Origin of the sequence: Streptomyces sp. NPDC004111 (assembly GCF_042874215.1) — a bacterium.
In the GTDB taxonomy this organism is placed as follows: domain Bacteria; phylum Actinomycetota; class Actinomycetes; order Streptomycetales; family Streptomycetaceae; genus Streptomyces.
This window is the reverse complement of record NZ_JBIAMU010000024.1, coordinates 113,634-171,304: the sequence shown is the minus strand read 5'-3', so window position 1 is coordinate 171,304 and position 57,671 is coordinate 113,634. Positions and strand designations below refer to the sequence as shown.

Annotated in this window: 47 protein-coding genes (2 of these 47 cut by a window edge); 28 read left to right on the top strand and 19 right to left on the bottom strand. The window is 73.3% G+C overall.

Translation table 11 applies throughout. The features are described from left to right. Both ACFYVL_RS37090 and ACFYVL_RS37085 read right to left on the bottom strand, forming a co-directional pair. Window positions 1-351, bottom strand: the beginning of a protein-coding gene (locus ACFYVL_RS37090) for a DMT family transporter (protein WP_389253007.1). It extends 612 nt beyond the left edge of the window; 351 of the gene's 963 nt are visible here — the first part of the coding sequence; its start codon is at window positions 349-351; its stop codon lies off the left edge, out of view. 183 nt (window positions 352-534) lie between these two features. After that, window positions 535-1,287, bottom strand: coding sequence for a carbonic anhydrase (locus tag ACFYVL_RS37085; RefSeq protein WP_389253005.1), 753 nt, complete (start codon window positions 1,285-1,287; stop codon window positions 535-537). Window positions 1,288-1,368: 81 nt separating this feature from the next. On the opposite strand from ACFYVL_RS37085, the gene ACFYVL_RS37080 reads away from it, so the two are divergent. The 5 genes from ACFYVL_RS37080 (at window position 1,369) to ACFYVL_RS37060 (ending at window position 6,782) form a co-directional block, all read left to right on the top strand. Beyond that, entirely contained in the window at window positions 1,369-2,118 is a 750-nt protein-coding gene (locus ACFYVL_RS37080) for a (2Fe-2S)-binding protein (RefSeq protein ID WP_389253003.1), read from the top strand. A gap of 10 nt (window positions 2,119-2,128) precedes the next feature. Further along, entirely contained in the window at window positions 2,129-3,313 is a 1,185-nt protein-coding gene (gene glgA, locus ACFYVL_RS37075; protein WP_389253001.1) for a glycogen synthase, read from the top strand. Window positions 3,314-3,342: 29 nt separating this feature from the next. Beyond that, window positions 3,343-4,560 (top strand): glucose-1-phosphate adenylyltransferase, encoded by a 1,218-nt coding sequence (glgC, locus tag ACFYVL_RS37070; protein ID WP_389252999.1) that lies wholly within the window; start codon window positions 3,343-3,345, stop codon window positions 4,558-4,560. 259 nt (window positions 4,561-4,819) lie between these two features. Then, window positions 4,820-6,337, top strand: a complete 1,518-nt coding sequence (locus ACFYVL_RS37065; RefSeq protein ID WP_389252997.1) for an SDR family NAD(P)-dependent oxidoreductase — start codon at window positions 4,820-4,822, stop codon at window positions 6,335-6,337. Window positions 6,338-6,587: 250 nt separating this feature from the next. Then, a complete protein-coding gene (locus tag ACFYVL_RS37060) occupies window positions 6,588-6,782 on the top strand; it encodes a hypothetical protein (RefSeq protein WP_389252995.1) in 195 nt (64 codons plus the stop codon). 43 nt (window positions 6,783-6,825) lie between these two features. Here the strand turns inward: ACFYVL_RS37060 and ACFYVL_RS37055 are convergent, their stop codons facing one another. From ACFYVL_RS37055 to ACFYVL_RS37045, 3 genes are read right to left on the bottom strand one after another with little or no spacing between them, the layout of a single operon-like run. Beyond that, window positions 6,826-7,911 (bottom strand): winged helix-turn-helix transcriptional regulator, encoded by a 1,086-nt coding sequence (locus ACFYVL_RS37055; protein ID WP_389252993.1) that lies wholly within the window; start codon window positions 7,909-7,911, stop codon window positions 6,826-6,828. Window positions 7,912-7,951: 40 nt separating this feature from the next. After that, window positions 7,952-9,433 (bottom strand): carotenoid oxygenase family protein, encoded by a 1,482-nt coding sequence (locus tag ACFYVL_RS37050; protein ID WP_389252991.1) that lies wholly within the window; start codon window positions 9,431-9,433, stop codon window positions 7,952-7,954. Then, entirely contained in the window at window positions 9,423-10,652 is a 1,230-nt protein-coding gene (locus ACFYVL_RS37045; RefSeq protein WP_389252989.1) for an acetyl-CoA acetyltransferase, read from the bottom strand. The genes ACFYVL_RS37050 and ACFYVL_RS37045 overlap by 11 nt, the downstream gene beginning before the upstream one ends. Before the next feature lie 58 nt (window positions 10,653-10,710). Here ACFYVL_RS37045 and ACFYVL_RS37040 point away from each other — a divergent pair, with 58 nt between their 5' ends. Next, a complete protein-coding gene (locus tag ACFYVL_RS37040) occupies window positions 10,711-11,904 on the top strand; it encodes an acetyl-CoA C-acyltransferase (protein WP_389252987.1) in 1,194 nt (397 codons plus the stop codon). A 130-nt stretch (window positions 11,905-12,034) separates the two neighbouring features. Then, window positions 12,035-14,068, top strand: coding sequence for a prolyl oligopeptidase family serine peptidase (locus ACFYVL_RS37035; RefSeq protein WP_389252985.1), 2,034 nt, complete (start codon window positions 12,035-12,037; stop codon window positions 14,066-14,068). A 47-nt stretch (window positions 14,069-14,115) separates the two neighbouring features. On the opposite strand, the gene ACFYVL_RS37030 is transcribed toward ACFYVL_RS37035, so the two are convergent. Both ACFYVL_RS37030 and ACFYVL_RS37025 read right to left on the bottom strand, forming a co-directional pair. Further along, window positions 14,116-15,837 carry a class I adenylate-forming enzyme family protein gene (locus ACFYVL_RS37030; protein ID WP_389252983.1) on the bottom strand — a complete coding sequence of 574 codons (1,722 nt, stop codon included), beginning with the start codon at window positions 15,835-15,837 and terminating at the stop codon, window positions 14,116-14,118. 80 nt (window positions 15,838-15,917) lie between these two features. Then, window positions 15,918-16,943 carry an LLM class F420-dependent oxidoreductase gene (locus ACFYVL_RS37025; protein WP_389252981.1) on the bottom strand — a complete coding sequence of 342 codons (1,026 nt, stop codon included), beginning with the start codon at window positions 16,941-16,943 and terminating at the stop codon, window positions 15,918-15,920. A gap of 366 nt (window positions 16,944-17,309) precedes the next feature. On the opposite strand from ACFYVL_RS37025, the gene ACFYVL_RS37020 reads away from it, so the two are divergent. The 7 genes from ACFYVL_RS37020 to ACFYVL_RS36990 all read left to right on the top strand — a co-directional run bounded on the left by ACFYVL_RS37020 (window position 17,310) and on the right by ACFYVL_RS36990 (window position 26,146). Beyond that, window positions 17,310-19,391, top strand: a complete 2,082-nt coding sequence (locus tag ACFYVL_RS37020; protein WP_389252979.1) for a SpoIIE family protein phosphatase — start codon at window positions 17,310-17,312, stop codon at window positions 19,389-19,391. A gap of 210 nt (window positions 19,392-19,601) precedes the next feature. Beyond that, on the top strand, window positions 19,602-20,957 hold the full coding sequence (locus ACFYVL_RS37015; protein WP_389252977.1) for a wax ester/triacylglycerol synthase family O-acyltransferase: 1,356 nt from the start codon (window positions 19,602-19,604) through the stop codon (window positions 20,955-20,957). Window positions 20,958-21,320: 363 nt separating this feature from the next. Beyond that, window positions 21,321-22,139: a LytR/AlgR family response regulator transcription factor gene (locus ACFYVL_RS37010; RefSeq protein ID WP_389252975.1), complete on the top strand. Its 819-nt coding sequence runs from the start codon at window positions 21,321-21,323 to the stop codon at window positions 22,137-22,139. Window positions 22,140-22,349: 210 nt separating this feature from the next. Next, the gene (locus ACFYVL_RS37005; protein WP_389252973.1) at window positions 22,350-22,619 is read left to right on the top strand and encodes a hypothetical protein; all 270 of its coding nucleotides are present in this window, start codon (window positions 22,350-22,352) and stop codon (window positions 22,617-22,619) included. A 96-nt stretch (window positions 22,620-22,715) separates the two neighbouring features. Continuing rightward, on the top strand, window positions 22,716-23,117 hold the full coding sequence (locus ACFYVL_RS37000) for a hypothetical protein (RefSeq protein ID WP_389252972.1): 402 nt from the start codon (window positions 22,716-22,718) through the stop codon (window positions 23,115-23,117). Between the two features lie 10 nt (window positions 23,118-23,127). After that, the gene (locus ACFYVL_RS36995) at window positions 23,128-24,879 is read left to right on the top strand and encodes a cation acetate symporter (RefSeq protein ID WP_389252970.1); all 1,752 of its coding nucleotides are present in this window, start codon (window positions 23,128-23,130) and stop codon (window positions 24,877-24,879) included. 64 nt (window positions 24,880-24,943) lie between these two features. Further along, window positions 24,944-26,146, top strand: a complete 1,203-nt coding sequence (locus tag ACFYVL_RS36990) for a sensor histidine kinase (protein WP_389253034.1) — start codon at window positions 24,944-24,946, stop codon at window positions 26,144-26,146. Window positions 26,147-26,230: 84 nt separating this feature from the next. On the opposite strand, the gene ACFYVL_RS36985 is transcribed toward ACFYVL_RS36990, so the two are convergent. Both ACFYVL_RS36985 and ACFYVL_RS36980 read right to left on the bottom strand, forming a co-directional pair. Continuing rightward, the gene (locus ACFYVL_RS36985) at window positions 26,231-26,698 is read right to left on the bottom strand and encodes a hypothetical protein (protein ID WP_389252968.1); all 468 of its coding nucleotides are present in this window, start codon (window positions 26,696-26,698) and stop codon (window positions 26,231-26,233) included. Between the two features lie 261 nt (window positions 26,699-26,959). After that, the gene (locus ACFYVL_RS36980; protein WP_389252966.1) at window positions 26,960-27,505 is read right to left on the bottom strand and encodes a sigma-70 family RNA polymerase sigma factor; all 546 of its coding nucleotides are present in this window, start codon (window positions 27,503-27,505) and stop codon (window positions 26,960-26,962) included. A gap of 474 nt (window positions 27,506-27,979) precedes the next feature. Between ACFYVL_RS36980 and ACFYVL_RS36975 the strand changes: the two genes are divergently transcribed. Next, window positions 27,980-29,239 carry a CapA family protein gene (locus tag ACFYVL_RS36975; RefSeq protein ID WP_389252964.1) on the top strand — a complete coding sequence of 420 codons (1,260 nt, stop codon included), beginning with the start codon at window positions 27,980-27,982 and terminating at the stop codon, window positions 29,237-29,239. A 51-nt stretch (window positions 29,240-29,290) separates the two neighbouring features. On the opposite strand, the gene ACFYVL_RS36970 is transcribed toward ACFYVL_RS36975, so the two are convergent. Beyond that, window positions 29,291-29,761 carry a universal stress protein gene (locus ACFYVL_RS36970; RefSeq protein ID WP_389252962.1) on the bottom strand — a complete coding sequence of 157 codons (471 nt, stop codon included), beginning with the start codon at window positions 29,759-29,761 and terminating at the stop codon, window positions 29,291-29,293. A 143-nt stretch (window positions 29,762-29,904) separates the two neighbouring features. Here ACFYVL_RS36970 and lysX point away from each other — a divergent pair, with 143 nt between their 5' ends. Both lysX and ACFYVL_RS36960 read left to right on the top strand, forming a co-directional pair. Next, a complete protein-coding gene (lysX, locus tag ACFYVL_RS36965) occupies window positions 29,905-33,204 on the top strand; it encodes a bifunctional lysylphosphatidylglycerol synthetase/lysine--tRNA ligase LysX (RefSeq protein ID WP_389252960.1) in 3,300 nt (1,099 codons plus the stop codon). Window positions 33,205-33,294: 90 nt separating this feature from the next. Continuing rightward, on the top strand, window positions 33,295-34,149 hold the full coding sequence (locus ACFYVL_RS36960; RefSeq protein ID WP_389252958.1) for a polysaccharide deacetylase family protein: 855 nt from the start codon (window positions 33,295-33,297) through the stop codon (window positions 34,147-34,149). Between the two features lie 25 nt (window positions 34,150-34,174). Here ACFYVL_RS36960 and ACFYVL_RS36955 read toward each other — a convergent pair whose 3' ends face one another. Then, window positions 34,175-34,834: a class F sortase gene (locus ACFYVL_RS36955; RefSeq protein WP_389252957.1), complete on the bottom strand. Its 660-nt coding sequence runs from the start codon at window positions 34,832-34,834 to the stop codon at window positions 34,175-34,177. Window positions 34,835-35,306: 472 nt separating this feature from the next. Between ACFYVL_RS36955 and ACFYVL_RS36950 the strand changes: the two genes are divergently transcribed. After that, the gene (locus ACFYVL_RS36950) at window positions 35,307-35,783 is read left to right on the top strand and encodes a hypothetical protein (protein WP_389252956.1); all 477 of its coding nucleotides are present in this window, start codon (window positions 35,307-35,309) and stop codon (window positions 35,781-35,783) included. Window positions 35,784-35,873: 90 nt separating this feature from the next. On the opposite strand, the gene ACFYVL_RS36945 is transcribed toward ACFYVL_RS36950, so the two are convergent. After that, window positions 35,874-36,488 carry a hypothetical protein gene (locus ACFYVL_RS36945; protein WP_389252954.1) on the bottom strand — a complete coding sequence of 205 codons (615 nt, stop codon included), beginning with the start codon at window positions 36,486-36,488 and terminating at the stop codon, window positions 35,874-35,876. A 432-nt stretch (window positions 36,489-36,920) separates the two neighbouring features. Here ACFYVL_RS36945 and ACFYVL_RS36940 point away from each other — a divergent pair, with 432 nt between their 5' ends. Beyond that, a complete protein-coding gene (locus ACFYVL_RS36940) occupies window positions 36,921-38,528 on the top strand; it encodes an FAD-dependent monooxygenase (protein ID WP_389252952.1) in 1,608 nt (535 codons plus the stop codon). A gap of 152 nt (window positions 38,529-38,680) precedes the next feature. On the opposite strand, the gene ACFYVL_RS36935 is transcribed toward ACFYVL_RS36940, so the two are convergent. Beyond that, the gene (locus tag ACFYVL_RS36935) at window positions 38,681-39,442 is read right to left on the bottom strand and encodes a hypothetical protein (protein ID WP_389252950.1); all 762 of its coding nucleotides are present in this window, start codon (window positions 39,440-39,442) and stop codon (window positions 38,681-38,683) included. A gap of 25 nt (window positions 39,443-39,467) precedes the next feature. After that, window positions 39,468-40,073 (bottom strand): hypothetical protein, encoded by a 606-nt coding sequence (locus ACFYVL_RS36930; RefSeq protein ID WP_389252948.1) that lies wholly within the window; start codon window positions 40,071-40,073, stop codon window positions 39,468-39,470. 251 nt (window positions 40,074-40,324) lie between these two features. On the opposite strand from ACFYVL_RS36930, the gene ACFYVL_RS36925 reads away from it, so the two are divergent. The 3 genes from ACFYVL_RS36925 to ACFYVL_RS36915 all read left to right on the top strand — a co-directional run bounded on the left by ACFYVL_RS36925 (window position 40,325) and on the right by ACFYVL_RS36915 (window position 44,637). Then, window positions 40,325-41,302 (top strand): SCO0930 family lipoprotein, encoded by a 978-nt coding sequence (locus tag ACFYVL_RS36925; RefSeq protein WP_389252946.1) that lies wholly within the window; start codon window positions 40,325-40,327, stop codon window positions 41,300-41,302. Window positions 41,303-41,587: 285 nt separating this feature from the next. Then, a complete protein-coding gene (locus tag ACFYVL_RS36920; RefSeq protein WP_389252944.1) occupies window positions 41,588-42,400 on the top strand; it encodes an SAM-dependent methyltransferase in 813 nt (270 codons plus the stop codon). Window positions 42,401-42,429: 29 nt separating this feature from the next. Then, entirely contained in the window at window positions 42,430-44,637 is a 2,208-nt protein-coding gene (locus tag ACFYVL_RS36915) for a putative bifunctional diguanylate cyclase/phosphodiesterase (RefSeq protein ID WP_389253032.1), read from the top strand. Window positions 44,638-44,862: 225 nt separating this feature from the next. Here ACFYVL_RS36915 and ACFYVL_RS36910 read toward each other — a convergent pair whose 3' ends face one another. Next, a complete protein-coding gene (locus ACFYVL_RS36910) occupies window positions 44,863-45,744 on the bottom strand; it encodes a LysR family transcriptional regulator (protein WP_389252942.1) in 882 nt (293 codons plus the stop codon). A gap of 95 nt (window positions 45,745-45,839) precedes the next feature. Here ACFYVL_RS36910 and ACFYVL_RS36905 point away from each other — a divergent pair, with 95 nt between their 5' ends. The 4 genes from ACFYVL_RS36905 to ACFYVL_RS36890 all read left to right on the top strand — a co-directional run bounded on the left by ACFYVL_RS36905 (window position 45,840) and on the right by ACFYVL_RS36890 (window position 50,870). After that, window positions 45,840-46,568, top strand: coding sequence for a succinate dehydrogenase cytochrome b subunit (locus ACFYVL_RS36905; protein WP_389252941.1), 729 nt, complete (start codon window positions 45,840-45,842; stop codon window positions 46,566-46,568). A 1-nt stretch (window position 46,569) separates the two neighbouring features. Next, on the top strand, window positions 46,570-48,516 hold the full coding sequence (locus tag ACFYVL_RS36900) for a fumarate reductase/succinate dehydrogenase flavoprotein subunit (RefSeq protein ID WP_389252939.1): 1,947 nt from the start codon (window positions 46,570-46,572) through the stop codon (window positions 48,514-48,516). Then, the gene (locus ACFYVL_RS36895) at window positions 48,513-49,265 is read left to right on the top strand and encodes a succinate dehydrogenase/fumarate reductase iron-sulfur subunit (protein WP_389252937.1); all 753 of its coding nucleotides are present in this window, start codon (window positions 48,513-48,515) and stop codon (window positions 49,263-49,265) included. The genes ACFYVL_RS36900 and ACFYVL_RS36895 overlap by 4 nt, the downstream gene beginning before the upstream one ends. Window positions 49,266-49,352: 87 nt before the next feature. Continuing rightward, entirely contained in the window at window positions 49,353-50,870 is a 1,518-nt protein-coding gene (locus ACFYVL_RS36890; RefSeq protein WP_389252936.1) for an acyl-CoA synthetase, read from the top strand. On the opposite strand, the gene ACFYVL_RS36885 is transcribed toward ACFYVL_RS36890, so the two are convergent. Together ACFYVL_RS36885 and ACFYVL_RS36880 are read right to left on the bottom strand one after the other, a co-directional pair. Next, the gene (locus ACFYVL_RS36885) at window positions 50,867-53,305 is read right to left on the bottom strand and encodes an ATP-binding cassette domain-containing protein (RefSeq protein WP_389252935.1); all 2,439 of its coding nucleotides are present in this window, start codon (window positions 53,303-53,305) and stop codon (window positions 50,867-50,869) included. The genes ACFYVL_RS36890 and ACFYVL_RS36885 overlap by 4 nt on opposite strands. Window positions 53,306-53,380: 75 nt before the next feature. Continuing rightward, window positions 53,381-54,412 carry an LLM class flavin-dependent oxidoreductase gene (locus tag ACFYVL_RS36880; RefSeq protein WP_389252934.1) on the bottom strand — a complete coding sequence of 344 codons (1,032 nt, stop codon included), beginning with the start codon at window positions 54,410-54,412 and terminating at the stop codon, window positions 53,381-53,383. 124 nt (window positions 54,413-54,536) lie between these two features. On the opposite strand from ACFYVL_RS36880, the gene ACFYVL_RS36875 reads away from it, so the two are divergent. Next, a complete protein-coding gene (locus ACFYVL_RS36875) occupies window positions 54,537-55,025 on the top strand; it encodes a hypothetical protein (RefSeq protein WP_389252933.1) in 489 nt (162 codons plus the stop codon). A 129-nt stretch (window positions 55,026-55,154) separates the two neighbouring features. After that, entirely contained in the window at window positions 55,155-56,393 is a 1,239-nt protein-coding gene (locus tag ACFYVL_RS36870; protein WP_389252931.1) for an extracellular solute-binding protein, read from the top strand. Window positions 56,394-56,550: 157 nt separating this feature from the next. Here the strand turns inward: ACFYVL_RS36870 and egtD are convergent, their stop codons facing one another. Both egtD and egtC read right to left on the bottom strand, forming a co-directional pair. Then, window positions 56,551-57,513, bottom strand: a complete 963-nt coding sequence (egtD, locus tag ACFYVL_RS36865; protein WP_389252928.1) for an L-histidine N(alpha)-methyltransferase — start codon at window positions 57,511-57,513, stop codon at window positions 56,551-56,553. Then, window positions 57,510-57,671: the 3' portion of an ergothioneine biosynthesis protein EgtC gene (gene egtC, locus ACFYVL_RS36860; protein ID WP_389252927.1), read on the bottom strand. Its footprint extends 594 nt past the window's final position; 162 of the gene's 756 nt are visible here — the last part of the coding sequence; its start codon lies beyond the right edge, outside the window — the gene reads right to left on this strand; its stop codon occupies window positions 57,510-57,512. The genes egtD and egtC overlap by 4 nt, the downstream gene beginning before the upstream one ends.

The window sequence follows — 57,671 nt, the reverse complement described above, 5'->3', positions numbered from 1 at the left end:
ACCCGTCAGCGACAGCAGCGCGGCCAGTCCGGCCGTCGCCATCAGCGCGCCGCGCCAGGCCATGGCGCCCGCCCGGCGCCGTACGAACACCGCGGCGATCGGCAGCGCGAAGACGATGGTCAGCGCGCCCATCGGCTGGACCAGGCTCAACGGCCCGTAGGCCAGCGCCCCGACGTGCAGCAGCGCGCCGAAGCCGTTCAGCAGGTTGGCCACCCACCAGGCGCTCTGCCGCACCGGTGCGTACAGCCCGGTGCGGTCGGTGGCGGCGACACGTTCCTGGAGGACGGCACCGACCGCGTAGGCCACCGCCGACACCAGGGCCAGCAGCACGGAAAGTGCGTAGGGACTCATGCCCTCCACGATGGCTCGCGGGAGCTTTCACGTCATCGTCCGCAAGCAGGCGTTGGACGCTACTGCGGGCGTAGTACGTAGGTACGTCGGCTGCGCTACGCCCGGGTCGCGAACGGCGTGCGGGCCGGGGCGGGAGCGGGGCACGAGGGCCCGGGAGCGGGGTCGGGCGGGGAGGCCGTGGGGTCAGAAGGGGTGGAAGGAGACCCGGCCGGTGTCGAGGTCGAAGCGGGCGCCCGCCACCGTCGCCCCGTCGAACGCGGGGTCGGCGGCCAGCGCGTGCCGCACCCGGGTCACATTGGCGCGGACCGCCTGCTCGACCCAGTCGGCCGCGGACCCGGGGCCGAGGGTCTCCTTCGCCGCGGGGGCGATCTCCTCGATGACGCGGGCGAGATGGCCGCGCGGGGCGGCGCCGGAGCGGACGTGCTCGACGGCGGCCGAGACCGCGCCGCAGCGTTCGTGGCCCAGGACGAGGACCAGGCGCACGCCGAGTTCCTCGACCCCGTACTGGATGCTGCCCAGCACCGCGCCGTCCAGGGCCTGGCCCGCCGTGCGGATGCAGAGCAGATCGCCGATGCCCTGGTCGAAGACGTGCTCCGGCGGGACCCGGGAGTCGATGCAGCCGAGCACCATCGCGAACGGGTGCTGCGCCGCGGCCACCGCGCGCAGCCGCTCCGCGCCCAGGTGCGGGTGGCGGGAACGGCGGGTCGCGAAGCGGGCGTTGCCGGCCCGCAGCCGCTCCAGTGCCTCGGCGGCCGTGGCGGGTCCGCGCTCGGCGCGGAACGTGTGCGCGGGGGAGGGGAGCCGGGGCGGCGGGGCCGCGACGGCACGGCGGGTCTGGTTCGGTGCCAGGGGGCCGGTGAGGGCGCTGGTCAGCGCGGCGGCCAGGCCCAGGAAGGTTCTTCGGCCGCGGCTGCGGCAATCGCTTTTCGTGGTCACCCCGTCATGGATACGGTGATCGGGAATCAACCACGCCGTATGTACTGAAAAATTGGTTCTTGTGAGTGAAAGGCGAACAGGGTGGATCTCGTGGAGCTCGGCTCGGTGAACGGGTTCTTCGCGCTGCGGGCCGGCGTGCCCGAAGCGGGGCAGGGCCATGTCGCGCTGGCCCGGGTGTACGCGGGCGGGACGGCGCCGCTGGCGCTGCGCATCGACAAGGTCGCGGCCCGGCTGCGGGCGCCCGAGCGGCGGGTCGCCGCCTCCATCGCCCACCTGGGGATCGTGGCCAGGCTCTGGTCGGTGGCGCTCGGCTCGGCGGCGCTCCACGGCGAGGTGCCCGACCTGCGTGCCGACGGACTGTACTGGGACCCGGACGGCAGCAGCCCCGACGACCTGCTGCTGGACACCCGCCGCCCGACGCTGCCCGCCACCGCCGAGGCGCTGCGCGAGACGGTCCAGTACGGCCATCTGGTCCCCCTCGCGGAGGCCTTCCGCCGGGACGGCAACATCTCACCCCAGCTCCTGTGGGGCAACGCCGGGTCCGCGCTCGCCGCCGCCGTCGGCCAACTCCGCAACTGGGCGCGGGACATGGACCGCCCGGAGGCCGGCAGAAGGGCCGCCGTGCTCGCCCACGAACTGTTCTCCCACCCCGACCTGAACTCCACCGGATCGCTCGGGGCCGGGAGGTTCCGCCGCAACAGCTGCTGCCTCTACTACCGCTGCCCGGCCGGCGGACTGTGCGGCGACTGCGTCTTCGACACCCCGCCGTCCCCTCGGCGGCCGGCCAACCCGGCCGTGCGGCGGTCTTCCCCGGAGCCCGTATCTGAGTGACCATCAAAGGGTGAAGGTGGGGCTGCTCACGCGCGAGTATCCGCCGGACGTCTACGGAGGCGCCGGCGTCCATGTGGAGTTCCTGGCCCGGGGGTTACGGGCCCTGGCCGATGTCGAGGTGCACTGCTGGGGCACCGACGGGGTCGCCACCGGCAAGGAGCACGGAGTCACCCGGCACGCCGCCGACACCGCGCTCGGCGGCGCCAACGACGCGCTGCGCGCCTTCTCCATCGACCTCTCCATGGCCGCCGCCCTCGCCGACCGCGAGATCGTCCACTCGCACACCTGGTACGCCAACCTCGCCGGCCACTTCGCCAAACTGCTGCACGGCACACCGCATGTGATGACCTGTCACTCACTGGAGCCGCTGCGGCCCTGGAAGGCCGAGCAGCTCGGCGGCGGCTACGCGCTCTCCGGCTGGGCCGAGCGCACCGCGGTCGAGGCCGCCGACGCCGTCATCGCCGTCTCCCGCGGCATGCGCACCGACGTCCTCGACTGCTACCCGGCGCTCGACCCCGCGAAGGTCCACGTCGTGCACAACGGCATCGACACCGCGCTGTACCAGCCCTCGGAGCGGACCGACGTGCTGGAGCGCGTCGGCATCGACCCCGGCCGCCCGTACGTCCTGTTCGTCGGCCGCATCACCCGGCAGAAGGGCGTCCCGCACCTGCTGCGCGCCGCCCGCGCCCTCGATCCGGCCGCGCAGCTCGTACTGTGCGCGGGAGCACCGGACACCCCGGAGATCGAGCGGGAGTTCGGGGAACTGTTCACGGAACTGGAGCGGGCCCGGGACGGGGTGTTCTGGATCCCCGAGATGCTGCCGCGCCCCGACGTCATCCAACTCCTCAGCCACGCCACGGTGTTCGTCTGCCCCTCGGTGTACGAACCGCTCGGCATCGTCAATCTGGAGGCCATGGCGTGCGGCACCGCCGTCGTCGCCTCCGCGGTCGGCGGCATTCCCGAGGTCGTCGACGACGGCCGCACCGGGCTGCTCGTGCCGTACGAGCAGAAGCGGGCCCCGCGGCACCCCGAGGAGTTCGAGGACGCCCTCACCGAGGCGCTGAACCGGGTGCTGGACGAACCGGAGGAGGCGCGGCGCATGGGCGCGGCCGGCCGTGCGCGGGCGGTCGCGGAGTTCGGGTGGGACGCCGTGGCACGGCGGACCGCCGAGGTGTACACGGAGTTGGTCAAGTGACCCTTGCTGGTTGACCCTTGGGGGCTGCGATGCGCGGTGGACCTTCGGTGCTCGGGATCGTACTGGCAGGCGGGGAGGGCAAACGGCTGATGCCGCTCACCGCGGACCGGGCCAAACCCGCGGTGGTCTTCGGAGGGACCTACCGCCTCGTCGACTTCGTCCTGTCGAACCTCGTCAACGGCGACATCCTGCGCAACTGCGTCCTCACCCAGTACAAGTCGCACTCCCTGGACCGGCACGTCACCACCACCTGGCGGATGTCCAGCCTGCTCGGCAACTACGTCACCCCGGTCCCCGCGCAGCAGCGGCTCGGCCCGCGCTGGTACCAGGGCAGCGCCGACGCCATCTTCCAGTCGCTCAACCTCGTGCACGACGAGCAGCCCGACTTCATCGCGGTCTTCGGTGCCGACCACGTGTACCGGATGGACCCCCGGCACATGCTCCAGCAGCACATCGAGAGCGGCGCGGGAGTGACGGTCGCCGGGATCAGGGTGCCGCGCAAGGAGGCGTCCTCGTTCGGCATCATCACCCCCGCCTCGGACGGGCGGCGGGTGGAGCGGTTCCTGGAGAAGCCGACGGACCCGCCCGGTCTGCCCGGTGACCCGCGCCGGGTCTTCGCCTCCATGGGCAACTACGTCTTCACCACGAAGGTGCTGGTGGACGCACTGATCAGGGACGCCGAGGACGAGCACTCGGTGCACGACATGGGCGGCAGCATCCTGCCCCAGCTCACCGAGCGCGGTACCGCCCAGGTCTACGACTTCGACGACAACCACGTCCCCGGCGAGACCGCCCGCGACCACGGCTACTGGCGGGACGTCGGCACCCTCGACACCTACTACGACGCCCATATGGACCTGGTCGCCGAACAGCCCGAGTTCAACCTCTTCAACCGGCGCTGGCCGATCTACACCCACTTCGGGCAGCTGCCGCCCGCCCGGTTCTGCTCGGCGGGCATCGCCAGCGAGTCGATCGTCGGACCCGGCTGCGTGATCAGCGGGCAGGTCACCGGGTCGGTGCTCTCGCCGGGGGTGTCCGTCGAGCCGGGGGCCGTCGTCCAGGGCTCCGTACTGCACGACAACGTACGGATCGGGCGCGGGGCGGTCGTGCGGGGCGCGATCCTGGACAAGAACGTCGACGTACCGCCCGGGGCCACCATCGGCGTCAACCCGGAGCGCGACGCCGAGCTGTACACGGTCTCGCGCAACGGGGTGATCGCGCTGGGGAAGGGGCAGCAGGTCGGCTGACCCGGCGAGCCCCCCCCGCCGCGCCTCCCCCCGGCCGACGAGCCCCCGCCGCGCCACCCGGCCGGCCCTCCGCCGCGCCCTGGCCGGACCGCCCCGCCCGCCCGCGGGCACGCCGTACCGGATCGTCACGCTCCGTACCCGCGCACCTCGCGGTTTGTCGCAGTCGGCCCTGCCTACGTACGATTCCGCTTTTGGGGACTTCCAGCAGACACCCGCGGGCTTCGGCCACGCGTGGCGTGAACGAGAGACGGCAGCGGCGATGACGGTGACAGAGGAGAGCCCGGTGCACGGCGGCGACGAGCCCACGGGCCAGGACACCCCCGCCGGGTTCGGCCCCGGCATCGACCCGGAGCGCATGGCGCTCGTGCTCGCCGTCCTCGCGGAACTGGACGAGCTGGACGTCGACCACCCCGACGCGATCACCATCCGCCGCGCCACCGCCGGCATCTACCGCACGGTGAAGCAGCGCCGCCGCCAGGAGCGCCGGGCCGCCAAGACCGCCAACGACAAGGCCGTCACCGAGGCCACCGCCACCGGCTCCGCGATGCGCATCGACGACGAGACCGAGGGCCTGCTGCCGTCGTCGGCCACCGAGCAGGGCCGGATCGCCGGGATACTCCAGCGGCCCCGCTCCTGCTACATCTGCAAGACCCGGTACGTCGAGGTCGACTACTTCTACCACCAGCTCTGCCAGCCCTGCGCCGCCCAGAACAGGGCCAAGCGCGACGCGCGCGCCGACCTCACCGGCAAGCGCGCCCTGCTCACCGGCGGCCGGGCCAAGATCGGCATGTACATCGCGCTGCGGCTGCTGCGCGACGGCGCGCACACCACCGTCACCACCCGCTTCCCCAAGGACGCCATCCGCCGCTTCAAGGCGATGGAGGACTCGGCGGACTGGATGCACCGCCTGGAGGTCGTCGGCATCGACCTGCGCGACCCCGCGCAGGCGGTCGAGCTGGCCGGCCGGGTCGCCGAGGCCGGCCCGCTGGACATCCTGATCAACAACGCCACCCAGACCGTGCGCCGGCTGCCCTCCGCGTACGCCGCGCTGGTCGAGGGCGAGAGCGCCCCGCTGCCGGCCGGTGAGCTGCCCGCCCACCAGGTGATCGGCGCGTTCAACTCCGGAGCGGTCGACGGGCTGGCCGCGCTGCCGCTCGGCGCCAGCGGCCTCGACGCCCAGCAGGTCGCCGACCTGGCGCTGGTCGCGGGCAACGCCAGCATCGAGCGGCACCGCGACGGCAGTGCCATCGACGCCGGCGGGCTGGTGCCCGACGTGGTGGACACCAACACCTGGGTGCAGACCATCGAACAGATCTCCCCGGTGGAGCTGCTGGAGACCCAGCTCTGCAACTACACCTCGCCGTTCATCCTGATCAGCCGGCTGCGCCCGGCGATGGCCGAGGCAGCCCGCAAGGCACGCAGCGGACGCGCCCACATCGTGAACGTCTCGGCGATGGAAGGCGTCTTCGGCCGCGGCTACAAGGGCGCGGGACACCCCAACACCAACGCCGCCAAGGCCGCGATGAACATGGTGACCCGCACCAGCGCCCAGGAGATGTTCCAGACCGACGGCATCCTGATGACCTCCGTCGACACCGGCTGGATCACCGACGAGCGCCCGCACTTCGACAAGCTGCGCCTCGCCGACGAGGGCTTCCACGCCCCCCTCGACCTGGTGGACGGCGCCGCGCGCGTGTACGACCCGGTCGTCCGGGGCGAGGCGGGCGAGGACCTCTACGGGGTCTTCCTCAAGGACTACGCGCCGGGCAACTGGTAGGCAGTCCGAAAGTCGTCGTAATCCATCGAGCGCGGGGGCGCTCATATGGGTACTCTGTTCGTCACGGACAGAGCGACACCCTCGGCCCGTACCGGAAACGGCCCACCACCACGGCCGTTCCCGAACGAGTGACACCGGCGCCACCGCGACCGAAGATGCCTTTCCTTCCTGCCCCTTGGGACGGTCCGGCGGTCCGGCAGAGGGCCGCTCGGCATCGTCCGACGGGTTACGCGACACAAAGGAGTGCGCGGTGACACCAGAGATGACCCACCAGGACCTGCGACGGTCGGAGCGCCCGGCGAGCCACAAGGCCGGGACCGACGGCAGGGCGGGCAAGTCCAAGAAGCTCGGCAACCTCGAAGTGTGGGCCAGGTCCGCACCGATCCGGCTGGCCGGGTACGAGGACGACCTCGCGGAGCCGCACATCCTGCCCGGCGTCGACTGAGCCGGTCCTGACACGGTGAAGCCACGAGCCGTACCCCCTTCACCTAGGGGGTGCGGCTCGCCGCCTCTCCGGCGACCGGCTCCCCGGCGGCCCCGCCGCCCGCGGCCCCGTCCCCGGCGGTGCCGCCGCCCGCGGCCCCCTTCCCGGAGGTCCGTACCTCCACCGTGCGCTCCGTCAGCTCGCCGCCGCACTCCCCGCACACCAGCCGGGCCGTGAACCGGCTCCCGCAGCCGCGGTGTTCGGAGACCAGCGCGGGGCCCTCCGGAGCCACGTACCACCGCTGGGCCCAGTCGATCAGCGTCATGACGACCGGGAAGAACGCCCGCCCCTTGGCGGTCAGCCGGTACGTCCCGGAGTCCGCCGACAGCACCCCCAGCGCGGTGAACGTCCGCAGCCGGTCCGCGACCGTCGAGGGCGGCGCCCCCAGCCGCTGCCGGAACTCGCCGAACCGGCGCGTCCCCAGGAACGCGGCGCCCAGCAGCGCCACCGACCAGCGGTTGCCCAGCAGCGCCATCGTCTCCGGGAACAGCCCGGCCGCACCCCCGTCGGGGCCGCCGTCACCGCCCGCCGTGCTGCGCCTGCGGGTCGCCGCCGAGGGGATCGACCGGCCGTCCTCGCCGCTCGGCCCCAACTCGCTTCGCACGTCGCGCGGCCGGACCGGGTCCCCGCAGCCGCCGCACACCAGCACCGGCTCCGTCCGCCGCCCGCACCCGGTGTGCCGCATCCACGGCAGTTCCTCGCGGTGGGTGTCCACCCAGCGGTACTCCCAGCCCCACACGGCGACCAGTACCGGCCAAACCGAACGGCCCCGCTCGGTCAGCCGGTACTCGTGGCGCACCGGGCGCCGCTGGTAGGCGACGCGCTCCAGCAGCCCCTGCGCGGCCAGCCCGGACAGCCGGGCGGTGAGGACCGCGTCGGAGATCGGCAGCAGGGCCCGCCAGTCGGCGTAACGCCGTACCCCCTGGAGGGCGTGGCGCAGGATCAGCAGCGCCCACTCGTCGCCGAGGAGACCGAAGGCGGTGGCGATGGCGTTCGGACCGCCCTCGGCCAGCGGAGTGCCCGGCTGCCCGGAGGGGGCCGGCGCGCCGACGGCCGGGGGACTGGCGGGCGGCTGCGCGTCGGCGGTCACCGGTCTCCTTCAGTGCTCACCGGCCCCGGGTACCGGACTCCTACAGCTGCGGCGGCCCGTCGTGCCAGCCCCGGAGCGCCGAGCCCGGCGCCCAGGTCGCGTGCGTGCCGCTGGAGATCCGCTCCGGGAGCCGGATGCGGGCGAGAGGTCCGTCGGACAGCCGCGCCGCGTCGAGGACCAGGCACTCGGAACGGTCGGCGTTCATGTCCGTCGTCAGCGTAACAAGGTAGCCGTCGTCCTCCGCCGTCCCGCCCGCGCGCGGCACCAGCGTCGCCTCGCTGCCGAACACCCCGTCGCCGTACCGGTGGTGCTCCTCGGTGCCGGTGCGCAGATCGTGCTTGACGATGCCGTCCATCAGGAACCAGCCCGGCTTCTGCGTGGCGGCGTAGGTGTACCGGTAGGGGCGGGCCGCCACCTCGGGGCTGATCACGCCGAACTCCGTGTAGCTGCCGCTGAGCTGCTCCTCTCGCACCTTGCCGGTGGCCGTGTTGAGCCGCCACCGCCACAGCGTCGTCTCCATCCGCTCCAGCGCCAGGAAGCGGAACATCCGCTGGTACACGCCCTCGCCGCGCGGGTCGGGCGGCTCCGGGCAGCCCTGCCGGAAGCCGTCGACGACGATCTCCTCGCCGTCCTCGTAGGCGTTGGTGAAGTGCAGGACGTACGTCGGATCGGCCTCGAACCAGCGGACCTGCGAGCCCAGCCGCGGCAGCACCGCGAAGCGGGAGGGGAGGTCGGGGTGAAAGCGGGAGGCGTACTTGCCCCGGGCGATCAGGTCCGCGTCCCAGAACAGCGGGAAGTCGTTGAGGATCGCGTAGTTCTCGGTGAAAGCCATGTCGTGCGGCAGCCGGGGGCCGGGCAGCGGCACGTCCGTGAGGTGCTTGAGACGGTTGTCCGGGCCGACGACGCCGTAGCGCAGGTACGGGGCCTCGGTCGCGTAGGAGAAGAAGAGGAGCTCGCCGGTCCGCTCGTCCACCTTGGTGTGCGCGGAGACGCCCCAGTCGGGGGCCCACGGGGACTTGCCGAGGGTGTCCAGGGTGAGCGGGTCCAGGCGGTAGAGGTCGCCGCACTGCCAGAAGCTGGACAGCGCCCGGCCCGCGTGGACGACGATGTCCGTGCTGGAGGCGTCCTTCATCCGGGTGCGCGCCCCCCAGCCGTCCGGGCGCTTGGCGACGTCCGGGCGTTCGGCGATGCCCGCCCACAGCGACTCGCCGGCGGCCTGCTCGGCCAGGAAGCCGTCGGTGCGCACGAACCGGTTGCGGTAGAAGGCCCGGCCCTCGCGGAAGCCGACGACGTGGACCATGCCGTCGCCGTCGAAGGGGTGGTAGAGCTTCGTCGCCGGGTGGACCGGGTTCTCCGTGTTGCGCAGGTAGACGCCGTCGAGGTCGGCCGGGATCTCGCCGGTCACCTCCAGGTCGTCGGCCCGCCACTCGGTGCTCTGCGGGCGCCACGGGCCGATGCGGTACGGGTGGTCGTCGTCCTCGGGAAGCGTGGACAGGGCGCGTCCGACGATCTCAACGTCCATGGGTGTCCTCCCTCTCCACGACGAAGCCGACCGTGGTGGCCGTGCTGCCGCCGATGTTCAGTGTGGCGAACCGGCGGGCGCCCTCGACCTGGTACGCGCCGGCCGTGCCTGTGACCTGACGGCTCGCGTCGAGCAGCATCCGCACGCCCGTGGCGCCGACCGGATGGCCGCCGCCGATCAGTCCGCCGGACGGGTTCACGGGGAGCCGGCCGCCGATCTCCAGGGAGCCGTCCTCCACCGCCTGCCAGCTCTTCCCCGGCCCGGTGATGCCGACGTGGTCGATCGCCAGGTACTCCGACATGGCGAAGCAGTCGTGCGTCTCCAGGCCGTCCACGTCGTCCACGCCACCGATCCCGGCCCGGTCGAAGGCGTCGAGGACGGCCTCGCGGACATGCGGCAGGACGTACGGGCCGTCCTTGCTGCGCTCGGTCTTGCGGGCCAGCGGGAGGCCCGCCGTGCGGTGCCCCCAGCCGGCGATCCGGGCGAGCGGACCGGGCCGGCGGGCGTGCCGGGCCCGCCAGCGGTCGGAGACCAGCACCACACCGCTGGCGCCGTCCGTCATCTGGCTGCACTCCTGGCGGCGGACCCGCCCCTCGACGAGCGGATTGGCCTCCTCGTCGTCGGTGAAGCTCGCCGCGGTGAGCTGCCAGCCGCGGGTCTGGGCGAGCGGGTTGGCGCGGGCGTTGCGGTGGTTCAGCTCGGCGATGGCGCGCAGATGGGCGTCGTCGATGCCGTACCGCAGGTCGTACTCGTCGGCCAGCGCGGAGAACATGTGCGGCCACAGGAAGCGGGCCTGGCGCCCCTCGTGCCCGGCCCACGCCGCAGCGCCCAGATGCCGGGCCGCCACCTCGCCCGGCACGGTCTTCTCCAGCTCGACGCCGAGCACCAGCGCGCAGTCGTAGCGCCCGGACTCCAGATCGGCCGTAGCGGCGAGCACCGCGACCCCGCCCGAGGCGCACGCCGCCTCGTGCCGGGAGGCGGGCACGCCCCACAGGCGCTCCTCGACCGTGGCGGGCATGGCGCCCAGCTGGCCCTGTCCGGTGAAGAGCTGACCGAAGGCGTTGCCGACGTGGATCACGCCGACGTCCTCCGGCGAGACCCCGGCCGCGTCCAGGGTGCCGTGCACCGACTCCCGTACGAGATCGGCGAATTCGAGGCCCTCGCGGGCGAAGTTGCGAGCGAAGTCGGTCTGGAAGCCGCCCAGTACCCACGTATCCATGAAGCACCTCCCGCTTGATGCTACAACTAGCAGAGTTACTCGGTGAAGGGGAACGACCGTGCCCGACGCAGCTGCCGACGTCCATGTGCTCGACTACGTGCGCACGCCCCGGGGCAAGGGCTCCCCGCGCGGCGCCCTGCACGGCACCTCGCCGGTCGAACTCCTCGTCACGCTCCAACACGCGCTCGTGGCGCGGGGGTTGGACCCTTCGCAGGTCGAGGACGTGATGATCGGCGCCGCCTCCCAGGTCGACGAACAGGGCGCCAACCCCGCCCGCACCGCGAACCTCCTCGCGGGCTGGGGGCACGAGGTGCCCGGCGGCACCCTCAACCGCTTCTGCGCCTCCGGTATCGACGCCGTCGCCCAGACCGCGGCACGCCTCAGGGCGGGGGACCTCGGGCGGCTCGCGGTGGCCGGGGGAGTGGAATCGACGTCGCGGGTGGCGATGTTCAGCGACCGGGGTCCGCTGTTCTGCGATCCGGCGACCGTGCGGGCGGTGGGCTCGGTGCACATGGGGATCGCCGCCGACCTCAACGCCACGCTGGAGGGTTTCACCCGTGCGGAACTGGACGCGTACGGGCTGGAGTCCCAGCACAAGGCCGCCGCCGCGGTCGCGGAGAGACGCGCCGCCCGCAGCCTGGTGCCCGTCGCGGGACTGGGCCACGACGAACTGGTCCGGCCCGCCACCACCCCCGAGACCCTCGCCGCACTCGAACCCGCCTTCGCCGCCCTCGGCGCCGCGGGCCAGGACGCCCTGGCGCTGGCCGCCCACCCAGAGGCCGGACGCATCGACCACCTGCACACCGTGGGCACCTCACCGGCGCTCGCGGACGGTGCGGCGCTGCTGGTGCTCGGTGCGGGCGACCTCGGCGGCAGGCGCCCCCGGGCCCGGGTCGTCGCCGCCGCGACCGCGAGCGCCGACCCGGTGTTGATGCTGACCGCCGGACAGACCGCGATCGAGCGGGTGCTCGCCCGGACCGGGCTGACCCCCGACGACATCGACGTCTACGCCTTCGCGGAGGCCTTCGCCGCCCTGTGCCTGCGGCTGCGGCGCGACCTGGGCGTGGGCCCCGAGCGGCTCAACCCGGGCGGCGGCACCCTCGCCACCGGGCACGCCTTCGGCGCCACCGGGGCGATCATGGTGGGCGAGTGCGTGGAGGAACTGGAGCGCGCCGGCGGCCGGTACGGAGTGGCGGCGGTGAGCGGGGCGGCGGGGCTCGGGGTGGCGGTGCTGCTGGAGCGGACGGAGTGAGGGGAGCGGCTCGCACCGTCCCTGGTCGCGGGGCGTCCGCCGGGTGGTCCGGGGGAGTTCGCCCGAGGCGTACGTCCGATAATCGGTAAACACTTGTTGGTGCCTGCACGCAACGGGCAGGATGACCCGCATGGCTGAAACCCCTGGTGAAACGACCACTTTTCATGACCTGTCGGCATTCTTCGCCTCGCCGAGGACGGGCGCCCTCGCCCTCTCGCCGGACGGCAGCCGTCTGGTCGCCGCCGTTCAGCAGCTCAACGCCGAGGGCACCGCGTACGTCTCCGGCCTCTGGGAGATCGACCCGGCGGGCGAGGCCGGGCCCCGGCGCCTGACCAGCTCCGCCAAGGGCGAGTCGGCACCCGCGTTCGCCCCCGACGGAACCCTCCTCTTCCTCTCCGGCCGCGAGAACACCGACCCCGCGGCGGAGAAGGGCGACGGCAAGAACGGCGCCACCCTGTGGGCCCTGCCGGAGCGCGGCGAGGCAGCGCAGATCGCCTCGCACCCCGGCGGCATCGGCGGCTACGGGATCGCGCGCGGCACCGGGGCGTTCGCGTACAGCGGCGGACTCCTGCCGGGCGCCGCGGACGCCGAGGCGCACGAGAAGCTCCGCAAGGAACGCGAGAAGGCCAAGGTCACCGCGATCCTGTACGAGGCGGGACCGACCCGCTACTGGGACAGCGACCTCGGCCCCGAGGAGGACCACGTCTTCGTGCGCGCCCTCGGCACGGACGCCGCCCCGGTCCTCGCGGGCCGCCAGGGCATCGGCGGCGAGGGCGGGGTGGCCCTGTCCGCCGACGGAACCCGGGTCGTCTTCGGGCGCGCCGTCGCCGGCCGGGTGCCCGCCGAGAACCGCGACACCGTGGTGGTCGCCGACGCGGCCACCGGCGAGGAGCTCCGGGTCGTCGACCGCCCCGGATTCCAGTACTCGGGCGCGGTCCTCACCGCCGACGGCTCGGCGGTCGTCTGCCACCGGCTCAAGGAGGAGACGTACGAGACGCCGTACGACGTGACGCTGGTGCGCGTCGACGTCGCGAGCGGCGAGGAGACCGACCTCCTGCCGGAGTACGACAACTGGCCCGGCGGCTTCGTCCTCTCGCCCGTCGAGGGCGACGACACCCTGTGGTTCTCCGGCGACGAGCAGGGACACTGCCCGGTGTTCCGGCGCGACGCCGACGGCACGGTGACCCGGCTGACCGCCTCGGGCGCGTACGGCGCCCCCGTCGTGTCGCCCGACGCGCGCACCCTGTACACCGTCGCCACCCCCGTCGACGCCGCCCCCCGGCCGGTCCGGCTGGACGCGGCGGGCGGGGCCGACCAGACCCCGGCGCCGCTGCGGGCCCCCGGCGACGACCTCGGCACGCTGCCCGGCGCACTGACCGAGGTGCGCACCACCGGCGACGACGGCCACCCGCTGCGGTCCTGGCTGGCGGTGCCGGAAGGGGCCTCGGCCGACAACCCGGCGCCGCTCATCGTCTTCGTGCACGGCGGCCCGCAGTCCTCGTGGAACGCCTGGACCTGGCGCTGGAACCCGTGGCCGTTCGTGGCCCGCGGCTACGCCGTGCTGATGCCCGACCCCGCCCTGTCGACCGGGTACGGGCAGCGGATGCACGAGCGCGGCTGGGGACAGTGGGGCGGACAGCCCTACCGCGACCTCATGGACCTCACCGACGCCACCGTGGCACGCCCGGACATCGACGAGACGCGCACCGGTCTCGCGGGCGGCTCCTACGGCGGCTACATGGCCAACCGCGTCGCGACCCGCACCGACCGCTTCAAGGCGATCATGTCGCACGCCGGGCTGTGGGACCTGCGGTCCTTCTCCGGCGACACCGACGCCTCCTGGTTCTTCCAGCGGATCTTCGGCGACCCGCTGACGCAGCCGGAGCGGTACACGGAGAACTCGCCCTCGCTCGGCGCCGACCGGATCAGCACGCCGATGCTGGTCATCCACGGCGCCAAGGACTACCGGGTGCCGGTGGGCCAGGGCATGGCGCTCTTCCAGGACCTCCAGCGCTTCGAGGTGCCGGTGAAGTACCTGTACTTCCCCGACGAGAACCACTGGATCCTCAAGCCGAACCACTCGATCGTCTGGTACGAGACGGTGCTGAACTTCTTCGACGAGAAGGTGAAGGGCCGGGAGTGGGTGCGGCCGGGGCTGCTGTAACGGCCCGCTGAGCGTCCGGGGGCCGGTCCGCCGGCCCCCGGACGTCCTCAGCCCAACTCCTCCCGCAGAGTGCGCTTGAGCACCTTGCCCACCGGATTGCGCGGCAGTGCGCCGCGCACCTCCAGCCGCTCCGGCAGCTTGTACGAGGCGATGCGCAGCTCCCGCAGGTGCCCGGTCAGGTCCGCGAGCGTCACCACGGCCCCCTGCTCCGGCACCACCACCGCGCACACCCGCTCGCCCAGCACCGCGTCCGGACAGGCCACCACCGCGACCTCCGCGACCGCCGGGTGGCCGGACAGCAGGTGCTCCAGTTCGGCGGGGGCGATGTTCATACCGCCCCGGACGATCAGGTCCCCGGCCCGGTCCACGTACCGCAGGAACTCCCCCCGCGCGCCCGCGATCTCGAACAGGTCGCCGGTCCTGAGATAGCCCGAGGCGTCGAACGGGCTGGGCAGCCGCGACCCGTGCAGATACCCCGCGAACACCTGCGGGCTCTTGATCCGCAGCTCGCCCGGCACCCCCGGCTCCTCGATGTCCGCGCCCGTCGCGGGATCGACGAGCCGCAGCGAGGTCCAGTCCGCGGCGAGCGTCGACCAGCGGACGCCGGACGCGGCGCCGTAGCGGGGAAAGTAGCGGGCCCGGTCCGCGGGGTCCGGTACGTCGTAGGGGTCGGTGAGCATCCCCGTGCCCTCGTTCGAGCCGAAGAAGTTGATCACCCCGATGCCGTGCCGCTCCTGCCAGCCGCGCACCATCGCCTCCGACAGCGGTGCGGAACCCGAACCGATCCGGGTCAGCGAGGAGAGGTCCGTGGCCGCCAGCAGGTCCTCCCGGGCCAGCAGCATCGTCAGCACGGCGGGCGGCGCCACCGTGTACGTGACGTGCTCCTCCGCGATCTGCCGCAGGAAGACCGGCAGGTCGAACGGGTGGTGCTGGACGAGCACGCAGCCGACCCGCAGCCAGGGCAGGAACAGCCCGGCGAAACCCGCCATGTTGACCATGGGGAAGGGGTTCAGGAGCACGTCGTCGGACGTCATCCGGGGGGCTTCCGCGCAGGTACGGGCGATGGCCAGCCAGTCGTTGTGGCAGCGCGGCACCCCCTTGGGCGTGGACTCGGTGCCGGACGTCCAGCAGATCGTCACGCAGTCGTTGGGGCCGGCGGGGTGCGCGCCGGTGTACGCGGAGACCGCCGCCGGGTCGTACGGGAGCGCCGCCTCGTCGGCGAGCGCGACGGCCCCCGCCGGTACGTCCGTCCCGTACGCCAGCACCAGCCGCAGTGAGGGAATGCGGTCGCGGACCGCGAGGACGTCGGCCGCCACCCGCCGCACACCGATCCGGGACGCCGTCACAAACGCGTCGAACGAGGCCAGTCGGCCCAGCTGTACGGTCTCGTGCTCGCGGTACTGCACCGGCAGCGGCGAGACGATCACCCCGATGCGCCAGCACGCCAGATAGACACAGACCTGCTCGGCGGTGTTCGGCAGCTGCACGCCGAGCACGTCGCCCTGCCCCAGACCGTGCCGCAGCAGGACGGCGGCCAGCCGGTCGGCCTCCGCGTCGATCTCGGCCCATGTGAGCCTGAGCGGCGGCGAGTCGACGAGGTCCGCCTTGTTGAGGGGGTCGACCAGGGCCGGGCGGCCGGGATGCTCGCGGACCCGCGCCCGCAGCAGCGAGTCCACGGTCGCGCCCTCCCACCAGCCCGCCGCGGTGTACTCGGCCACCCGCTCCGGCGGATGCAGCCGCCGCGCTCCCGTGCTCGCCCCGGCCTCCATGTGCCGTCCCCCTCTGCGCCGTTGGGAAGAACCACCGCGTGCGTGTGCGAAGTGCGTTGCGTGGGGCGGGAGCCGATGTGCTACCGCTCCGGTGGTGCGAGGGCGGCCAGGGTCCGTTCCCCGCCCGGGTCGGCGTCCGTGCTCGACGCCACCAGCGCCACCTCGTCGACGCCGGCCGCCGCGTACTCGGCCAGCCGGGCCCGTACCGTCGCCACGTCCCCGACCAGGCCCACCGCCGAGGTGATCTCCGGCGGCACCGCCGCCAGCAGCTCCTTGGGGTGCGGCCGGGTGCGCGCGTACGCCACCACCTCCCCGAAACCCGCCGCCTCGAACATCGCGTCGTAGCCCGGCGCCGCCAGATAGCCGACCAGGCCGCGCCGCAGCTGCTCCAGCGCCTCGGGCGACGGATCGACGGCCGCCGTCACCCAGGCGGCCACCCGGGGCGCGGGCCGCCCGGAACCGGCCGCCGCCCGCCGCACCTGGCGCACGAGCAGGGCCGCCGAACGGGGCGTCAGCAGATTGAGCACCATGCGGTCCGCGTGCGCCGCCGCCGTACGGACCGCCATCGGCCCGAACGCGGCCACCGTCAGTTCCGACCGGGGGGCGGGCAGCCGCAGCCGGTACCCCCGGGTCCGGACCGCCCCGCCCTCCTGTGCCGTCCGCCCGCCGTCGAGGAGCGTGCGCAGCGCGGCGGCCGACCCGCGCAGCACCGCCCCGGCCCGGCGGTGCTCCCTGCCGTGCCAGTCGCGCACCACCACCGGGCTCGAACTCCCCACCGCCACGTCCACGCGACGGCCGGTCAGATCCACGACCGAGGCGACGCCGCGCGCGATTGTCACCGGATCGCGCACCGCGACGGCCAGCGGCCCGAGGGTCAGCGGAATCCGCTCGGTACGGGCCGCGACGGCGGTGGCGAGCGCGAACACGTCGTAGGTGGCCATCTCGCCCAGCCACAGCCCGGCGTACCCCAGCCGTTCGGCGGCCGACGCGGTGGCGAGGGCCTCCCGGGGCGGGCGGTCCTGCCAGTAGCCCAGGGAGACGGAGAGCTGGAGGTCCCCGGCGGGATTCCCCCGGTGGGGGCCCTCGGGCTGCGCGGCGAGGTTCACGCACCGGAAACTACAATAAGCAGAGTGACTTGACCAGGCTCCGGACGACGCCTCCGGCGCCCGGCGATCCCGCCGTCCGCGCCTTGTCCGTCCGGTGCCTCTTCCGCCCGGCGCCTGGACCGTCCGGCGGCCCTTTCGTCCGGCGCCCTTCCGTCCTGCGCCTCGTCCGACCGGCCGCCGTCCGGTTGCGGGGGGAGCGGTTGTGGGGGAGACCTGGAGGGGTACGAGTTGCTGGTCGCGCGAGGCGCGAACGAGGACGGGAGGGACGCGTGCGCGCGTTCACGCGTCACCACACCGGTGCGGCGGCGGCCCCGGCCACGGCCGGAGCGGTGCCCCCGCGGCCCGCCGCCGACCCCGCCCCGGCCGGTGGCTGAGCTGTCCGACCACGCCCAGGACGGACCGGCCGACGACTGGCCCGTCCGCCCTGAGACCGGCCTCGCGCTCAACCGCATGGGCATCTTCGACTGGGACCTCGAACAGTCCCACCTGCACCTCGACCCCTCCGCGCTGGAGGTGTTCGACCTGCGGCCCGAGGAGTTCGACGGCGACCCGGAGACCCTGGCCCGCCGCGTCCCGCCCGCAGAGGGCCAGCACCTGGACGGCATGGTCGCCCAGGCGCTCAAGAGCGGCGGCACCACCTACGGCGCCTACTTCCGGATCCGCCGCCGCGACGGCGAACTCCGCTGGACCCACACCCAGGGCTCCGTCCGCCGCGACGCGTCGGGACGCCCGTACCGGATCATCGGGGTCGTCCGCGACGCCACCCAGGAGCTGGGCGACCTCGCCGCCCGCAGCGATCACGAGACCGGCAGCAGGGGCGGCACCGGCGTCGTCGCCCGGACCACCACCGCGCTCGCCCTCGCCCGTACCGTGCACGACGTCATCGACGTCCTGCGCAGCACCCACGAGCTGGGCAGCTTCGAGTCGTCCTCGATGGTGATGGGACTGCTGGAGGCGGGGCGGATCCGGCTGGTCGCCGAGGGGCCCGAGTTCATGCCGGGCTCGCGGTACACCCGCATCGACGACCGCGAGTACCCGATGAGCGACGCCGTACGGACCCTGACGCCCCGCTTCATCGAGTCCGCGGAGGAGTTCGCCGCCTCCTACCCCCGGCTCTGGGACCACGTCCGCAGGTTCGGCACCACCTCGGCCGCGTACCTGCCGCTGATCGCGCAGGCCCGCCCCATCGGGGCGCTCGGGCTGCTCTACAGCGGACGCACCGGCTTCAGCTCCGACGAACGGAACCTCCTCATCGCACTCGGCAGCAGCGTCGCGCAGAGCGTCAAACGGGCCATGCTCTACGAGCAGGAGAAGGACCTCGCCGAGGGCCTCCAGCAGGCGATGCTGCCGCGCCGGGTCACCGACGTCCCCGGCGCGCACATCGCGGTCCGCTACCGCTCGGCCCGCGACGGGCAGGACGTCGGCGGCGACTGGTACGACGTGATCCCGCTGCCCGGCGGCCGGGTGGGCGCCGTCATCGGCGACGTCCAGGGGCACGACACGCACGCCGCCGCCGTCATGGGCCAGCTGCGGATCGTGCTGCGCGCCTACGCCGCCGAGGGCCACTCGCCCGCGACCGTGATGGCCCGCGCCTCCGGGTTCCTGCACGAACTCGACACCGACCGCTTCGCCACCTGCACCTACGCCGAGATCGACCTGGCCACCGGCGTCGTCCAGCTGGTCCGGGCCGGGCACATGGAACCGCTGCTGCGGCTCGCGGACGGCAGCTGCCGGCGGGTGGAGGTCGAGGGCGGGCTGCCGCTCGGTCTGTCCGCCGAGTTCGGCGAGATCGAGTACCCGGTGACCACGACCGACCTGGACCCCGGGCAGACCCTGCTGCTCTACACCGACGGGCTGGTCGAACAGCCCGGCAGCGACCTCGACGAAGGGCTCGGCGCCCTGGCCGCGCTGGTCCGCGAAGGGCCCCCGGACCTCCAGCTGCTGGCCGACCGGCTCTGCGCCGCGGTCGACGAACGCGGCGGCGAGGACGACGTGGCGCTGCTGCTCCTGCGCCGCCGTGCCCATGCCGACGCGCCGCGCGCGGGCCGCCGGCTCCAGCAGCACGTCGCGCCCAACGACCCCGAGGCGCTGACCGAGGCCCGGCAGCTGATCCGGGCCGCGGTGCGCGCCTGGGGCGCCGAGGGCCGCGCCGACGAGATCGAACTCGTGGCCGACGAGCTGATGGTCAACGCGCTCATGCACACCGACGGCGGCGCGGTCCTCACCGTACGGATGCTGACCGCCCCCGAGCGCCGGCTGCGCGTCGAGGTGGCGGACTCCTCCAGCGCCCTGCCGCGCCGCCGGGAGGCGGGCGAATCGGCGGTCTCCGGACGCGGGCTGCTGCTGGTGGACCGGCTCGCGGACGTGTGGGGAGTGGAGCCGAGGGGGCAGGGCAAGGCGCTGTGGTGCGAGTTCACGGTCCCGCCGCGGGGTCCGCGGGACGCGTGAGCGACCGTGCCCGCGCGTGCCGCGGCGCGTGCCGCGGGGCGTGCCGCGGGGCGTACTCGTGGCGTACTCGTGGCGCCCGTGTGACGCCTGCACCGCCGGAGGAGTGGCATATGGCGTCGGTAACTGTCCGCACACTGGACGTACTTGACCGTAACCGACCGATCGCGATTGACTGCGTGCTCCGCTGGCCACCGACGACGTGAGGGCTCCTTGAGCACCGAGCTTCTGGCACCTCTTGACCTGGCGTTCTGGCACCTCGAATCCACCGCGCACCCCATGCATCTGGGCGCGCTCGCCTTCTTCGGCGGCGGGGACGGGTCTCCGGACGGGGAGGACCTCCTCGCCCTGCTCGCCGCCCGCGCCGCCGCCGTTCCCCGGCTCCATCTGGTCGTCCGCAACGTGTGGCTGCCCGTCGGCGGCTCCGCGTGGGCGGTGGCCGAGGACTTCGACGTACGCCGCCACGTCCGCCGCATCCTGCTCCCGGCCGACGGCTTCGCCGCCGAAGCCACCCTGCTCGCCGGGGAGCTGATGGAGCGTCCGCTCGCCCGGGGGCTGCCGCCCTGGGAGATGTACCTGCTCGGCGCGGACGGCGGCGGCGAGTGCGCGGTCCTCGTCAAGCTGCACCACGCGCTGGCCGACGGGATGCGGGCGGTGGCGATCGGCGCCGGCATCTTCGACCAGATCGCGGACGCCGCTCCCCCCGGCGCACGGGGGGACGGCACCGAGGACCCGCCGTCGTGGCTCGCCCGCCCCGGACGGGCCGTGGACCTGGCCCGCGAACGGCTCGGCGACGTCGGCCAGGTCCTGGGCATCGGCGCCTCGGTCGTCCGGGCCGGCCGGCTGCGCCCCCTGCTGCCCCTGCCGGGCACCCCCGACGCGCTCAGCGCCGACTCCAGCGGCACCCGGCGCCTGGCCACGGCGGCGCTCGGCCTGGACGAAGTGCGACGGGTGCGCCGGGCCTCCGGCGGCACCGCCAACGACGTACTCCTCGCGGTGGTCGCGGGCGCGCTGCGCCGCTGGACGGCCGAACGGGACGACCCGGTGACCCGCGACCCGCGCGCCCTGGTGCCGGTGTCCCGGCGGCGGCCGGGCCGCACGGCCGCCTCGCACGGCAACAGGCTCTCCGCGTACCTCCTCGACCTGCCCGTCTCCGAGGCCGACCCGCGCGCCCGGCTGTCCGCGGTCCGCGACGGCATGGCCCGCAACAAGGCGGCGGGCCCCTCGCGCGGGGCCGGCGCGGTGGCCCTGCTCGCCGACCAGCTGCCCGCCTTCGCCAGCAAATGGGGAGCACCGCTGGCGGGCGGCGCGGCCCGAGCGCTCTTCGACGTCCTGGTCACCAGCGTGCCGCTGCCGCGCACGGCCCTGTCGCTGGGCGGACGCGAGCTGCGGGCGGTGTACCCGATGGCCCCGCTGGCCCGCGGCCAGGCCCTGGCGGTGGCGCTGTCGACGTACGGCGGACAGGTGAACGTGGGGCTGGTCGCCGACGGCAAGGCGGTACCGGACGCGGACGGCCTCGCGGACGCGATGAGCGAGGAACTGGCGGACCTGGTCCACCGGGCCCGCTGACCGGCCCCCCCCACCGGACCCCCATACCGCGGATTCCTGGATGCCGGGCCCCTGCCCCGGGCCTGCCCCGGACCGGTCGGCCCGTGCCCGTCGCGCCCTCCGGCCGGTCGGTCCGTGCCCATCGACCTCTGGGCCGGCTGGCCCGTGGAGTTCACGCCCCTGGGCCGCTTGGTCCGTGGCTGTCGCGCCCTTCGGCCGGTCGGTACGGGCCGCAGCGCCCCCGGCCGGACAGTCCGTGGCCGGACAGCTCGTGGCCATCGAGCCCCCTGCCGGACAGTCCGTACCCGGACAGCCCGTGACCATCGAGCCCCCCGCCGGGAGGGACCCTGCCCCTCCCGGCCGGGCAGCCCGTACCGTGTCCCCATGCTCCGCGCCCTCGCCGTCGACGACGAAAAGCCCGCCCTGGAGGAACTCCTCTACCTCCTGCGTGCCGACCCCCGGGTCCGCAGTGCCGAGGGCGCCACCGACGCCACCGAGGCGCTGCTGCGGATCAACCGGGCCCTCGACGCGGGCCCGGACGGGGAGGACGCCATCGACGTCGTCTTCCTCGACATCCACATGGCCGGCCTCACCGGCCTCGACGTGGCGCGGCTGCTGGCCGGGTTCGCCCGCCCGCCGCTCATCGTCTTCGTCACCGCCCACGAGGGCTTCGCGGTGCAGGCGTTCGACTTGAAGGCCGTCGACTACGTGCTCAAGCCGGTGCGCCGCGAACGGCTCGCCGAAGCGGTCCGGCGGGTGGCCGAGGGGGTCGCCGGGGCCCGGGAGGTTCCGGCCGCCCCGGCGCCGGTCGCCCCGGCCCAGGTGCCCGCCCAGGGCGCCCCGGCCGCCCAGGACCAGATACCGGTCGAGCTCGGCGGCATCACCCGCTTCGTGCCCATCGCCGACATCGCCTACGTCGAGGCGCACGGCGACTACGCCCGCCTGCACACCGCCACCCCCGGACCGGGCGGCGGCACCGGGCACCTGGTCCGCATCCCGCTGTCCACCCTGGAGGAGCGCTGGGCCTCCCGCGGCTTCGTCCGCATACACCGGCGCCACCTCGTCGCCCTCAACCGGATCGAGGAGCTGCGCCTCGACGCGGGCACCACCACGGTCCGCGTCGCGGACGCCGAACTCGTCGTCAGCCGCCGGCACGCCCGTGAACTCCGCGACCTGCTGATGCGCCAGGCCGGCCGGCGCTGACTCCGCGGCGCGCCGCTCCTGCCCCCCGCTCCCGCGCCCCCCGTGCGCCGCGGGCCGCGTGCCGCCCCGACCGCCCGCCGCGCCCCGCCCACCGTTTACCGACGCAACGCGGCCGCAGGGCGACCGGCGGGCCGCCCGGTCCGCGACGGCCCCCGGACCGCCCTACCCTGACCCTGATCCAGAGGGTGGGGGAGAGGGAGGACGGACCGGATGTCCGAAGTGGAAGCACTCCTGGCGGAGCTCCGCGCGCTGCCCGGAATCCACCCTTCCGCCCCGCACGAGCTCGACGAGCTGCTGCACCGCGTCAAGAGCGCCGCAGCCCGCTGGGCCGACGTCCTCTACGAGGTCCAGGAGGCCGCGCAGCCGCTGGCCACCCCCCGGGCCGCCGCCGCGCTGGAGGTCGCCTTCCGGCGGGCCGAGGAGTCGTACGTCGAGCTGGAGATCGCACTGGCCTATCCTCCGACCGGTCCCGCTGCGTAGACTCCAGCGTCCGTACCGGAAACCGCCCCGGAGCAGCACGAATCCGCGGTCGCGCCCGGACGGACGGTTCAACGGATCGACACCCGGAGCGCACCCATGTCCGCAGCCCCGCGCCCCCGCCGCGAGACCGTGACCGGAGTGCCCCGGCAGGGCCGCGGGAACGCCGCGCGCGGGTCCCGGGCCCCCGGCCACGCGCCCGCCCGCTCCGAGATCAGCGAGCAGACCACCCTCGGCGCCACCTACGTCCGCTCCCTGATGCGCAGTCAGCTGCGCACCGCGCTGCTCGGGCTCGGCGCCCTCGCGCTCCTGGTGGGAGCGCTGCCGCTGCTGTTCCAGCTGCCGCGCGTGCTCACCGGCGGACTGACCTCGCCGGGCCCCGTCGTGTGGGTGGTGCTGGGCGTCGTGGTCTATCCCGTGATGTGGCTGATCGCCCGCTGGTACGTGCGCCGGGCCGAGCGCAACGAGCGCGACTTCCGCGGACTCGTGGAAGGCCGCTGACACCACGTCCATGAACCATGTGTATGCCGTCGCGGCCGTCACCGCCGTCGTCCTCGTCACCCTCCTCATCGGCGCGCTCGGCCTGCGCATCTCCCGTACCACCTCCGACTTCTACGTCGCCTCGCGCACGGTGGGGCCCCGGCTGAACGCCGCCGCGATCAGCGGCGAGTACCTCTCCGCCGCCTCCTTCCTCGGCGTCGCCGGCCTCGTCCTGGTCCAGGGCCCGGAGATGCTCTGGTACCCGGTCGGGTACACCGCCGGGTACCTCGTCCTGCTGCTCCTGGTCGCCGCCCCGCTGCGCCGCTCCGGGGCGTACACGCTCTCCGACTTCGCCGAGGCCAGGCTCGAATCCGTCCAGGTGCGACGGCTCGCGAGCCTCTTCGTCGTCGGGATCGGCTGGCTCTACCTGCTGCCCCAGCTCCAGGGCGCGGGCCTCACGCTGGAGATCCTGACCGGGGCGCCCCCGTGGGTCGGCGCCCTGGTGGTGGCGGTGGTCGTCACCGGGGCCGTCGCCGCGGGCGGCATGCGCAGCATCACCTTCGTCCAGGCCTTCCAGTACTGGCTGAAGCTGACCGCCCTGCTGGTGCCCGCGCTCTTCCTGCTCGGTGCCTGGCTCGGCGACGACGCCCCGCGCGCCCGGTTCGACGCCCCGGCGACCTTCCGCGCGCACACTGCCGTCACCTTCCAGGAGACGGTGCGCGTCGACCTCGAAGGACCGCTCACCCTGACCGCGTCGGGCACCGTCGACGGCCGGACCTACGACGGCCACGAGATCGGCCTGGCGGCCGGCACCCACCGCGTCGCGGCCGGCACCACCCTGCGCTTCCCGGCCGGTGCCGACGTCCCCGAGCGGGCCGCGCTCCCCGAACAGGAGGGCGGCCGGGCCGCCGGCGCCTCCACCTGGTCCGAACCGCTCGCCGACAGCCGCGAGGAGCACCCGCTCTACGCCACCTACGGGCTGATCCTCGCCACCTTCCTCGGCACCATGGGCCTGCCGCACGTCGCCGTCCGCTTCTACACCAGCCCCAACGGCACGGCCGCCCGGCGCACCACCCTCGTCGTGCTCGGCCTCATCGGCGCCTTCTACCTGCTGCCGCCCGTCTACGGGGTGCTGGGCCGGATCTACGCCCCCGAACTGGCCCTGACCGGGCACGCGGACGCGGCCGTCCTCGTGCTGCCCGAACGGCTGATCGGCGGGGTCGGCGGCGACCTGCTGGGGGCGCTGCTCGCCGGCGGGGCGTTCGCCGCGTTCCTGTCGACCGCCTCCGGGGTCACCATGGCGGTCGCCGGGGTGCTCACCCAGGACGTGCTCCCGTCGCGCGGCGTGCGGCACTTCCGGCTGGCCACCCTCATCGCCATCGCCGTACCGCTCGCGGTCAGCGCGCTGGCGGCGACGGTGCCCGTCGCGGACGCGGTCGGGCTCGCCTTCGCGGTGTCCGCGTCGTCGTTCTGCCCGCTGCTGGTCCTGGGCATCTGGTGGCGCGGGCTGACCCCGCCGGGAGCGGTGGCGGGCCTGGTGGTCGGGGGCGGGGCGGCGCTGACCGCCGTGATGGCGACCCGGGCCGGGCTGCCCGTCTCCGGGTGGGCGCACACCCTGCTGGCCTGGCCGGCCGTGTGGTCGGTCCCCCTCGGCTTCCTGACCATGGTGCTCGCCTCGCTGGCCACCCGGGACCGGATACCGGCGGGCACCGCCGCCCTCCTCGCCCGGCTGCACCTTCCCGAGGAACTGACCGACCGGACGGGCGGAGCACAGGAGCGATGACGCAGCGCAGACGAGGCAAGCCGGACATGTTCCCGGCGGTCCCGGGGGCAGAGCGGTGACCACCATGGAGATCGCCGTTCTCGCGGCCACCGGAGCACTGCTCCTCGCCGCGGGCACCGCTCTCGGCCGGCTCACCGCCCGCCGCGGCGACAAGAACCTCGACCTCGGTACGCCGGTGGAGCGGGCCACCTTCCTCACCCTGCACACCGCCTCGCTGGCCGCGCCCCCGCTGCGGGCCGGCCTCACCGAGGACACCGCCCGCAAGGCCGCCCGCAGGCTGCGCACCCTGCTGGGCACCGAGACGCTCTGCCTCACCGACCGCACCACCGTCCTCGCCTGGGACGGCCCCGGCGCCGGGCACCACCAGGAGAAGGTGATGCTCAAGGTCGCCGAGATGCTCGACTCGGGCCGCAGCCAGAGCGTGCACACCGCGTGCGACGACCCGACGTGCCCGCTGCGCTGGGCCGTCATCGCCCCGCTCACCGACGAGGGCGGGGTGCTCGGCGCGCTGGTGGCCTACGGCTCGCGCGAGTCGGCGGTGCTGGTGCGGGCCGCCACCGAGGTCGCCCGCTGGGTCTCCGTACAGCTGGAGCTGGCCGAGCTGGACCGCTCGCGGACCCGGATCGTCGAGGCCGAGATCCGCGCCCTGCGCGCCCAGATCTCCCCGCACTTCATCTTCAACTCGCTCGCCGCCATCGCCTCGTTCGTCCGCACCGACCCCGAACGCGCCCGCGAACTGCTGCTGGAGTTCGCCGACTTCACCCGCTACTCCTTCCGCAGGCACGGCGACTTCACCCAGCTCGCCGACGAACTGCGCTGCATCGAGCAGTACCTGGCGCTGGCCGGGGCCCGCTTCGGCGACCGCCTCCAGGTGACCCTCCAGATCGCCCCCGAGGTGCTGCCCGTCGCGCTGCCCTTCCTCTGTCTGCAACCCCTCGTGGAGAACGCCGTCAAGCACGGTCTGGAGGACTCGCGCGAGGACTGCCGGATCACCCTCGCCGCCCAGGACGCGGGGGCCGAGGCGATCGTCACCATCGAGGACGACGGCGTGGGCATGGAACCCGACCGGCTGCGCCGCATCCTCGCCGGCCAGGAGCCCGCCACCGCCGGCATCGGACTCTCCAACGTCGACGAGCGGCTGCGCCAGGTCTACGGCGACGACTACGGCCTGGTCATCGAGACGGGGGTCGGGGCGGGTATGAAGATCACCGTACGGCTGCCCAAGTACCGTGCGGGCGTCCACAGTTCCACGCGCACCGCGGGCTAGCGGGCTCGCGCCTCGCGGCGCCGGTCCCGCGAGCGCCGTGCGGCGGTCGCGAGGAGCCTCGCAGGGGGTGCGCGGAGGGGGAGTTCAGAAGAGGTGCACCGACAGGTGCCCCAGCGGCAGTCCCAGCTGCCACGCGGGCAGCCACACCCGGGCGCTCTCGTCCACCCGGTCCACCCCGTCCAGCAGGTCCGGGTCCACCACCTCCTCGCCGTCGATCCCCGTGCCGCCCAGGTCGGTGGCGAGCAGTTCGGTCGACTCCAGCCAGCGCCAGGAGGCCCGTGCCAGTTCGAGGTCGGGGCCCTCGGCGTCGCCCCGGGCGGCGAACCGCTCCCGTACCCACTGCTCCCACGGGTGGCCGTACGCGGTCAGCGACAGCCACTCGTCGAGCTGGGAGATCACCCCCACCCCGGACAGTTCGTCGGTCGAGTCCGACAGGTAGACGGTCAGGGCGAGGGCCTCGCGGCCCGCGCGGAACTCCAGCGTGCCGGGCGGGATCAACTGCCCGGTGCGCAGCAGCTCGTCGGCGATGTACTCGGCGTACAGCCATGCCATCGGAACGGCAAGACTGCTTCCACCGGTGCCATTGGCGCTCTCGGGCAGCACAGCATTCCACCTTCTCCGTCGTGCTTTCGGTAGGCGGGGCTCCGGACAGGAGGCCCCAGGCGAAGAGCTTTCACGCTGAGAGGGGTTTGGCGGGGCATCTTTACTGAACTTGACGCCGTGCTTTCGAAATAGTCGCGCCTGCCCCGTGGCTCGGGAGGTCGGGGTCTACCGACGGTACGCGTGTGACGCGAGCGATGTCGCCGCCCCTTGTCACGCGGCGCCGCGGCCGGACCCCTCCTCGTATCCCGGAAGCACCCCGCGCAATGCCCGTAGTGCGTAGTGCGTACGGGATTTGACAGTTCCTTCCGGAATGCCCAGCACGGTGGACGCCTCCGCCACGGAGCGCCCCCGGAAGTACACCTGCACCAGTACTTCGCGGTGCTCCGTGCGCAGGGCGCGCACCGCCTCGCGCACGTCGAGTTCGGTGGCCGAGCGTTCGGCGAGGTCCTCGGGGGCGGCGGAGCGGTCCAGCACCTCGGCGCCGACCTCGTTGGGTCGGGAGCGGCGGGCGCGCCGCGCGTCGATGGCGAGCCTGCGGCCGACCGTGAACAGCCACGGCCGCATCGAGTCGTGCGCGCTGGTCAGCGCCTCCGGGTGCTGCCAGGCGCGGACGAACGTCTCCTGGACCAGGTCCTCGGCGCGCTGCCGGTCGCCCTGGGTGAGGCTGAGCAGGAAGCCGAGGAGCGCGGTGCCGTGCTCCTGCTGGAGGGCGGCCAGGGCGCGCTCGTCGGTGCGGGGGGCGAGGGAAGTGGTCACCGTTGACGCTCCTTCGGGCGAGCGGGGAAGGGCGGCCCCGGGCACGTGACGGCGATCACAGCCGGGCCGAGTTCAGGGGCGAAGATAACCGTCCGTACCGGGTTCCGCTGACCCCGCCGCGCACCGCGTGCGAACGGGCGGCCGGTGCGTGCGACGAACGGTCGCCCGGCGCGACGAACGGCACGGCGGGCGGCGCGACGAACGGTCGCCACCGCCCGGCCCCCCTCCGGTCCGCCCCCTCCGGCGCGCGGCCGTCACCGAACGGTCGCCACCGTCCGGCCCCCTCCTGCGCGCTGCCCGTCACCGCGTCCGGCAGCCGCCCGGGGCGCCGCGACGGCACGTGGGGCTGTTGGGGCGGGCTTGTCCGGGGTTGGCGGTAAAGGTCCTTGACTTCACCAGCCCGCCCGGATGGATTCTCTTTGCGCATATCCGGCGCATGTTCGAGACATTTCCACCACACGGGAAGCCGGTCCGATGACGAAGCGCACAGGGACGACGAAGCGCACCGCAACGACGAAGGGCACCGGGACTCCGCGGAGGTGCGCGGCCCTCGCCGTCGCCGCCCTGCTCCTCGCCGCCGGCACGGCCTGCTCCGCCGGGCCGGACGGCGCCGCGCGGGGCGCGGCGTCAACGGCCGGCGGCCAGGTGAAGCCGAAGGAGGGCGCACCCCGGGCGGGCGCCCCGCGCGACGGCACCCCCGCCGCCCCGCAGCGCGGTTTCACCCTGGTCGCCACCGGCGACGTGCTCCCGCACGACTCGATCATCCGGCAGGCGCGGGCGGACGCGGGCGGCGACGGCCACGACTTCGCCCCGATGCTCGCGGGCGTCAAACCGGTGATCTCCCGGGCCGACCTGGCGATCTGCCACATGGAGACGGTCTACGGCCCGGCCGGCGGCCCGTTCAGCGGCTACCCGGCGTTCGTCTCGCCGCCCGAGGTCGCCGCCGGGCTGCGGGCCACCGGCTACGACTCCTGCTCCACCGCCTCCAACCACACGCTCGACGCGGGCGCCGCCGGGATCCGCCGCACCCTCGCCGCCTTCGACCGGGCGGGCCTGGCCCACGCGGGCTCGGCCCGCACCGCCGCGGAGGCCGCCCGCCCCGCCCTGCTCAGGGCGGGCAGCGCCAAGGTCGCCCAGCTCGCCTACACCTACGGCACCAACGGCTACCCGCTCCCGGACGGGCAGCCCTGGGCGGTCAACCTGATCGACCGGAAGAAGATCGTCGCCGACGCGCGGGCCGCCCGGCGGGCGGGTGCGGACGTGGTGGTGGTGAGCCTGCACTGGGGCACGGAGTGGCAGGACGAACCGGACGCCGACCAGCTCTCCCTCGGCCGCGCGCTCACCGCGTCGCGCACCGGCACACGCCCCGACATCGACCTCATCCTGGGCACCCACGCCCACGTCCCGCAGGCCTACGAGAAGGTCAACGGCACGTACGTCGTCTACGGCATGGGCGACCAGATCGCCGGGACGATGTTCAACCACAGCGGGGCACAGGACGACCGCGGCAACATGAGCAGCATCGGCCGCTTCACCTTCGCCCCGCCCACCGCGCCGGGCGGGCGCTGGGAGGTCCGCAGGGCGGAGTTCGTCCCGCAGTACTTCGACCTCGAAACCAACCGGGTCCTCAACCTCGGCGCGCGGGGCGCCGGACACGAGGCCACGCGCGAGCGGATCCGGCGGGTGGTCCTCAGCCGCGGCGCCGCGAAGGCCGGCCTGACCATGGGCCGCTGAGGCGCCGGGGCCGGGCGGTGCGCGGCGGGGATGAGGGGCGACGGCTTCCGGTCACGGCACGACCGTGACCGGCCACCGTCCCGCCTTCACCAGACGTACCGCCACCGACCCCACGAACCGGTGTCCGGCCGACTCCGAGGCACCCACCACCACGGCGTCCGCCTGCAACTGGTCGGCGGCCGTCACCAGACCGTTGTACGGGTCACCCCGGAAGGTGTGGAACTCCCAGCGGATCTCGAAGATCCCCTTCACCCGCTCCACCGACTGCCTGATCTCCGCCATGAGGTCCTCGGCGACCTCCTCGGTGGTCCCGGCGACCGGGGCGCCCAGCGCGGCGCCCGACGGGATCAGCGGCTGCACGTAGACGAGGGCCAGCAGCGCGTTCTGCCGCCTGGCCAGCCCTCCCGCGTACGCCGCGGCACGCAGGGACGAAGGGGAACCGTCCAGTCCGGCGACGATCACCTTGGGGCCGTCGGTACCGCGTTCGAAGGTGTGGCGCTGTTGTTCGGGCTGTTCGGTCACAGAGCGGAGGTTATCCCGTGCACGGCGCGCGCAGAAAAACGAGCGCCCCGGCCCCCGGAATTCCGCCCCGGACCGGGCCGCGCGCAGGTGGAAGGCCCTACCCCGGGAGGCGTCGGGGCGCGGCGCTCCCTAAAGTGCCATGCATGAGTGTCAGCGTGGAGGAGACTCCCACCACCCGCAACCGCTTCCTCAGTCGGGTGCCCGACGGGTTCGCGGCCTTTTTCGGCCTGCTCGGCCTGTATTGTGCCCTGCTCGCGATCAGTATGCCCCTGCGCAGACTGGTGCGGCCGTTCACCCAGCTGCTGGAGTTCCTCACCGTCCCGGTGAGCGCGAACCTGGCGTACGCGGTGTTCTTCTTCCTGCTCGCCGCCGCCGTCGGCGCGCGCAAGAAGGTCGCGTGGTGGCTGGTCGTCGGATATCTGATCCTGCTGCTGGCCGGCGACGTCCTCTACATCGTCCTGGAGGACTGGGAGGCGCTCGCCTCCACGGTGGTGTGCCTGGCCGCGCTGGTGGTGCTGATCCTCGCCCGCAAGGAGTTCTACGCGGCCTCCCGGCACGGTGCCGTCCGGCGGGCGCTGGGCGTACTGGTCGCCTCCCTGGCCGCGGCCGTGCTCGTCGGCTGGGGCCTGATCTCGCTGTTCCCGGGCACCCTGGTGCCCGCCGACCGGCTGCCCTGGGTGATCGTCCGGGTCTTCGGCGGTGTCCTGTACGGGGAGTTCGACGGCCACGGCCCCCGCTTCCTGTACTTCCTCTTCGGCCTCTTCGGCGCGCTCGCCCTGCTGGCCGCCGCGGCCACCCTGTTCCGCTCGCAGCGCATGGAGTCCTCCCTGCACGGCGACGAGGAGCCGCGCATCCGGGCCCTGCTCGGCGCGTACGGCGCCCAGGACTCGCTCGGCTACTTCGCCACCCGCCGCGACAAGGCCGTCGTGTTCGCCCCCACCGGCAAGGCCGCCGTCACCTACCGCGTCGAGGCGGGCGTCTCGCTCGCCTCCGGCGACCCCGTCGGCGACAAGGAGGCCTGGCCGCAGGCGATCGAAGCCTGGCTGGACATGGCCAAGCGGTACGCCTGGGCGCCCGCCGTCATGGGCGCGTCCGAGGAGGGCGCCACCGCGTTCGCCCGCGCCGGACTCAGCGCCATGCAGCTCGGCGACGAGGCCATCCTCGACGTGAACGCCTTCGACCTCGACGGCCGCGACATGCGCGTCACCCGCCAGGCCGTCAACCGTGTCCGCCGCACCGGCGCCACCACCCGCATCCGCCGCCACTCCGCACTCTCCGACGCCGAGATGGAGCAGATCATCGACCGTGCCGACGCCTGGCGCGGCACCGAGACCGAGCGCGGCTTCTCCATGGCGCTCGACCGGCTCGGCGACCCCGAGGACGGCGACTGCCTCCTCGTCGAGGCGTTCGACGCCGACGGCAAGCTGATCGCCCTGCTCTCCTTCGTCCCCTGGGGCAAGGACGGCATCTCGCTCGACCTGATGCGGCGCGACCGCGGCGCGCCCAACGGCGTCATGGAGTTCATGGTCGCCGAGATCTGCGCCCAGGTGCCCAAGCTGGGCATCCGCCGGATCTCCCTGAACTTCGCCGTGTTCCGCTCCGCCTTCGAGGAGGGCGCCCGGATCGGCGCCGGACCCGTGCTGCGGCTGTGGCGCAGGCTGCTGCTGTTCTTCTCCAAGTGGTGGCAGCTGGAGGCGCTCTACCGCTCCAACGTCAAGTACCAGCCCACCTGGTACCCCCGCTTCCTCTGCTACGGGGACGCGGGCTCGCTCGCCCGGGTCTCGCTCGCCTCCGGCATCGCCGAAGGCTTCGTCGCCGTGCCCAGCCTGCGCAAGATGTGGGGCCGCGGACACAGCCCGCGCCGCACTTTCACCAACCCGGCGAGCACCGCCGGCCTGCCCTCCATCGAGGCACTGGGCCTGCTCGCCCCGACCGCCGGCGCCGACGCGGACCCCACCGCGCACCTGCCCGAGCAGATCCGCATCCGGCACCGCAAGCTGACCAGGCTGCGCGCCGAGGGCACCGACCCGTACCCCGTCGGCGTCCCCGCCGCCACCCACACCACCGCCGCGGTCCGCGCCGCCCACCCGGCCGTCGCACCCGGCACCCGCACCGGCGAGGAAGCGGTCGTCGCCGGGCGCGTGATGGTCGTCCGCGACTTCGGCGGCGTCGTCTTCGCCGACCTGCGCGACTGGTCGGGGGACCTCCAGATCGCCTTCACCCGGGACGGCTCGGGCAGCGACATCCTGGACCGGTTCACCGCCGACGTCGACTTCGGCGACCTGGTCCAGGTCACCGGCGAGATCGGATCGACCGACCTCGGCGAGCTGACCCTGTTCGTCACCCAGTGGCAGCTCACCGGCAAGTGCCTGCGCCCGCTGCCCGACAAGCGCCTCGGTCTGAGCGACCCCGAGGCGAAGGTGCGCAGGCGCTACGTCGACCTGGTGGCCAGCCCCGACGCCCGCGAGATCGTCCGCTCCCGCTCGGCCGTCGTCCAGGGCCTGCGCCAGGGCCTGCTGGAACGCGGCTACCTGGAGGTCGAGACGCCGATGCTCCAGCAGATCCACGGCGGCGCCAACGCCCGCCCCTTCACCACCCACATCAACGCCTACGACCTCGACCTCTACCTGCGCATCGCCCCCGAGCTGTACCTCAAGCGGCTCTGCGTCGGCGGCATGGAGAAGGTCTTCGAAATGGGCCGCACCTTCCGCAACGAGGGCGTCTCCTACAAGCACAACCCCGAGTTCACGATGCTGGAGGCCTACCAGGCGTACGCCGACTACGACGTCATGCTCGACCTCACCCGGGAACTCGTCCAGGGCGCCGCCACCGCCGCTTTCGGCTCGCCGATCGCCCGGAAGACGGACGCGGACGGCAAGGTCGTCGAGCACGACATCTCCGGGATCTGGCCGGTCAAGACGCTGTACGGAGCCGTCTCCGAAGCACTCGGCGAGGAGGTCGACGCGGACACCGAGGAGCCGCTGCTGCGCCGGCTCTGCGACCGCTCGGGCGTCCCGCACACCCCGGAGAACACCCGCGGCGACCTCGTCCTGGAGATGTACGAACGTCTCGTCGAGGAGCGCACCACGCTGCCCACCTTCTACAAGGACTTCCCCACCGACGTCTCCCCGCTGACCCGCCAGCACCGCAAGGACCCGCGGCTCGCCGAACGCTGGGACCTGGTCGCCTTCGGCACCGAACTGGGCACCGCCTACTCGGAGTTGACCGACCCCGTCGAGCAGCGCCGACGGCTGATGGCACAGTCGCTGCTCGCCGCGGGCGGCGACCCGGAGGCCATGGAGGTCGACGAGGACTTCCTCGACGCGCTGGAGTACGCGATGCCGCCGACCGGCGGTCTGGGCATCGGCGTGGACCGGCTGGTCATGTTCCTCACCGGCCGCACCATCCGCGAGACACTGCCGTTCCCGCTGGTACGCCGCTGAGGCGGACCCGGTAGTTCCATCGGGTGCAATCGGGATCGGCACCCGGAGTGGATCAATGCCTCGCACGCCACGGCGTGCGAGGCATTAATCATGAAAGAAGATCAGCAGTCACTCCTCGGCCGCCGCGGCCTCCTGCGCCTCGCGGCCTGTGTCGGGGCCGCGGCCACCGTGCACGTGCTGACCGCCGACCCGGCGGGGACGCCGGTGGCCCCGGCCGGGCGGACCCCCGCCGCGGGGCCGCCGCAGGCCGGCCCGCCGCAGGCCGCACCGCCGCTCAGGCCGTCCGCGTACCGGCTGCGCCCGATGACCGCGGGGGCGCCGCCCGGACTCGCCGCCGCACGCCCGCCGGTGCGCCGCAAGCCGTTCCTGCGGATGGACGCGCCCGGCCGCACCATGGTCCTCACCTTCGACGACGGCCCCGACCCCCGCTACACCCCGGACATCCTGAAGACCCTGCGCAGGTACGACGTGCGCGCGATGTTCTTCCTCTGCGGCGAGATGGCGGTCGACAACCCCGACCTGCTCCGCGAGATGGCCGACGACGGGCACGTCATCGGCAACCACTCCTGGTCCCACCCGCTGATCCCCAAGCTCACCCGCTCCCGCATCCGCGACCAGCTGGGCTCCACCAGCGAGGTGATCGAGAAGACGGTGGGCGCGCCGCCCCGCTGGTACCGGGCCCCCTACGGGGCCTGGAACCGGGCCTCCTTCGAGATCGGCGCCGACCTCGGCATGGAACCGCTCGGCTGGACCCTCGACACCCTCGACTGGACCGAGCCCGGCACCGCCACCATCCTCGGCCGGGTGCGGCGGGGGGCGGGACCCGGCGTCGTGGTCCTCTCGCACGACGCGGGCGGCAACCGTTCGCAGAGCGTACGGGCCCTGCGCGGCTACCTCCCCGAACTCCTCGACCGGGGCTACCGGATCACCGTTCCGCACGCCTGATCCGCGCCCGGTGGCCGCCCGCGGATCAGCGGGTGGCCACCAGACGGGCGTAGACGACCACATTGCCCGCGTAGCCGCTGTCCTTGGAGTAGCCGCCGCCGCAGGTGATCACCCGCAGCTCGGGCCGTCCCGAGTCGCCGTACACCCGGGCGCCGGGGAAGTCCTCCTTGGAGTACACCTCGACCCCGTACACCTCGAAGACCGCGGTGCGTCCGTCGAAGCGCTCCACCTCCACCCGCTGGCCCTTCTTCACCGAGCCGAGACCGAAGAAGACGGCGGGGCCGGTGGAGTTGTCGACGTGGCCGACGACGACGGAGGTGCCGCGCTGGCCCGGGGCGATGCCGTTCTGGTACCAGCCGGCGAGGTTGGCGTCCTGCGGGGGAGGGGCCTCGATCCAGCCCTCCTGGTCGAGCCCGACGTCCACCATGGGGGCGTTGACCCGCACGGAGGGGATGCGGATCCGGGAGGCCGGTGCGTACGGGAGCGCGGCGGGCCCGGCCGCCTGCCGCGGCGACGCGGGGCCGTCGGAGCCGTTGTCCCGGGCGGCAGCCGCCGCGGGCTGCGGCGGGCCGAAGCCGACGTCGCTGCCGTTGCGCATCAGGGCGAGCCCGGTGAGCATCGCCAGCGCCAGGGCGCCCCACGGCGCGCGTCTCCTCGGGTGCGCGCCGCGCCATTCCTGCCCCATGTTGCTGCTCCCTTCGTCGCGTCCCGCCCGGTCGTCGTCCCCGGGTGCCGCCCTTCTCCTACGGACGCTAAGGGCGCGGCGATACGGCGGCGAGGCACGGAGGGCGAACGGGTGGCGGCCCGGAATTCTGACGCCTTCTCAGAAACCGGACGGGTTCCGGGAACCGGCGTCCGGGGCGGGAACCGCGCGACCCCTTTCTGACGTCCCCTCAAAAACCCTTTCCGCGGGCGGTCGACGAGCCCGCGTGACCCATCCGCGCCAAGGCCCCGCAAAATCTTCGGCGGGTTCTCTGACGCCCCGTGACCTGCGAGTCCGTCAGATTCCGGGGTGCCGGGAAGGCGCGCCCCGTCACCGGTCCGGCGCAGTGTGAAATGCGGTATTTGCGGGGTCAAGTGAGGGTTCGTCATGGGAGGCGTACTCGTCGAACTTCCCGGGGCACCGCTCCGGAGCGTCTTCCCATGGAGGTCTTACGATGCGTGCTTCACGCGCCTGTGCGGCGACTGCCCTCGCCTGCGTCGCGGTCGGACTCACCGCCCCCACGGCAGCCGCCACCAACGGCCCGAGCGATGTGACGGTCAACCCCTACTCGGTCCACCAGGGCAGCACGATCTCGATCGCGGCGACCGGCTGCGGCCACGGCGGCACGGTGACGTCCAACGCCTTCCCGCAGGCCAGCCTGTCGGCGGGGTCGAAGGGATATGCGTCGGCCAGGATCAACAACCACGCCACTCCCGGCCACTACAACCTCGCCGTGAAGTGCAACGACAACGCGATGGTGGCCACCCACCAGTTCACCGTGCTGGCCGGCCGCGGAGCGCACGGCGGTCTCGGCGGTTCGGTCGGCCCGAGCGACACGGACGTCGCGGTCGGCGCCGGCCTGGTCGCCTCGGCGGCCCTCGGCGGCGCGATCTTCGTGGCCCGCCGCCGGACCACGGGCGGCAAGGCCTGACCCGCTCCGCCACGCCCGGGGTGACACGCCGGTGGGCCCGAGTCCCTGCACAGGACTCGGGCCCACCGGCGTCTCGTACGTGCCGTCCGCTCAGTGACGCCTGCTGCCCGCCGACCGGCGGCGCACCGCGTACAGCGAACCGGCGGCGGCCACCGCCACCAGGGCCGCACCACCGGCCACCTGGGTGGTGTCCATGCCGCCGATGCTGCCGCCGAGCCCGCCCCGCACACCGCGGATGGCCGCCGAGGCGGAGGTGACGGGGGAGGGGGACGTCACGGGTGAGGCAGACGCGGTGGGCAGCGAGGTCGAACTCGTCGTCGGGAGCCCGGAGGTGCCCGCGATCGTCAGCGTGAGCGATCCCTTGCTGCCGCCGCAGTTGAACGCCACGTCGTACAGGGCGCCGGGATCCACCCGCCGGCCGACCGTGGCCCGCGCGCTCCGCCCCGGCTCCACGACGACCGTGCCGAAGGCGGCGGAGGAGACGGTGGCGGTGCCGGGGCAGCCGCCCGCGCCGAGCGTGACCTGTCCGCCGGCCGCGATGCTGGACGGCGTCACGCTGAACGCGTAGGGGGCGGTGGCCGCCGCCGGGCCCGCCCGTTCGCTCCCGCCGTCGCCGTCCGCCGCCCAGGCCGGCGTACCGACCGCGGTCAGAACGACACCCAGGGCCGTCACTGTCGCGGTGGACGCGAAACGTATCGCGCGCATGGTGCTCCTTAGGGTCCCCGAGGAGCACGGCTGCGGAACCCGTTTCCGCAAATATCGGGAAATGCACCTCGATATCCGCGACGCTAGGAGCGCCCGGTGAGCCCCGCGATCACAGTCGCGCGAATGGGGGAAGGATGTCCCCCGGTTGGTCCCCGGGGCGTCCGACGGAAGGTCACGCGAGCGCGTGCGGGGAGGGCTTGAGGGGCGAGCGGCGTCTTCGACGGGGTCGCGGAACTCTACGTGCGCGCGAGGTCGGACTACCCGTCAGAAGTGGTCGGCGCCCCGGTGTCCGCCGCCGGGCGGAGGTGAGCCCGGCAAAGAAAACGTAACTCGGTTGCATGTGTATCTCGGTTGTGTTTTATTCGTTCCGTGCCGCAAGCCGCCACGGACCGTGGCGGCGCGGGGGCGGACCCAGCGAACCGAGGAGCAGGTGTGACCGGCAGGGCAGATGTGGCAGGTACGACGGGGAGTGTGCTGATCGTGGGGGCCGGTCCGACCGGGCTGACCCTCGCGTGCGACCTCGCCAGGCGGGGCGTGGGGGTGCGGATCGTCGAGAAGTCCCCCCAGCTGCCGAGGAGTTCGCGGGCCAAGGGTCCCAATCCGCGCAGCCTGGAGGTGCTGGAGGACCTGGGGGTGCTGGAGCGGGTCCTCGCCGCGGGCAGCACGCCGCTCGTCATGCGCAAGTACCGCGACGCGGTGGCCGTCGCGGACGCCGACCCGTACGCGGCGCAGCGGCCCACCCCCGCGGCCCCCTACGACCGGGGATGGCTGATGGCCCAGTGGCGGCTGGAGGAGATCCTCCGCGAGAGGCTGGCCGAATTCGGCGCGACGGTCGAGCTGGACACCGAGATCACCTCCTACGAGCACCGGGGCCACGCCGGGGACGGGCCCGACCCGGACTCCGGCGGGCGGATCGTCGCCCGCACCGCGCGCGGCACGTACATCGAGGCCGACTACCTGGTCGGCTGCGACGGCGGCCACAGCACGGTCCGCAAGCTCATGGGCGCCACCTTCGAGGGCACCACCCACGCCGAACAGGTCATGGTCAACGGCGACGTCGAACTCAGCGGCGCCGAGGGCCTCTCCCGCGACCACTGGCACCAGTGGTTCGACGAGGACGGCGCCGTGATGCTCTGTCCGATCCCGGGCACCGAGCGGAGCTGGTGGTACCAGGCCGGCCCCGAGCGCGCCCCCGACGGCACCCTCCTGCCGCCGTCCCGCGAGGGCTGCCAGCGCACCCTCGACCGGCACGCCCGCCTCGACGGGGTCCGCGTCAGCGACGCGGCCCTCCTCTCCACCTACCGCGTCAACGTGCGCATGGTCGACCGGTACCGCGAGGGCCGGGCCCTGCTCGCCGGGGACGCCGCGCACGTCCACCCGATCGCGGGCGGCCTCGGCATGAACACCGGCATCCAGGACGCCTTCAACCTGGGCTGGAAGCTGGCCGCCGTCCTCACCGGACAAGCGGGCGCCGCACTGCTCGACACGTACGAGGAGGAACGGCTGCCGGTCGCCGCCTGGACGCTGGACACCTCCTCCAAGCGGCTCGGCGACGTGCTGGCGGCGATCCGCGAGCCCGGCGGCGGACTGGACGCGGGCATCACCGAGGAGACGACGGCGCTGGGCCTCGGCTACCGCTGGAGCTCGCTCTCCCGCCGGACCGGAGGACCGGACACCGGGCTGCGTCCGGGGGACCGGGCCCCCGACGCCCCGTGCCACGCCACGGGCACGGGCACCCCCACCCGTCTCTTCGACGTCTTCGCGGGGCCGCACTTCACCCTGCTCGGCTTCGGCGCCGGGGCCACCGGGGCCCTGGCGGCGGTGGCGGCCCGGACCGCCGGCGGCGTCGCCGTGCGCACCTGCGCCGTGGACGCGGGCCCCGGCACCGGCCTCGCCGACACCGGGGGCCACGCCAGGGCGGCGTACGGCGTCAAGGGCGACGCCCTGGTGCTCGTCCGTCCCGACAACCACGTCGCCCTGTTCACGACGGCCGACGACAGCGCGGGGGTGCTCGACTACCTGCGGGGCCTCGGCCGCTGACCGGTCCGACGGCACGGGTCCGTACGTAGCGCGACGGGTCCGTACGGAACACGGCAGCCGTGCACAGGGCGGAGGGCTGCCCGTTCCCCTTCCCCGTACCCGCGGAAGGGGAACGGGCAGCCCCCGGACCTGCCGGAGCGGTGCGACGCCGGTCAGTCGCGGCTCGGCAGCAGGTCGACGAACGGGTCCGAGGTGGCCGCGATGCCGTGGCCGAAGGGCGCGTCCAGGTCCCAGATCAGGAAGAGCAGGAAGGCGATCATCACGCTGAACAGGCCTGCCAGCAGCAGTTCGCGCGGGGTGCGCCGGATCTGCAGGGTGAAGATCAGGCCGACCGTGATGAGCGCACCCGTGATGAGGCCGAACCACACGATGGTGGGCATCGTGGCCTCGGTGTTCTGCGCCCGAGTGTTGCGGGCGTCGTCGGCCGCCGCGATCTGGTCGACCAGCGGCTGGTAGGCCTGGCCCTCCAGATCGGTCTTGGGGGCGTAGAGGGTGACGTCCTGGCGGACCCGGTTGAGGAGTTCGGTGCCGCGGTCGGTGACGGTGCCCTCCTCGGTCATGTGCCGCCACTCGGTGTCGACGACGTAGCTGACGTACGTGTCGATGTCGGAGCGGATGCGGGCGCGGACGTCCGCCGGGTAGACCTCGGAGCGGGCGCTGACCTCGTGCAGTGCCTGGGCCTCCTGGCGCACGGACTCCTGGGCGGCGCCGCGCCCCTCCCAGACTCCCGCGATGGCCAGGCCGAGGACGATCGCGTAGATCACGCCGATCATCATCGTCATGTACTCGAGGACGTCCGGGGTTTCGGTCGGATCGTCGTCGTCGGCGACCCTCCGGTTGTTGATCACCACGATGGTGAGGACGATCGCGCAGGCGGCGGCCATCGCGATGGTCAGAACAAGCCATTCCGACATGGGTACCTCCGTCGGTGGAACCGCATCAGCGGGAGGAACGGGGACGCAGTACCGCGACGGCGAAGACCGCGGGCGCTGTGATCATGAGCGTGAGAGTGAGCATCGAGGTGCGGCCCTTGGGGGGCTTGCGGGCGGGCTTGCGGTAGGCGGGCAGGGCGATCCCCCTGGCCGCCGGGGGTCCCGGACGTGCGCTCGGCGCGGGCGGGGAGCTGGGGGCCGGGTCGGGCGCGGGGGCCGCCGCCGGTGGCGCGGGCGGAGCCGGGCGGGGCGCGGCCGGCCGCGCGGGTACGGGGCCGGGGGCGGGCGGGGCCGGTTCCGGCGGCGGGGGCTTCGGCACGGGGGCGGGGGGCGGAGCCGGTGCCGGAGGTCGCGGCGGCGGCTTCGGGTCGTCGGGCGGTGGCGGTTTCGGGGTCGGGGGCGGCGGGGGCGGCGAGGGCTTCGGCGGCGGGGTCGTCCAGCAGCGGGCGTCGCCGCCGGCCGCCGCGACCGCCGTCCCGGTGTCCTGGCCGATGGAGGCGTAGGCGCAGCTGTCGGCGGACGCGGGCACCGAACCGGCCAGCAGCCAGCACAGGGCGGCCGACGACAGCAGGCGAACGAGGAGCGGACCGGGCTTCCGGCGTGATCCGTACACGAGGGGCATCATGAATCTGCTCAACGAGCGCTACGCGTCAGAAGTATGGGTTTCCCCTGATGGTTGGGACTTTCCTGAATTTGCGTTCGGAATTGCGCCGGGTGTTCGCACGAGGGGTGTTCCCGAGCGGGCGAAATATTTTCGGAGGGTGCTGAACGCGGTGGCCCCCGCCGCACGTACCCAGGGTCATGAGCGACGCACTCCTGCGTCGTCCACAGCCCTACGGGAACCCTCGGGACACGGGAGTCGACATGAACAGCTGGCGGAGCGTCTCGCTCGCGGTGACGGCGGCGGCGGTGCTCGCCCTGACGACGGCATGCGGGCAGGACGGCGGTGCCGGTGCCCAGTCGGTCGGCAACGCCGCACCGGCCCAGCAGCCCGCGGGCGACGGGTACGGCGGCGGCGACGGATACGGCGGCAGCGGGCAGACGGCGCCCCGGGCGGCCGGCCGGCTCGCCGTGCGGGAGGACGGGAAGCTCGGGAAGGTCGTCACCGACGGGGCGGGCATGACGCTCTACCGGTTCGACAAGGACTCGGCGAAGCCGCCCGCGTCCCGTTGCGACGGCGACTGTGCGAAGGCCTGGCCCGTGGTGCCCGCCGAGGGATTCACCGCCGCCCCCGGAATGAACGCTTCCGCCCTGGGGGCGGTGACCCGGAGCGACGGCGGCAAGCAGCTCACGCTCGGCGGCTGGCCGCTGTACCGCTACGCCAAGGACGTCAAGGCGGGCGACGTCAACGGGCAGGGCGTGGGCGGCGCTTGGTTCGCCGCCGCGCCCGACGGGAAGAAGGCCGCACCTGGCGCGGCGGCACCCGCGGAGCCCGCCCCGCCGGCCCCCGCGCCCGCTGCCCCCGCCGCCCCGGCGGACCTGCCCGGCCTGTCCGTGCGCAAGGACCCGAAGCTCGGCGAGATCGTCGTCGACGGCCGGGGGCGCACCGTCTACCGCTTCAAGAAGGACTCGGCCTGGCCCATGCGGTCCGCCTGCACCGGCAAGTGCCTGGCGAAGTGGCCGGTCGTCGCACCCGTGGCGAAGGACGACACCGAGGGCATCCTCAAGAAGGGCTTCGTCGTCTTCGACCGCCCCGACGGTGTCAAGCAGCAGACGATCAACTGCTGGCCGCTCTACACCTTCTCCGGCGACAGTGCGCCGGGGGAGACCAACGGGCAGGGTGTCGGCGGCACTTGGTACGCCGTGTCCCCGCAGGGAAAGCTCGTGGGAGCTGCCAAGTAGGGCCCCGCGGCCCCCGTCGAGGGCACCCGCGCACAGGCGGCTACCGGCCACCCCGAGTAGGAGCCGGGCGGTGGTAGCTCATACAGTCGGCCCGTCGCTCCCGTCCCCAGCGGGAACGGCGGGCCGGCGCGCGGATGCACGTGCCACCTGGGTGTGACCTAGAACGGACGGGCAATTTCCGTTTTCGCTCGCCCCACTGGCGGTGGATCAGTAGCCTCGGCTCGAACACCGGGCACGGTCATGAGCCGTGCCCGCATTCGTCGCGGCGAGTTGTGGGAGACATTGATGGAGCGTCCCGCCTGGGCACCACCGGGCATCGACATCTCGATGCCCAGTGTGTCCCGCATTTACGACTACTACCTGGGCGGTTCGCACAACTTCGAGGTAGACCGGGACGCGGCCCGCAGGGCGATGGAGTTCATGCCGGGGCTCCCCAAGGTGATGCAGGCGAACCGGGCCGTGATGCGCCGCGCCGTGCGCCACGCGCTGTCCGAGGGCGTCACCCAGTTCCTCGACATCGGCTCCGGCATCCCCACCTTCGGCAACGTCCACGAGGTCGCCCAGGCCGCCGACCCCACCGCACGCGTGGTGTACGTCGACCACGACCCGGTGGCCGTCGCGCACAGCCGGGCCGTGCTGGAGGGCAACGAGCGGGCGGCCGTCGTCGCCGCCGACCTGCGCAAGCCGCGCGACATAGTGGAGAGCCCCGAGGTCGGCCAACTCCTCGACCTGGACAGACCGGTGGCGCTGCTGCTGGTCGCCGTGCTGCACTTCATCGAGGACGCCGACGACCCGTACGCCGCCGTCGCCGCGCTGCGCGACGCCCTCGCACCCGGCAGCATGCTGATCATCACCCACGCGTCGTACGAGGGCGTGCCGGTCACCGCCGAGCGGGCGGGCGGCGCCGTCGACGTCTACCAGAAGATCAACAACCCGCTGGTCATGCGGTCGCACGCCGAGGTCGCCCGGTTCTTCGAGGGGTACGAGATGGTCGAGCCGGGGCTGGTGCCGCTGGCCGAGTGGCGGCCGGAGAACCCCGTCGCCCAGGAGGACCCGTACGCCTTCTCGGGCTACGCAGGGGTGGGGCGCAAGGCGTGAGCGCGCAGGTACCGGACGGAGAGAGGGACGTGGCGGTCGCCGAGGACCCGGCCGGGGCACGGGAGCCGGCCGGGCCGCGGGACCCGCTCGCGGCCCCCGGGCCCCTCGACGACACCGAGGACCGCGTACGGCGGTTCGCGACGATCTGGAGCCGGGCCATCTTCCCGGCCACCGCCACCTCCCTCACCCGCCCCGAATTCGAACAGCTGCTGCTGCCGCTGGCGCTGCGGCTCTGCCGGGCACTGCACGAGCGGCCCTTCGACCCGGCCGCCGCGCACGAGGTGGGCTCCGCCCTGATCGACGCGCACTGCACGGACCCCGACGCCCTCGTCCGTACCCTCGGCGTCGTCGAGTCCTACCTGGTGCTCTACTGCACCGACGGCGACGGGCCGCCGTCCGCCGCCGAGGAGCACCGGGCCCGCTCCGCCCGCCTCCAGCACGGCATCGCCGCCGGATTCGCCCGGCAGCTGCGCGAGCGCACGCTGCGCGAGCAGGAGGCCATCGCCCGCTCCGCGCTCAGCGCCCGCAGCGAGGCCCAGCAAGCCCTGCACGCCACCGAGGAACGGTTCCGCGCGGTCTTCGAGGGCGCCGCCGTCGGCATCGGCATCGCCGCGCTCGACGGCACCATCCTGGAGGTCAACGAGACGCTGACCCGGATGTTCGGCGGACTCGACGCCCAGGTGCGCGGCCGCAAGGTCAGCGAGTGGGGCCACCCGGAGGACACCGCGCAGGTCTGGCGGATGTACGAGGAACTGGTGCGCGGCGAACGCGACCACTACCGCTGCGAGAAGGCGTTCTACCGGGGCGACGGCACCGTCCTGTGGACCAACCTCACGGTGTCGCTGCTGCGCGACTCCGAGGGCCGCCCGCAGTACCAGCTCGCGCTCATGGAGGACACCACCGAGCGCCGGCTGCTCAACCTGCGCCTGCGCTACGAGGCCACCCACGACGCGCTCACCGGACTGCCCAACCGGACGCTCTTCTTCGAGCGGCTGGAGAAGGCGCTGTCCCAGGGCGGCGACACCCGCTTCGGCCTCTGCTACCTCGACCTCGACGGCTTCAAGGCGGTCAACGACAGCCTCGGCCACTCCGCGGGCGACCGGCTCCTGGTGGAGGTCGCCGACCGCCTCCAGTCCTGCGCGACCGCACCCGGCGAGATGGTCGCGCGCCTGGGCGGAGACGAGTTCGTGGCACTGACCACCGGCCCCGACACCCGCCGCGAGGTCGACGACCTGGCCGCCCGGATACTGAACGCGCTGGCCACCCCGATACACCTGGAGGGCCGCGAGATCACCGTGCGCGGCTCCATCGGCATCGTCGAGGGCCCGGCCGCCGAGCGCGGCCCCGCCGACGTGCTGCGCAGCGCCGACATCACCATGTACCGGGCCAAGTCGGCGGGCGGCAACCGCTTCGAGTTCGCCGACGCGGAGGCCGACGAGCGGGCCATCACCCGGCACGGGCTCACCCACGCGCTGCCCGCGGCCCTGGAGCGCGGCGAGTTCTTCATCGAGTACCAGCCGCTGGTCCACCTCGGCGACGGCAGCGTGCACGGCGCGGAGGCCCTGGTCCGCTGGAGCCACCCGCAGTACGGCGTCCTCGGCCCGGACCGGTTCATCCCGCTCGCCGAGCACACCGGGCTGATCGTCCCGCTGGGGCGCTGGGTGCTCCAGGAGTCCGTACGGCAGGCCAGGTTCTGGCAGGAGAAGCACGCCGACGGCGGCCCGCTGCGCATCAACGTCAACCTCTCGCCCACCCAGCTGCACCACCCCGGGCTGGTCGCCGACACGGTGGAAGTGCTGGAGCGGGCCGGACTCTCACCCGGCGCGCTGTGCCTGGAGGTCACCGAGTCCGCCCTGATAGGAGCCGACGAGGACCTCCTCAAGCCGCTGCGCCAGCTCGCCGAGATGGGCGTCGACATCGCCCTCGACGACTTCGGCACCGGCTACTCCAACCTGGCCAACCTGCGCCGGCTGCCGGTGAGCGTGCTGAAGCTGGACCGGTCCTTCACCCAGAGCATGCAGCGGCTGCCGGCCGACCCCGTCGACGTGAAGATCGTCGAGGGGATCGTCTCGCTCGCGCACAGCCTGGAGCTCGCGGTGACGGTCGAGGGCGTCGAAACGGGCGCCCAGGCGGACCAGTTGCGGGAACTGGGCTGCGACACCGCCCAGGGCTGGTACTACGCCAGGCCGGGCGCCCCGGACCGCATCCACGCGCTGGCCCTGACGGACGCGGTCTGACCGGGACACCACCCGGACGGCGGGGCGCGGTCCCTCGGCCGCGACCCGCCGTCCCCGGGGTGGCGGGCGCCCGGCGCCCGCGCGCCCCCCCGCCCCCCCCCCCCCCCCCCCCGCCCGCCGCCGCCGCGCCCCCCCCCCCCCCCCCCCCCCCCCCCCCCCGCCCCGGGGGGCCGCCCCCCCCCCACCCCCGTGCCGCCCCGGCGCCCGGCGCGCCCTCGCGGGCCGTCAGGCGCCCGCACCCAGCAGCACCCGCTGCAGCTCCCGGGCCGCCCGGGGCGGCGCCACGTCGCTCCGGTGCGCCAGGGCGATGGTCCGGTGCAGCCCCGGCCCGGCCAGCGGAGTCACCCGCAGGCCCGTCCCCGTGCGCTCGGCGACCATCCGCGGCACCACCGCCACGCCCAGCCCCGCCCGGACGAAACCCAGCACCGCGTCCATCTCGCCGCCCTCCACCGTGAACACCGGCTCGAACCCCTCGGCCCGGCAGGCGGCCACCGTCAGCTCCCGCAGGTCGTAGCCGTGCCGGAACATCACCATCGGGGTGTCGCGGAGGTCGGCGACCCGGACCGGGCTGCGCGGTGCGCGGGCCGCCGGTGAGGAGACCACCACCAGGTCCTCGTGCAGCAGCTCGACGGTGGTGAGCGCGGGGGAGGGGGTGGGCAGCGGCAGCACCACGAGGGCCAGGTCCAGGGCGCCGCGCGCCAGCTCCCGCACCAGGTCGTGCGAGCCGCCCTCCTCGACCAGCAGCTGAATGCCCGGGTGGGCGTCGTGGAAGGTGCGCAGGACGTCCGGGAGCAGACCCGTGCACAGGCTCGGGGTCGCGCCCAGGCGCACCCGGCCCCGGCGCAGCTGCGCCATCTCCTGCACCTCGCGGCGGGCGGTGTCGGTGTCGGCGAGGATCCGGCGGGCCAGCGGCAGCAGGGCCTCGCCCGCGTCGGTCAGCGCGATGTTGCCGCGCGCCCGGGTGAACAGGTCGGCGCCCAACTCCCGCTCCAGCGCGCGGATCTGCTGCGAGAGCGAGGGCTGCGCCACGTGCAGCTGCTCGGCGGCACGGGTGAAGTGCCGGCACTCGGCGACGGCCACGAAGTAGCGGAGCTGCTGGAACTGCATGATCCCAGCATACGCGGGCTCGATAGGCTCACCCTATTGACTTGAGCCGCACCATGTCTTGGACCACTGGGTCTTTCGGCCCTAGCGTCGTGACCATGGCTCTGGCAACGCGACAGGACACCCCCCGAAAACCGCCCGTAGGACGTCCCCGGCGGCCCCGGCACACCTTCTGGGGCTCGACCGTCGGCAAGAAGACGGTCATGGCCGTCAGCGGTCTGATCATGCTCGGCTACCTCGTCGCCCACATGATCGGCAACCTGAAGATCTTCTTCGGCACCGACGAGTTCAACGGCTACGCGCACTGGCTGCGCACCCTGGGCGACCCCGTCCTGCACTACGAGTGGGCGCTGTGGATCGTCCGCGTGGTGCTGCTCGCCGCCGTCGTCCTGCACGGGGTGAGTGCCTACCAGCTCAGCCGGCGCGACATCCGGGCCAGGCCCACCGCGTACGCGCACAAGCGCAAGCGGGCCGGCTACGCGACGCGCACCATGCGCTGGGGCGGCATCATCCTCGCCCTGTTCATCGTCTGGCACCTCCTCGACCTGACCACGCTCACGGTCAACGGGAACGCGCAGCACGGAAAGCCGTACGAGAACGTCGTCGCGTCCTTCTCCACCTGGTACGGCAACACGATCTACATCGTCGCCATGCTCGCCGTCGGCCTGCACGTGCGGCACGGCTTCTGGAGCGCCGCCCAGACCCTCGGCGTCGGCAACGCCAGCCGCGAGCGTTTCCTCAAGGCAGCCGCGAACCTCCTCGCCCTCGTCCTGACGGCGGGCTTCCTCTCCGTGCCGGTCGCGGTCATGACCGGATTGGTGGGCTGACATGACCTCCCCGTACGCCGACTACCGCACCGGTGACCCCGTCGTCGACACCAAGGCCCCCACCGGGCCGGTCGCCGAGCGCTGGGACACCCGCCGCTTCGAGGCCAAGCTCGTCAACCCCGCCAACCGCCGCAAGCACACCGTCATCGTCGTCGGCACCGGGCTCGCGGGCGGCTCGGCGGGCGCCACGCTCGCCGAACAGGGCTACCACGTCGTCCAGTTCTGCTTCCAGGACTCCCCGCGCCGCGCCCATTCCATCGCCGCGCAGGGCGGCATCAACGCCGCGAAGAACTACCGCAACGACGGCGACTCCGTCCACCGGCTGTTCTACGACACCGTCAAGGGCGGCGACTTCCGGGCCCGCGAGTCCAACGTCCACCGGCTCGCCCAGATCTCCGTGGAGATCATCGACCAGTGCGTGGCCCAGGGCGTGCCCTTCGCGCGGGAGTACGGCGGTCTGCTCGACACCCGCTCCTTCGGCGGCGTCCAGGTCTCCCGGACCTTCTACGCCCGGGGCCAGACCGGGCAGCAGCTCCTCCTCGGCGCGTACCAGGCGCTGTCGCGGCAGATCGCCGCCGGGAACGTCGAGATGCACCCGCGCACCGAGATGCTCGACCTGATCGTCGTCGACGGCAGGGCGCGCGGCATCGTCGCCCGCGACCTGATCACCGGCAGGATCGACACGTACTTCGCGGACGCCGTCGTCCTCGCCTCCGGCGGCTACGGCAACGTCTTCTACCTGTCGACGAACGCCATGAACTCCAACGCCACCGCGATCTGGCGGGCCCACCGGCGCGGCGCGTACTTCGCCAACCCCTGCTTCACCCAGATCCACCCCACCTGCATCCCGCGCACCGGCGACCACCAGTCCAAGCTGACCCTGATGAGCGAGTCGCTGCGCAACGACGGCCGCATCTGGGTGCCGAAGGCCAAGGGCGACACCCGCCCCGCCCGCGAGATCCCCGAGGAGGAGCGCGACTACTACCTGGAGCGCATCTACCCCTCCTTCGGCAACCTCGTCCCCCGCGACATCGCCTCCCGCGCCGCCAAGAACGTCTGCGACGAGGGCAGGGGGGTCGGCCCCGGCGGGCAGGGCGTCTACCTGGACTTCGCCGACGCCATCGCCCGGATGGGCCGGGGCGCGGTCGAGGAGAAGTACGGCAACCTCTTCGACATGTACGCGCGGATCACCGCCGAGGACCCGTACGAGACCCCCATGCGGATCTACCCCGCCGTGCACTACACGATGGGCGGCCTGTGGGTCGACTACGACCTCCAGACCACCGTGCCCGGCCTCTTCGCCGTCGGCGAGGCCAACTTCTCCGACCACGGAGCCAACCGCCTCGGCGCCTCAGCCCTCATGCAGGGCCTCGCCGACGGCTACTTCGTCCTCCCCGCCACCATCAACGACTACCTCGCCCGGCACGCCCGGCAGGACGAGGTCGACGCCTCCCACCCGGCCGCCGCCGAGGTCGTACGGGAGACCGAGGAGCGGCTCGCGAAGCTGCTGGCCGTCGACGGCGACCGCACCCCCGACTCCTTCCACCGCGAACTCGGCGAACTCATGTGGGAGTACTGCGGCATGGCCCGCACCGAGGAGGGGCTGCGCAAGGCCCTCGACCGGATTCCGCAGATCCGCGCGGAGTTCTGGCGGCGGATCAAGGTCCCCGGGAGCGGCGAGGAGTTCAACCAGTCGCTGGAGAAGGCCAACCGCATCGTCGACTACCTGGAACTCGCGGAGCTGATGTGCCTCGACGCACTGCACCGCGAGGAGTCCTGCGGCGGCCACTTCCGCGAGGAGTCCCAGACCCCGGACGGCGAGGCCGCCCGCGACGACGAGCGCTTCTCCTACGCCGCCGCCTGGGAGTACGCCACGGGCGCTCCCGTCCTGCACAAGGAAGACCTCGTCTTCGAGCACGTCCACCCCACCCAGCGGAGCTACGCATGAGGCTCACCCTGCGCGTCTGGCGCCAGAAGAACCCGAACACCCCCGGGGAGATGGCGCGTTACGACGTCGACGACATCTCCGCCGACATGTCCTTCCTGGAGATGCTCGACACCCTCAACGAGGAGCTGATCCTGAAGGGCGAGGACCCCGTCGCCTTCGACCACGACTGCCGCGAGGGCATCTGCGGCGCCTGTTCGCTGGTCATCAACGGCGACGCGCACGGCCCCGAGCGCACCACCACCTGCCAGCTCCACATGCGGTCCTTCCAGGACGGCGACACCATCGACGTCGAGCCGTGGCGGGCCTCCGCGTTCCCCGTCGTCAAGGACCTCGTGGTGGACCGGTCGGCCTTCGACCGGATCATCCAGGCGGGCGGCTACGTCAGCGTGCCGACCGGCGCCGCACCCGAGGCGCACGCCACCCCCGTGCCCAAGGCCGACGCCGACTTCGCCTTCGAGCACGCCGAGTGCATCGGGTGCGGGGCCTGCGTCGCCGCCTGCCCCAACGGCTCGGCGATGCTCTTCACCTCGGCGAAGGTCAACCACCTCAACGTGCTGCCGCAGGGCGCCCCCGAGCGCGAGAGCCGCGTCCTCGACATGGTCGCGCAGATGGACGACGAGGGCTTCGGCGGCTGCACCCTCGCCGGCGAGTGCGCCACCGCCTGCCCGAAGGGGATTCCGCTCCCGTCCATCGCCGCGATGAACAAGGAGTGGCTGCGGGCCAACCGCAAGAACGGCAGGCGCGGCTGACGGTACGTCCGCAGAAGCGCGGGCGGGCTGCCGGAAGTCCGCCCCGCGCTCCTGACGTACCGTCAAAACCGGGGTAGCTTCGCCCTCATGTATCCGGGAGCGTACGACCCCGCGCACCCGGCCGTCGTCACCGCTGACGGCGGCCGGACCCTCACCTACGGACAGCTCGAAGAGCGCTCGCTGCGGCTCGCGAACCACCTGCGGGTCGCGGGTCTGCGGCGGGGCGACCACCTCGCCCTCCTTTCCGGCAACGACCCGCGCGTGCTGGAGGTCTACTGGGCGGCTATGCGCTCGGGCCTCTACCTCACCGCCGTCAACCACCACCTCACCGCCGAGGAGGCCGCGTACATCGTCGAGGACTGCGGGGCGGCCGTCCTCATCGCCTCGGCCTCGCTCGGGCCGCTCGCCGACGACGTCGGCCGGCTGGTGACACGTGCCATGCCGCGGCTGGAGTACGGGACGGAACCCGGCTCGTACGACAAGGCGCTCGCCGAGGCGTCCCCCGAGCCCCCGGACCACCAGCCCATCGGCGCGGACATGCTCTACTCCTCCGGCACCACCGGCCGCCCCAAGGGCATCCAGCCCGACCTCGCCGACGGCGACGTCCGCGAGAACCCCGCGCTGTACGTGCCGCTCTTCACCGCCATGTACGGCTTCGACACGGACTCCGTCTACCTCTGCCCCGCCCCGCTCTACCACGCGGCCCCGCTGCGCTTCTGCGGCGTCGTCACCGCCACCGGCGGCACCGTCGTGCTGATGGACTCCTTCGACGCGGAGGGGGCGCTCGCCGCGGTCGAGAGGCACCGGGTCACGCACGGGCAGTGGGTGCCGACCATGTTCGTACGGCTGCTGAAGCTGCCCCAGCGCACCCGCGAGCGCTACGACCTCTCCACGCTCAGGGTCGCCGTCCACGCCGCCGCCCCCTGCCCCGTCGAGGTGAAACGGCGGATGATGGACTGGTGGGGGCCGGTCCTGCACGAGTACTACAGCTCCACCGAGGGCAACGGCATCACCTTCATCGGTCCCTGGGAATGGCTCACCAGACCTGGCTCCGTCGGCCGCGCCGGACTCCTCGGCGAACTGCGCGTGTGCGGCCCGGATGGTGCGCCGCTGCCCCCGGGCGAGACCGGCACGGTCTACTTCGAGCGCCCGGAACTCCCCTTCCGCTACCACAACGACGACCGCCGCACCCGCGAGGCCCAGCACCCCGAGCACCCGAACTGGACCACCACCGGCGACATCGGGTACGTCGACGCGGACGGCTATCTCTTCCTGACCGACCGCGCGGCCTTCATGATCATCTCGGGTGGGGTGAACATCTACCCGCAGGAGACCGAGGACTGCCTGGCCCTGCACCCGAAGGTGGCCGACGTGGCGGTGATCGGCGTGCCGGACCCGGAGATGGGCGAGGCGGTCAAGGCGGTGGTACAGCTGGAGCCGGGAGTGGCCCCGGGCCCCGAAGTCGCCGCCGAGATACTGGAGTTCGTACGGGGGCGGCTCGCGCACCACAAGGCGCCGCGCACGGTGGACTTCGCCGACTCGCTGCCGCGCACCCCGACCGGAAAGCTCGCCAAGTCCGCTCTGCGGAAGGCGTACTGGCCCTAGAGGGGGTGGGACGGTCGGTCCGTCCCGGTGCCGTGCCCGTCCCCGGTGCCGGTGCCGGTGCCGTCCCCGTCCCCGCCCGCTCCCGCTCCCGCTCCCGCGAACTCCCGCGCGAGGTAGGGGGCCGTGCGGCTGCCCGCGCAGCGGGCCACCTCGCGCGGAGGGCCCTCCGCCACGACGAGGCCGCCCGCCTCGCCGCCGCCGGGGCCGAGGTCCAGCACCCAGTCCGCACCGGCCACCACCGACATGTCGTGCTCGACCACGACCACCGAGTTCCCCGCCTCCACCAGGCCGTGCAGCTGCCGCATCAGGACCTCGACGTCGGCCGGGTGCAGGCCCGTCGTCGGCTCGTCGAGGACGTACAGCGTGTGCCCGCGCCGGGTCGTCGCGCGCTGCAGCTCCGATGCCAGCTTGATCCGCTGGGCCTCGCCGCCGGACAGTTCGGTGGCGGGCTGCCCGAGGCGCAGATAGCCGAGGCCCACGTCCAGCAGGGCCCGCAGGCTGCGGGCGGCGGCCGGGGTGTCCGCGAAGAAGTCGGCCGCCGCCTCGACCGTCAGGTCCAGCACCTCGGCGATGTTCAGCCCCCGGTGCGTGACCTGGAGCGTCTCGGGGTTGTAGCGGGCGCCGCGGCAGTCCGGGCAGGGCGTGTACGTACTGGGCAGGAACAGCAGCTCCACCGAGACGAAGCCCTCGCCCTGGCAGGTCTCGCACCGGCCGCCGGCCACGTTGAAGGAGAACCGGCCCGCCCGGTAACCGCGCGCCTTCGCCTCGTCCGTCGCCGTGAACAGCTTCCGCACGACGTCGAAGAGCCCGGTGTACGTCGCCAGGTTGGACCGGGGAGTACGGCCGATCGGCTTCTGATCCACCGTCACCAACCTCTCTACGCCCGGGAGTTCCTCGGTGATCGCGGCCACCAGGGTGGACTTTCCCGAGCCCGAGACGCCCGTCACGGCGGTGAACCCCCCGAGCGGCAGCTCCGCCTCCAGCGCGTTCAGATTGTGCCGGGTGACCGGGCCCAGCTTGAGCCACCCGGACGGCCCGCGCACCTCCCGCACCGCTGCGGGCTCCCGCGCGAAGAGGAAGCGCCGGGTCACCGAATCGGCCACCTCGGCCAGCCCGGCGGGCGGCCCGCTGTGCAGGACCAGACCGCCCCGGGTGCCGGCCGCCGGGCCGACGTCCACGAGCCAGTCCGCGCGGCGTACGACATCGAGGTGGTGCTCGACCACGAACACCGAGTTGCCCGCCGCCTTCAACCGGTCCAGGACCACCAGCAGCGCCTCCGCGTCCGCCGGGTGCAGACCGGCCGACGGCTCGTCCAGGACGTACACCACGCCGAAGAGCCCCGACCGCAGCTGGGTGGCCAGCCGCAGCCGCTGGAGCTCGCCGCCGGAGAGGGTGGGCGTGGTGCGGTCCAGGCCGAGGTAGCCGAGGCCCAGCTCGGTGACGACGGCGATCCGGGCCCGCAGGTCGTCGGTGAGGACCCGGGCGGTGGGGTCCGGGTCGTCCGTCCGCAGCACCCGCGCCAGCTCGGCGAGGGGGAGCGCGGACAGCTCGGCGATCGTACGGCCCGCGAAGGTCACCGCGAGGGCCTCGGGGCGCAGCCTGCTGCCGCCGCACGCCGGACAGGGGGCGCTGGTGAGGAACCGTTCGGCCTTCGCACGCAGCGCCTGGCTCTTGGTGTCGGCGAAGGTGTGCAGCACATAACGCCGGGCGCCGGTGTACGTGCCCTGGTACGGGCGGTGGATGCGGCCCGCCTCGCGCACCGGGTGCACGGTGACCACCGGCTGCTCGTCGGTGAACAGGATCCAGTCCCGGTCCTGTTGCGACAGCTCCCGCCACGGCCGGTCCACGTCGTAGCCGAGGGCGTCCAGCACGTCCCGCAGGTTCTTGCCCTGCCAGGCGCCCGGCCACGCGGCGATGGCCCCTTCCCTGATCGACAGAGACGGGTCGGGGACCAGCAGCTCCTCGCTGGTGCGGTGGATCAGCCCCAGCCCGTGGCAGTCGGGGCAGGCACCGGCCGCCGTGTTCGGCGAGAAGGAGTCCGAGTCCAGGCGCGCGGCCCCCGGCGGATAGCTGCCCGCCCGGGAGAACAGCATCCGCAGCGAGTTCGACAGCGTGGTGACCGTGCCGACCGACGACCGCGACGACGGCGCCGACCTGCGCTGTTCGAGGGAGACCGCGGGCGGCAGACCGCTGATCTCACCCACCCGGGGCGCCCCCACCTGGTGGATCAGCCGACGGGCGTACGGGGCGACGGACTCGAAGTAGCGGCGCTGGGCCTCCGCGTAGATCGTGCCGAAGGCGAGGGACGACTTGCCGGAGCCGGAGACCCCGGTGAACACCACCAGCGCGTCGCGCGGAATGTCCACGTCCACGTTCCGCAGATTGTGCTCGCGGGCACCGCGGACGCGGACGTACGGGTCGTGGGGGCTGTGCATGGGGACTCCGTACGGCGCGGGAGCAGGGGCGGGCACGCGGGGTCGGGGGCGGACAACGGGGCAAACAGTTCGATTCTAGGCCGCGGGCTCCCGCAGCCCCACCAGAGCCGCCAGCCGCCGGTACGAGTCGAGCAGCCCCTCGCGGTCGTACGAACTGGTCGTGACCAGCACCTCGTCCGCGCCGGTGGCCGCGATCACCGACTCCAGGGCGGCGGCGACCTGCTCCTCGGTGCCGTGGATGTGCCCCTGGAGCCCGCTTTCGTAGAAGCCGCGCTCCTTGTCGGTCATGCCGCCCGACGCGCTGTCCGCCGCCGCGAGGCGCTCGATGTGCTCGGCCGGCAGCAGCGGCGGGAACGTGCCGTGCGTGCGCGAGTACGCCATCGACCAGGCCTCCGGGAGCAGCAGCCGGCGCGCCTCCGCCTCGCTGTCGGCGACCGCGACCGTGCCGGCGATCACCACATGCGGCTCGGCGGCCCACCGCGACGGCCGGAACGCCGACCGGTAGCGCTCCACCGCCGCCAGCAGCTTCTCCCGGCCCCGCAGGTCCCCGACCACCACGGGCAGCCCGGCCTCGGCGGCGATCGTCGCGCCCTCCCCGGTGGCCAGCACGAACGGCGGCACGCGCAGCCCTTCCGCCGGATACGCGTGCACCGGGCCGCCGCCGGTGAACCACCCGAGCAGTTCGTCGAGTTGCTCCGCGAACCGGTCCGCGTCGTCCTTGTCCCGGCCCAGCGCCCTGCGCACCCCGTTGGTGAACCCCACCGACCGGCCGAGCCCCATGTCGATCCGGCCGGGGAACAGCGACTCCAGCACCCCGAACTGCTCGGCCACCACCAGCGGCCGGTGGTTGGGCAGCATCACCCCTCCCGTGCCGACCCGGATCGTGGAGGTCGCCGCGGCGACGGCCGCCGCCAGCACCGTCGGCGCGGAACCGGCCACCCCGGGCACACTGTGGTGCTCGGAGACCCAGAACCGGAAGAAGCCGGCCGCTTCGAGGCGGCGGGCCAGGTCCACCGTCTCGCGCAGCGCCCGCGGACCGTCCTGCCCCTCGCGGGTGCGGGAGCGGTCGAGTACCGAGAACCTGGTCCGTTCGATCAATGTGCTCACACAGGGTTCAACGCACACACGGCGACAAGATTCCCGCCGCTGCCCGCTGCCCGCTGCCCGCTGCCCGCTGCCCGCTGCCCGCTGCCCGCCGCCCGCCGCCCGGCACCTGCCTAGGCTGGCCCCCATGAGCGACCACCACAGACCCCTGGCCGTCTTCGACCTCGACGGCACCCTCGCCGACAGCTCCCACCGGCAGCGCTTCCTGGAGCGTAGGCCGCGGGACTGGAACGCCTTCTTCGCCGCCGCCCCGCAGGACCCGCCGCTCGCCGAGGGCGTGGCACTGGCGCTGCGGAGCGCCGAGGAGTGCGAGGTCGTCTATCTGACCGGCCGGCCGGAGCGGTGCCGCCGCGACACCGAGACCTGGCTCTCCCGACATGGGCTGCCCGAGGGGCGGATCTGGATGCGCTCCGACAACGACCGCCGACCGGCCCGGCTGACCAAGCTGGAGGTGCTGCGGAAGCTGGCGCGCGAGCGCGAGGTGCGGGTGCTCGTCGACGACGACGCCCAGGTGTGCGAGGCGGCCGAGCGGGCCGGTTTCACCGTCGTACGGGCCCGCTGGACCGCCTCCTCGCAGGTGCTCAGGGACGCTCAGGAACGGGACGGGCGCACCTGAGACCACCCTTACCGGAGGTTCACAGTCCAATACATTCCCAACAACCCTTGACCCACCGAATGGTTCATGCCAATTTCTTGATCCGTGAACCCTGTACAGAATCGCTCCATAGCTGTTTCCACCGCGCTAGTGGCCTGTGGAGCTCTGCTCACCGGCTGCGGGCTGATGCCCGGCTCGTCCGCCGAGGAGGAGACCAAGACCGTCACGATCTGGCTGATGAAGGACAGCGCGTCCCGCGAGTTCCTGAAGAGGTTCACGGAGGAGTTCGAGAAGCAGCACCCCGACACGCGTCTGGACTTCCAGGTCCAGCCGTGGGCCGGCATCGGCCCCAAGGTCAACAAGGCGCTGGAGGGCAGCAACCCGCCCGACATCATCGAGGTCGGCAACACCCACGTCGCCCAGTACGCCGTGCGCGGCGGCCTGGAGAACCTCACCCTGGAGTCCGTCCGCGACTTCGGCGGCGACGACTGGCTGCCCGGCCTGGCGCACCCCGGTGCCGTCGACAACGCGCAGTACGGCATCCCCTGGTACGCCGCCAGCCGCGTCGTCATCTACCGCAAGGACCTCTTCCAGCAGGCGGGCATCAAGAAGCCCCCGCAGGACCGCGACGAGTGGCTGCAGGCCACCAAGAAGCTCAACACCGACGGCAAGCAGGGCATCTACCTCGCCGGACAGGACTGGTACACCCTGGCGGGCTTCATCTGGGACGAGGGCGGCGACCTCGCCGTGGAGACGGCCGGCAAGTGGCACGGCAAGCTGGACACCCCCGAGGCCCTGCGGGCCATGAAGTTCTACCAGAAGCTCCAGGTGCTCGGCGACGGACCCAAGGACGCGGACGAGGAGAAGCCCCCGCAGGCGGGCCAGTTCGCACAGGGCGACATCGCGCAGATCATCGCGACCCCCGGCACCGCGAAGCTCATCGAGGAGAAGAACCCGGAGCTGCGCGGCAAGCTCGGCTTCTTCCCGCTGCCCGGCAAGATCACCGGCAAGCCGGGATCGGTCTTCGTCGGCGGCTCCGACCTGGTGATCCCGCAGAACACCGACCAGCGCAAGGCCGCGGTCGCCGTGGTGAAGGAGCTGGCCAGCGAGAAGTGGCAGACCGACCTCGCCCGCACCATGAACTACGTGCCCAACAAGGGCAGCCTCGCCTCCGCCGTCGCGGGCGAGGAGGGCGTGGCGGCCATGGCCAGGGGCACCCTCGAAGGGCGGGCCACGCCCGCCTCGCCGAAGTGGGGCGACGTCGAGGCGAACAACCCCATCAAGACGTACATGACGAAGGTGCTCGGCGGCGCGGACCTGGAGGCCTCCGCGAAGTCGGCCTCCGACAACATCTCCCGCATCCTCCAGCGCGTCGGCGAGGAGGAGTAGCGGGAGCACTCCTCCCGCCGGACGCGCCCGGACCCGCTTCGGGCCGCTTCGGGCGCGTCCGGCGGACCCGGGCGCGGGGCGGCCGGTCCCGGCCCGGCCGAAGGGCCGGGGCGGGAGGGGGCCGCCGCGGGTGCGCCCGGCGGGCCGGGCGGCAGGTCTAGGCCGGAGTGGACAGCGACAGGGCGAAGCGGCCCGCCTCGTCCGTCCACCAGTGGCTCAACTCCATTCCCGCCTCGGCGAGTTCGGACCTTATCCCGTCCTCGCGGAACTTCGCGGACACTTCCGTCCGCAGCTCCTCGCCCTCCTCGAAGGCGACCGCCAGATTCAGCTCCCGGACCTTCACCACCAGGTCCCTGCGGGCGCGCAGCCGCATCTCGATCCACTCGTGCCCGCTGTCCCAGTGCGCGACGTGGGCGAAGTCGTCCGGATCGAAATCGGCGTCCAGCTCGCGGTTGAGCACGGCCAGGACGTTCTTGTTGAAGGCGGCCGTCACCCCCGCGGAGTCGTCGTACGCGGCGATCAGGGTGGCCTGGTCCTTCACCAGGTCCGTGCCCAGCAGCAGCGCGTCGCCCGGCAGCAGCAGTGCGCGCACCGACTTCAGGAACACGGCCCGCTCGTCGGGCAGCAGATTGCCCAGCGTTCCGCCGAGGAACGCCACCAGCCGGGGACCCGGGGACCCGGGCAGGGTCAGTCCCCGGGTGAAGTCGGCGATCAGCGCGTGCACGGAGAGCGCCGGACGCTCGGCGAGCAGCGATTCGGCGGCGAGCGTCAGCGCGCTCTCGCTGACGTCGACGGGAAGGTAACTGTGCAGCCGGGGCAGGGCGTCCAGCAGGATCCGGGTCTTCTCCGAGGACCCCGAACCCAGCTCGACCAGGGTGCGCGCACCGGTCGCGGTGGCGATCTCCTCCGCCCTGGCGTGCAGGATCTCCCGCTCCGCGCGCGTCGGGTAGTACTCGGGCAGCCGGGTGATCTCCTCGAACAGCTCGCTGCCGCGGGCGTCGTAGAACCACTTCGGCGGCAGCGACTTGGGATCCCGGCCGAGCCCCTGGAGGACGTCGGTGCGCAGGTCGGCGCCGGTCGCGTCCACGGGCAGGGTGCGGGTGACGATGAACGGGCTCACGCGACGGGCTCCTTGAGAGGGGTCAGCAGGACATCGGTACGGGTGGCGGCGAGCAGGGTGCGGTCCGGGACCTCGACCCAGTGCGGTGCGTCGTCCCAGGGCTCGGAGGCGACCACGGTGCGGCGGCCCGGCTCCGCCAGGTACCACAGGGTGTCGCC

Coding starts and splice junctions, on each gene's coding strand:
- glgC (WP_389252999.1), top strand. CDS start 3,343: ATGCGCGGTGGACCTTCGGTGCTCGGGATCGTACTGGCAGGCGGGGAG.
- ACFYVL_RS37065 (WP_389252997.1), top strand. CDS start 4,820: ATGACGGTGACAGAGGAGAGCCCGGTGCACGGCGGCGACGAGCCCACG.
- ACFYVL_RS37050 (WP_389252991.1), bottom strand. CDS start 9,433: ATGGACGTTGAGATCGTCGGACGCGCCCTGTCCACGCTTCCCGAGGAC.
- ACFYVL_RS37045 (WP_389252989.1), bottom strand. CDS start 10,652: ATGGATACGTGGGTACTGGGCGGCTTCCAGACCGACTTCGCTCGCAAC.
- ACFYVL_RS37035 (WP_389252985.1), top strand. CDS start 12,035: ATGGCTGAAACCCCTGGTGAAACGACCACTTTTCATGACCTGTCGGCA.
- ACFYVL_RS37030 (WP_389252983.1), bottom strand. CDS start 15,837: ATGGAGGCCGGGGCGAGCACGGGAGCGCGGCGGCTGCATCCGCCGGAG.
- ACFYVL_RS37010 (WP_389252975.1), top strand. CDS start 21,321: ATGCTCCGCGCCCTCGCCGTCGACGACGAAAAGCCCGCCCTGGAGGAA.
- ACFYVL_RS37005 (WP_389252973.1), top strand. CDS start 22,350: ATGTCCGAAGTGGAAGCACTCCTGGCGGAGCTCCGCGCGCTGCCCGGA.
- ACFYVL_RS37000 (WP_389252972.1), top strand. CDS start 22,716: ATGTCCGCAGCCCCGCGCCCCCGCCGCGAGACCGTGACCGGAGTGCCC.
- ACFYVL_RS36995 (WP_389252970.1), top strand. CDS start 23,128: ATGAACCATGTGTATGCCGTCGCGGCCGTCACCGCCGTCGTCCTCGTC.
- ACFYVL_RS36990 (WP_389253034.1), top strand. CDS start 24,944: ATGGAGATCGCCGTTCTCGCGGCCACCGGAGCACTGCTCCTCGCCGCG.
- ACFYVL_RS36985 (WP_389252968.1), bottom strand. CDS start 26,698: ATGGCATGGCTGTACGCCGAGTACATCGCCGACGAGCTGCTGCGCACC.
- ACFYVL_RS36975 (WP_389252964.1), top strand. CDS start 27,980: ATGACGAAGCGCACAGGGACGACGAAGCGCACCGCAACGACGAAGGGC.
- lysX (WP_389252960.1), top strand. CDS start 29,905: ATGAGTGTCAGCGTGGAGGAGACTCCCACCACCCGCAACCGCTTCCTC.
- ACFYVL_RS36960 (WP_389252958.1), top strand. CDS start 33,295: ATGAAAGAAGATCAGCAGTCACTCCTCGGCCGCCGCGGCCTCCTGCGC.
- ACFYVL_RS36955 (WP_389252957.1), bottom strand. CDS start 34,834: ATGGGGCAGGAATGGCGCGGCGCGCACCCGAGGAGACGCGCGCCGTGG.
- ACFYVL_RS36950 (WP_389252956.1), top strand. CDS start 35,307: ATGCGTGCTTCACGCGCCTGTGCGGCGACTGCCCTCGCCTGCGTCGCG.
- ACFYVL_RS36945 (WP_389252954.1), bottom strand. CDS start 36,488: ATGCGCGCGATACGTTTCGCGTCCACCGCGACAGTGACGGCCCTGGGT.
- ACFYVL_RS36935 (WP_389252950.1), bottom strand. CDS start 39,442: ATGTCGGAATGGCTTGTTCTGACCATCGCGATGGCCGCCGCCTGCGCG.
- ACFYVL_RS36925 (WP_389252946.1), top strand. CDS start 40,325: ATGAACAGCTGGCGGAGCGTCTCGCTCGCGGTGACGGCGGCGGCGGTG.
- ACFYVL_RS36920 (WP_389252944.1), top strand. CDS start 41,588: ATGGAGCGTCCCGCCTGGGCACCACCGGGCATCGACATCTCGATGCCC.
- ACFYVL_RS36910 (WP_389252942.1), bottom strand. CDS start 45,744: ATGCAGTTCCAGCAGCTCCGCTACTTCGTGGCCGTCGCCGAGTGCCGG.
- ACFYVL_RS36905 (WP_389252941.1), top strand. CDS start 45,840: ATGGCTCTGGCAACGCGACAGGACACCCCCCGAAAACCGCCCGTAGGA.
- ACFYVL_RS36900 (WP_389252939.1), top strand. CDS start 46,570: ATGACCTCCCCGTACGCCGACTACCGCACCGGTGACCCCGTCGTCGAC.
- ACFYVL_RS36895 (WP_389252937.1), top strand. CDS start 48,513: ATGAGGCTCACCCTGCGCGTCTGGCGCCAGAAGAACCCGAACACCCCC.
- ACFYVL_RS36890 (WP_389252936.1), top strand. CDS start 49,353: ATGTATCCGGGAGCGTACGACCCCGCGCACCCGGCCGTCGTCACCGCT.
- ACFYVL_RS36885 (WP_389252935.1), bottom strand. CDS start 53,305: ATGCACAGCCCCCACGACCCGTACGTCCGCGTCCGCGGTGCCCGCGAG.
- ACFYVL_RS36875 (WP_389252933.1), top strand. CDS start 54,537: ATGAGCGACCACCACAGACCCCTGGCCGTCTTCGACCTCGACGGCACC.